At 42.0% G+C, this 57671-nt stretch carries 59 protein-coding genes and 1 pseudogene (1 of these 60 only partly in view); 37 read left to right on the forward strand and 23 right to left on the reverse strand.

Annotated features, from left to right (window positions below):
- The 18 genes and pseudogenes from AACP56_RS12240 to AACP56_RS12325 form a co-directional block, all read left to right on the forward strand.
- Nucleotides 1-339, forward strand: partial view of a TonB-dependent receptor gene (locus AACP56_RS12240; protein WP_339337149.1) — the 3' end only. It extends 2040 nt beyond the left edge of the window; 339 of the gene's 2379 nt are visible here — the last part of the coding sequence; its start codon lies beyond the left edge, outside the window; it ends in the stop codon at nt 337-339.
- Between the two features lie 5 nt (nt 340-344).
- Entirely contained in the window at nt 345-1211 is an 867-nt protein-coding gene (locus AACP56_RS12245) for a DUF4249 family protein (RefSeq protein ID WP_339337148.1), read from the forward strand.
- A gap of 381 nt (nt 1212-1592) precedes the next feature.
- A complete protein-coding gene (locus tag AACP56_RS12250) occupies nt 1593-2240 on the forward strand; it encodes a class I SAM-dependent methyltransferase (RefSeq protein WP_339337147.1) in 648 nt (215 codons plus the stop codon).
- A 143-nt stretch (nt 2241-2383) separates the two neighbouring features.
- Nucleotides 2384-2758: an ArsR/SmtB family transcription factor gene (locus AACP56_RS12255; RefSeq protein ID WP_339337146.1), complete on the forward strand. Its 375-nt coding sequence runs from the start codon at nt 2384-2386 to the stop codon at nt 2756-2758.
- The gene (merTP, locus tag AACP56_RS12260; RefSeq protein WP_339337145.1) at nt 2755-3357 is read left to right on the forward strand and encodes a mercuric transport protein MerTP; all 603 of its coding nucleotides are present in this window, start codon (nt 2755-2757) and stop codon (nt 3355-3357) included. Before AACP56_RS12255 ends, merTP begins: the two co-directional genes overlap by 4 nt.
- Nucleotides 3357-3563 carry a GDCCVxC domain-containing (seleno)protein gene (locus AACP56_RS12265; RefSeq protein ID WP_339337144.1) on the forward strand — a complete coding sequence of 69 codons (207 nt, stop codon included), beginning with the start codon at nt 3357-3359 and terminating at the stop codon, nt 3561-3563. The genes merTP and AACP56_RS12265 overlap by 1 nt, the downstream gene beginning before the upstream one ends.
- A gap of 121 nt (nt 3564-3684) precedes the next feature.
- Nucleotides 3685-5943, forward strand: a complete 2259-nt coding sequence (locus AACP56_RS12270; RefSeq protein WP_339337143.1) for a heavy metal translocating P-type ATPase — start codon at nt 3685-3687, stop codon at nt 5941-5943.
- 22 nt (nt 5944-5965) lie between these two features.
- Nucleotides 5966-6178 carry a heavy-metal-associated domain-containing protein gene (locus tag AACP56_RS12275; protein ID WP_047418647.1) on the forward strand — a complete coding sequence of 71 codons (213 nt, stop codon included), beginning with the start codon at nt 5966-5968 and terminating at the stop codon, nt 6176-6178.
- 15 nt (nt 6179-6193) lie between these two features.
- Nucleotides 6194-6985 carry a M90 family metallopeptidase gene (locus AACP56_RS12280; RefSeq protein WP_339337142.1) on the forward strand — a complete coding sequence of 264 codons (792 nt, stop codon included), beginning with the start codon at nt 6194-6196 and terminating at the stop codon, nt 6983-6985.
- A gap of 331 nt (nt 6986-7316) precedes the next feature.
- A pseudogene (locus AACP56_RS18030) lies at nt 7317-7901 on the forward strand (tyrosinase family protein); the annotation flags it as partial.
- Between the two features lie 18 nt (nt 7902-7919).
- Nucleotides 7920-9089: a vWA domain-containing protein gene (locus tag AACP56_RS12290; RefSeq protein WP_339337140.1), complete on the forward strand. Its 1170-nt coding sequence runs from the start codon at nt 7920-7922 to the stop codon at nt 9087-9089.
- Nucleotides 9070-10020 (forward strand): hypothetical protein, encoded by a 951-nt coding sequence (locus tag AACP56_RS12295; protein ID WP_339337139.1) that lies wholly within the window; start codon nt 9070-9072, stop codon nt 10018-10020. Before AACP56_RS12290 ends, AACP56_RS12295 begins: the two co-directional genes overlap by 20 nt.
- Before the next feature lie 290 nt (nt 10021-10310).
- A complete protein-coding gene (locus AACP56_RS12300; protein WP_339337138.1) occupies nt 10311-10718 on the forward strand; it encodes a four-helix bundle copper-binding protein in 408 nt (135 codons plus the stop codon).
- A complete protein-coding gene (locus AACP56_RS12305) occupies nt 10702-10944 on the forward strand; it encodes a hypothetical protein (RefSeq protein ID WP_339337137.1) in 243 nt (80 codons plus the stop codon). The genes AACP56_RS12300 and AACP56_RS12305 overlap by 17 nt, the downstream gene beginning before the upstream one ends.
- Nucleotides 10945-10982: 38 nt before the next feature.
- A complete protein-coding gene (locus AACP56_RS12310; RefSeq protein WP_339337136.1) occupies nt 10983-11198 on the forward strand; it encodes a heavy-metal-associated domain-containing protein in 216 nt (71 codons plus the stop codon).
- Nucleotides 11199-11371: 173 nt separating this feature from the next.
- On the forward strand, nt 11372-11935 hold the full coding sequence (locus AACP56_RS12315) for a DUF305 domain-containing protein (protein ID WP_339337135.1): 564 nt from the start codon (nt 11372-11374) through the stop codon (nt 11933-11935).
- 72 nt (nt 11936-12007) lie between these two features.
- Nucleotides 12008-13279 (forward strand): PQQ-dependent sugar dehydrogenase, encoded by a 1272-nt coding sequence (locus AACP56_RS12320; protein ID WP_339337134.1) that lies wholly within the window; start codon nt 12008-12010, stop codon nt 13277-13279.
- 581 nt (nt 13280-13860) lie between these two features.
- Nucleotides 13861-14346: a hypothetical protein gene (locus AACP56_RS12325; protein WP_314012063.1), complete on the forward strand. Its 486-nt coding sequence runs from the start codon at nt 13861-13863 to the stop codon at nt 14344-14346.
- 44 nt (nt 14347-14390) lie between these two features.
- Here AACP56_RS12325 and AACP56_RS12330 read toward each other — a convergent pair whose 3' ends face one another.
- The 18 genes from AACP56_RS12330 to AACP56_RS12415 all read right to left on the reverse strand — a co-directional run bounded on the left by AACP56_RS12330 (nt 14391) and on the right by AACP56_RS12415 (nt 33866).
- Nucleotides 14391-17747 carry a TraQ conjugal transfer family protein gene (locus AACP56_RS12330; RefSeq protein ID WP_339337133.1) on the reverse strand — a complete coding sequence of 1119 codons (3357 nt, stop codon included), beginning with the start codon at nt 17745-17747 and terminating at the stop codon, nt 14391-14393.
- 12 nt (nt 17748-17759) lie between these two features.
- Nucleotides 17760-18311 carry a conjugal transfer protein TraO gene (locus AACP56_RS12335; RefSeq protein WP_314012059.1) on the reverse strand — a complete coding sequence of 184 codons (552 nt, stop codon included), beginning with the start codon at nt 18309-18311 and terminating at the stop codon, nt 17760-17762.
- Entirely contained in the window at nt 18308-19282 is a 975-nt protein-coding gene (locus tag AACP56_RS12340; RefSeq protein ID WP_339337132.1) for a DUF4138 domain-containing protein, read from the reverse strand. The genes AACP56_RS12335 and AACP56_RS12340 overlap by 4 nt, the downstream gene beginning before the upstream one ends.
- A 2-nt stretch (nt 19283-19284) precedes the next feature.
- Entirely contained in the window at nt 19285-20169 is an 885-nt protein-coding gene (gene traM / locus AACP56_RS12345) for a conjugative transposon protein TraM (protein ID WP_339337131.1), read from the reverse strand.
- 157 nt (nt 20170-20326) lie between these two features.
- Complete coding sequence (locus AACP56_RS12350; protein WP_314012056.1) at nt 20327-20950, reverse strand: hypothetical protein; 624 nt, start codon at nt 20948-20950, stop codon at nt 20327-20329.
- Between the two features lie 13 nt (nt 20951-20963).
- Nucleotides 20964-21869, reverse strand: coding sequence for a type IV secretion system protein (locus AACP56_RS12355; RefSeq protein ID WP_314012055.1), 906 nt, complete (start codon nt 21867-21869; stop codon nt 20964-20966).
- 8 nt (nt 21870-21877) lie between these two features.
- Entirely contained in the window at nt 21878-22510 is a 633-nt protein-coding gene (locus tag AACP56_RS12360; RefSeq protein WP_339337130.1) for a hypothetical protein, read from the reverse strand.
- Complete coding sequence (locus tag AACP56_RS12365) at nt 22507-25110, reverse strand: TraG family conjugative transposon ATPase (protein WP_339337129.1); 2604 nt, start codon at nt 25108-25110, stop codon at nt 22507-22509. The genes AACP56_RS12360 and AACP56_RS12365 overlap by 4 nt, the downstream gene beginning before the upstream one ends.
- Nucleotides 25095-25418: a DUF4133 domain-containing protein gene (locus tag AACP56_RS12370; protein WP_339337128.1), complete on the reverse strand. Its 324-nt coding sequence runs from the start codon at nt 25416-25418 to the stop codon at nt 25095-25097. The genes AACP56_RS12365 and AACP56_RS12370 overlap by 16 nt, the downstream gene beginning before the upstream one ends.
- Before the next feature lie 2 nt (nt 25419-25420).
- On the reverse strand, nt 25421-25777 hold the full coding sequence (locus tag AACP56_RS12375) for a hypothetical protein (protein ID WP_339337127.1): 357 nt from the start codon (nt 25775-25777) through the stop codon (nt 25421-25423).
- The gene (locus tag AACP56_RS12380; RefSeq protein ID WP_339337126.1) at nt 25710-25937 is read right to left on the reverse strand and encodes a hypothetical protein; all 228 of its coding nucleotides are present in this window, start codon (nt 25935-25937) and stop codon (nt 25710-25712) included. The genes AACP56_RS12375 and AACP56_RS12380 overlap by 68 nt, the downstream gene beginning before the upstream one ends.
- A 125-nt stretch (nt 25938-26062) precedes the next feature.
- Nucleotides 26063-26527, reverse strand: coding sequence for a hypothetical protein (locus AACP56_RS12385; protein ID WP_339337125.1), 465 nt, complete (start codon nt 26525-26527; stop codon nt 26063-26065).
- A gap of 2 nt (nt 26528-26529) precedes the next feature.
- Nucleotides 26530-27204: a ParA family protein gene (locus tag AACP56_RS12390; protein ID WP_339337124.1), complete on the reverse strand. Its 675-nt coding sequence runs from the start codon at nt 27202-27204 to the stop codon at nt 26530-26532.
- A gap of 195 nt (nt 27205-27399) precedes the next feature.
- On the reverse strand, nt 27400-27798 hold the full coding sequence (locus AACP56_RS12395; RefSeq protein ID WP_339337123.1) for a hypothetical protein: 399 nt from the start codon (nt 27796-27798) through the stop codon (nt 27400-27402).
- On the reverse strand, nt 27798-30263 hold the full coding sequence (locus tag AACP56_RS12400) for a type IV secretory system conjugative DNA transfer family protein (protein WP_339337122.1): 2466 nt from the start codon (nt 30261-30263) through the stop codon (nt 27798-27800). The genes AACP56_RS12395 and AACP56_RS12400 overlap by 1 nt, the downstream gene beginning before the upstream one ends.
- Nucleotides 30264-30308: 45 nt before the next feature.
- On the reverse strand, nt 30309-31601 hold the full coding sequence (locus AACP56_RS12405; RefSeq protein ID WP_339337121.1) for a hypothetical protein: 1293 nt from the start codon (nt 31599-31601) through the stop codon (nt 30309-30311).
- 122 nt (nt 31602-31723) lie between these two features.
- On the reverse strand, nt 31724-32536 hold the full coding sequence (locus AACP56_RS12410) for a hypothetical protein (RefSeq protein WP_339337120.1): 813 nt from the start codon (nt 32534-32536) through the stop codon (nt 31724-31726).
- A gap of 118 nt (nt 32537-32654) precedes the next feature.
- Nucleotides 32655-33866: a hypothetical protein gene (locus AACP56_RS12415; RefSeq protein WP_339337119.1), complete on the reverse strand. Its 1212-nt coding sequence runs from the start codon at nt 33864-33866 to the stop codon at nt 32655-32657.
- A 98-nt stretch (nt 33867-33964) separates the two neighbouring features.
- On the opposite strand from AACP56_RS12415, the gene AACP56_RS12420 reads away from it, so the two are divergent.
- From AACP56_RS12420 to AACP56_RS12440, 5 genes are read left to right on the forward strand one after another with little or no spacing between them, the layout of a single operon-like run.
- Nucleotides 33965-34759, forward strand: coding sequence for a M23 family metallopeptidase (locus AACP56_RS12420; RefSeq protein ID WP_339337118.1), 795 nt, complete (start codon nt 33965-33967; stop codon nt 34757-34759).
- Nucleotides 34760-34763: 4 nt separating this feature from the next.
- A complete protein-coding gene (locus AACP56_RS12425) occupies nt 34764-36029 on the forward strand; it encodes a hypothetical protein (RefSeq protein WP_314012040.1) in 1266 nt (421 codons plus the stop codon).
- 4 nt (nt 36030-36033) lie between these two features.
- On the forward strand, nt 36034-36327 hold the full coding sequence (locus AACP56_RS12430) for a hypothetical protein (protein ID WP_339337117.1): 294 nt from the start codon (nt 36034-36036) through the stop codon (nt 36325-36327).
- A gap of 36 nt (nt 36328-36363) precedes the next feature.
- Nucleotides 36364-36729, forward strand: coding sequence for a hypothetical protein (locus tag AACP56_RS12435; protein WP_339337116.1), 366 nt, complete (start codon nt 36364-36366; stop codon nt 36727-36729).
- Nucleotides 36730-36735: 6 nt separating this feature from the next.
- Complete coding sequence (locus AACP56_RS12440; protein ID WP_339337115.1) at nt 36736-41751, forward strand: helicase-related protein; 5016 nt, start codon at nt 36736-36738, stop codon at nt 41749-41751.
- Nucleotides 41752-41904: 153 nt separating this feature from the next.
- Here AACP56_RS12440 and AACP56_RS12445 read toward each other — a convergent pair whose 3' ends face one another.
- Nucleotides 41905-42396 (reverse strand): YybH family protein, encoded by a 492-nt coding sequence (locus AACP56_RS12445; protein ID WP_339337114.1) that lies wholly within the window; start codon nt 42394-42396, stop codon nt 41905-41907.
- 194 nt (nt 42397-42590) lie between these two features.
- Nucleotides 42591-43451 carry a LytR/AlgR family response regulator transcription factor gene (locus tag AACP56_RS12450; protein WP_339337113.1) on the reverse strand — a complete coding sequence of 287 codons (861 nt, stop codon included), beginning with the start codon at nt 43449-43451 and terminating at the stop codon, nt 42591-42593.
- A gap of 619 nt (nt 43452-44070) precedes the next feature.
- Between AACP56_RS12450 and AACP56_RS12455 the strand changes: the two genes are divergently transcribed.
- Genes AACP56_RS12455 through AACP56_RS12475 form a run of 5 tightly spaced genes read left to right on the forward strand, consistent with a single transcriptional unit; the run spans nt 44071 to nt 47334 of the window.
- Complete coding sequence (locus AACP56_RS12455) at nt 44071-44559, forward strand: PRTRC system protein E (protein ID WP_339337112.1); 489 nt, start codon at nt 44071-44073, stop codon at nt 44557-44559.
- Nucleotides 44559-44777 (forward strand): PRTRC system protein C, encoded by a 219-nt coding sequence (locus tag AACP56_RS12460; protein ID WP_339337111.1) that lies wholly within the window; start codon nt 44559-44561, stop codon nt 44775-44777. The genes AACP56_RS12455 and AACP56_RS12460 overlap by 1 nt, the downstream gene beginning before the upstream one ends.
- A 36-nt stretch (nt 44778-44813) precedes the next feature.
- The gene (locus AACP56_RS12465) at nt 44814-45854 is read left to right on the forward strand and encodes a hypothetical protein (RefSeq protein ID WP_339337110.1); all 1041 of its coding nucleotides are present in this window, start codon (nt 44814-44816) and stop codon (nt 45852-45854) included.
- Nucleotides 45855-45857: 3 nt separating this feature from the next.
- Nucleotides 45858-46565, forward strand: coding sequence for a hypothetical protein (locus AACP56_RS12470; protein WP_339337109.1), 708 nt, complete (start codon nt 45858-45860; stop codon nt 46563-46565).
- The gene (locus AACP56_RS12475; RefSeq protein WP_339337108.1) at nt 46555-47334 is read left to right on the forward strand and encodes a PRTRC system ThiF family protein; all 780 of its coding nucleotides are present in this window, start codon (nt 46555-46557) and stop codon (nt 47332-47334) included. Before AACP56_RS12470 ends, AACP56_RS12475 begins: the two co-directional genes overlap by 11 nt.
- Nucleotides 47335-47392: 58 nt before the next feature.
- Here the strand turns inward: AACP56_RS12475 and AACP56_RS12480 are convergent, their stop codons facing one another.
- The gene (locus AACP56_RS12480; RefSeq protein ID WP_339337107.1) at nt 47393-47617 is read right to left on the reverse strand and encodes a hypothetical protein; all 225 of its coding nucleotides are present in this window, start codon (nt 47615-47617) and stop codon (nt 47393-47395) included.
- A gap of 312 nt (nt 47618-47929) precedes the next feature.
- Between AACP56_RS12480 and AACP56_RS12485 the strand changes: the two genes are divergently transcribed.
- From AACP56_RS12485 to AACP56_RS12515, 7 genes are all read left to right on the forward strand, one after another.
- Nucleotides 47930-48532 carry a DUF6088 family protein gene (locus AACP56_RS12485; RefSeq protein ID WP_339337106.1) on the forward strand — a complete coding sequence of 201 codons (603 nt, stop codon included), beginning with the start codon at nt 47930-47932 and terminating at the stop codon, nt 48530-48532.
- A complete protein-coding gene (locus AACP56_RS12490) occupies nt 48525-49562 on the forward strand; it encodes a nucleotidyl transferase AbiEii/AbiGii toxin family protein (RefSeq protein WP_192462272.1) in 1038 nt (345 codons plus the stop codon). The genes AACP56_RS12485 and AACP56_RS12490 overlap by 8 nt, the downstream gene beginning before the upstream one ends.
- 526 nt (nt 49563-50088) lie before the next feature.
- A complete protein-coding gene (locus AACP56_RS12495; RefSeq protein ID WP_339337105.1) occupies nt 50089-50877 on the forward strand; it encodes a hypothetical protein in 789 nt (262 codons plus the stop codon).
- A complete protein-coding gene (locus tag AACP56_RS12500; protein ID WP_339337104.1) occupies nt 50874-51359 on the forward strand; it encodes a hypothetical protein in 486 nt (161 codons plus the stop codon). The genes AACP56_RS12495 and AACP56_RS12500 overlap by 4 nt, the downstream gene beginning before the upstream one ends.
- A 172-nt stretch (nt 51360-51531) precedes the next feature.
- Nucleotides 51532-51873 (forward strand): plasmid mobilization protein, encoded by a 342-nt coding sequence (locus tag AACP56_RS12505; RefSeq protein WP_339337103.1) that lies wholly within the window; start codon nt 51532-51534, stop codon nt 51871-51873.
- Nucleotides 51870-52898 carry a relaxase/mobilization nuclease domain-containing protein gene (locus AACP56_RS12510; RefSeq protein WP_339337102.1) on the forward strand — a complete coding sequence of 343 codons (1029 nt, stop codon included), beginning with the start codon at nt 51870-51872 and terminating at the stop codon, nt 52896-52898. Before AACP56_RS12505 ends, AACP56_RS12510 begins: the two co-directional genes overlap by 4 nt.
- A 6-nt stretch (nt 52899-52904) precedes the next feature.
- Complete coding sequence (locus AACP56_RS12515) at nt 52905-53108, forward strand: hypothetical protein (protein WP_339337101.1); 204 nt, start codon at nt 52905-52907, stop codon at nt 53106-53108.
- Nucleotides 53109-53175: 67 nt separating this feature from the next.
- On the opposite strand, the gene AACP56_RS12520 is transcribed toward AACP56_RS12515, so the two are convergent.
- Nucleotides 53176-54456: a tyrosine-type recombinase/integrase gene (locus AACP56_RS12520; RefSeq protein WP_339337100.1), complete on the reverse strand. Its 1281-nt coding sequence runs from the start codon at nt 54454-54456 to the stop codon at nt 53176-53178.
- Between the two features lie 241 nt (nt 54457-54697).
- Between AACP56_RS12520 and AACP56_RS12525 the strand changes: the two genes are divergently transcribed.
- On the forward strand, nt 54698-56080 hold the full coding sequence (locus AACP56_RS12525) for an alanine/glycine:cation symporter family protein (RefSeq protein ID WP_339337099.1): 1383 nt from the start codon (nt 54698-54700) through the stop codon (nt 56078-56080).
- Nucleotides 56067-56948, forward strand: a complete 882-nt coding sequence (gene era, locus AACP56_RS12530) for a GTPase Era (protein WP_339337098.1) — start codon at nt 56067-56069, stop codon at nt 56946-56948. Before AACP56_RS12525 ends, era begins: the two co-directional genes overlap by 14 nt.
- A gap of 49 nt (nt 56949-56997) precedes the next feature.
- Here the strand turns inward: era and AACP56_RS12535 are convergent, their stop codons facing one another.
- Entirely contained in the window at nt 56998-57531 is a 534-nt protein-coding gene (locus AACP56_RS12535; RefSeq protein WP_339337097.1) for a lipid-binding SYLF domain-containing protein, read from the reverse strand.
- Between the last annotated feature and the right edge of the window lie 140 nt (nt 57532-57671).

A 57671-nucleotide genomic window follows, 5' to 3' on the forward strand; every position in this document is an offset into this window, starting at 1 on the left:
ACATTTAGTGCAAATGCAATTTACCAAACCGGTCGTCCTGTAACTTATCCTGTTGGACAATTTGAATATGAGGGCTCCTCTGTTGTGATTTTTAATGAAAGAAATGCCGACAGATTACCTGCTTATCATAGATTAGACATTTCAGCGACCTATAAACCCAACCGCAAACCTAATAAACAGTGGAAAGGTGAGTGGGTTTTTAGCATTTACAATCTTTACAATAGGCAAAATGCAGCCTCCATATCATTTAACCAAAACTATAATACTGGAGTAAACGAGGCCTTGAGGACTACAATATTTGGTATAATTCCTTCCGTAAGCTATAACTTTAAATTTTAAGAATCATGAAGTACATAATAAATATATTTAAAATAGAAAACAAGATTAAAGTATTAAGCCTTATAGGATTAAGTGCCATTATTTTTTCTTGTACAGAGCCCATAGACCTAACTGTACCAACCGAATCTCCAAGATTAGTTATTGAGGCATCTTTAGATTGGGAAAAAGGGACTTTAGGAAATAATCAGACCATAAAGCTAAGTCTTTCCACACCTTATTATGATACAGCACCAAACCCTGTAAGTGGAGCATCCGTAATAGTTGAAAATACTACAAATGGAGACGTTTTTATCTTTAATGATCAACAAGATGGCAGCTATACAACTACAAACTTTGTGCCTATAATTAACAATACATACAATTTAGAGGTAATTTACAACAACGAAACATATACTGCTCAAGAAACCTTAATTTCTGTTTCTGAAATAAATAGAATTGAACAATCTCGTGAAGGTGGTTCAGATGAAGAAGAACTGGACCTAACCATCTATTTTGACGATCCGGCAAATGAAGTGAATTTTTATTACATCACCTTTTTAGAAGGAGAGGATCTGCTTCCCACAAGAGAAATAATGTCTGATGAGTTTACAAATGGTAATGAAATGTCTCTTTTATATGAAGAAGATGAGGCAGATGCAGAAGATGAGATTTTACCAGGAGATGAAGTAGATATTAATATATTTGGTGTATCCGAACAATATTACAATTTTTTGAATAGATTAATTGAGCAAGGCGATAATGCAGGAGATCCCTTTGCAACCGTGCCAACAAGACTAAGAGGTAATTATATAAATCCAGAAAACCCAGAAAATTACGCTTTTGGGTATTTTAGGGTTACAGAATCTGTAAACGAGGTTTATACTTTCGAGTAGGTGTTTTAGCCGAATTTGAAAAGTACATTCTTCTAAAAGATTATCCGGAATATCCTGCATCCATCAGAAACATCTATTTGTTAGAAGGTTCTAACAAACTTATTTCTACAATGTCTGAAAAAGAAGTATCTAATACTTTAAAATATTAGATACAGAAGTGCTTTTAAATGAAGTTGTGAAAGTGGTTTCAAAGAGAATAAATTGACAACTTTTCCAATTCAAAAAAGTAACAGGAATGACACCCACACAATTCAAGAAGTCTGTGGACAAAAACCGAAAATCCTTGGATGAGATTTAAGATGTTTTTACTAGTCTTAGAGGGATATTTTTAATCAATAGATAATATAATGAGTTACCATTAAACTGAATTTAGATATCAAAATGAAATTAGACAGAAAGAAACATTGGGAAACAGTTTATGAAACTAAAAATCCAGACCAAGTAAGTTGGACGCAAGAAATACCAAAAACTTCGCTGGAGTTTATACATTCGTTCGAACTAAACAAAAACGCAAAAATTATAGACATTGGTGGTGGCGACAGTAAGCTTGTTGACTATTTACTTGAAGAAGGGTATAATAATATTACTGTGCTTGATATTTCAGAAAAAGCAATTGCAAAAGCTAAAAAAAGACTGGGGGAAAAGGCGAGTAAAGTAAATTGGATTGTGAGCGACATTACTGAATTTGAACCTCATCCGTCTTATGATGTCTGGCACGACAGAGCAACTTTTCATTTTCTTACTACGGATGAACAGATTAAAAAATATATTAAGATAGCGACAAAATTTGTAAGTGGTTATTTAATAATAGGAACCTTTTCACAAAACGGACCAAAAAAATGTAGCGGACTTGATATAAAACAATACAATGAAGAGGAATTAACATCAGAATTAAAAAAAGGATTTGACAAAATTCAATGTATAACTGAGGACCACTTAACACCATCTAACACCACACAGAATTTTCTGTTTTGTAGTTTTAAAAGACAATTAACTGTGAAGCCACTAATATCTTTACCTGCAAACTAAAAAAAACAGATGCACATTTTGGCACTTTAATTTTTTACCCACACATAAACCAAAACAAAAGGAACATAATGCTGTTAACTTCTTTATCATTTTATATTTATTTTAGCATTTGCTTAAATAAGAAATAATTGTAACTTTGTTTTATGGAAAATAATTCTTGTATAAGACAGCAAGCGGATATTAAACAGGTAAACCGTTGTAAAGAAACAGTTTCAGAACTAAACGAAACATTTGATTATTTAGCAAATGGACTTTCATTGGTTGGTAATAGTGTAAGACTTAAGATACTTTACTTACTCTTTGAGGAGAAACGACTTTGTGTTTGCGACTTAAGCGATATTCTCGGAATGAATATTTCTGCCATCTCTCAACATCTGAGAAAAATGAAGGACAGAAATTTATTGGATACCGAAAGAGATGCTCAAACCATTTTTTACTCGCTAACCCCTGAATATTCAATATTGTTGAATCCTTTCTTTGAAATACTTGATAAAAACAAAGTTTTAGAAACGATATGAAAGCAGAAAAGACATCAAAAAACGCAGCTTATACAGGTTTGTTCGCTGCGGTTGCGGCATCATCCTGTTGCATACCACCAGTTATTGCGCTAATTGCAGGAGTGGGTGGTAGCGCATCAGCACTATCATGGATGGAACCTTTTAGACCCTATTTAATCGGTTTGGCCGTTGTAGCAATTGGTTATGCCTGGTATGCTTACTTAAAACCTCAAAAAGAAGATGATTGTTGCGAAGTTGATGCAAAACCAAAATGGTATCAAACCAAAGGGTTCTTAATCGTTATTACATTGTTCGCTGTCATTGCTATTGCATTTCCATATTATTCAACCATTTTTTATCCGGACAATAAAAAAGAAGTGGTCATTGTAAGCCAATCTGATATTCAAATCATAAACTTTACTATTCAAGGAATGACCTGTGCTGGCTGTGAAGAAAGCATAAAACACGCTGTAAATGAATTGGACGGCATTATAAATGTAACCCCTTCCTATGAACAGGGAAGTACCGTCGTAGAGTTTGATAAGTCTAAAACCTCTAAAGCAGCTATTGAAAAGGCAATTAATTCAACAGGTTATAAAGTAACAGACAGAAAAAACTAATGGAGATTCAATTAAAATCAGAAATTACCTGTCCAAATTGTGGATACAAAAAAGTAGAAGATATGCCGACAAACGCTTGCCAATTCTTTTACGAGTGTGAGAATTGTAAAGAAGTATTAAGACCAAACGAGGGAGATTGTTGTGTCTATTGTAGTTTTGGTTCAGTAAAATGTCCTTCAATACAGCTTAATGAAAATTGTTGCTGAATTACTCTTCATATACTTAAATCTAAGATAAGTGAAAATTCTGCAAATCATTCGGCTTATTACGTAACACATTAAAATCATTAAATCCTGAAATTTGTAGTGTACAAATAAGAATGGATTTATGGAGGCAATCAACATATTTGAAACCAAAAAAAGGAATACTAAAAAAGGAATACTAAAATCCTTCCCAGTAACAGGGATGACCTGTGCGGCATGTGCATCTAGTGTTGAATCTATACTCTCACATACCGAAGGTGTGAACGACGCGCAAGTTAACTTTGCCAACAGTTCGGTATTGGTGGATTACGACGAAGCCACTACCGAAGAACAATTGCAAAATGCCTTAAGACAGGTCGGTTATGATATTATTATAGATGCTGAAGACCCTTCAGGAATACAACAAGAACTTCAACAGAAGTATTATCAGGACATAAAAAACCGTACCATCTGGTCGGCTATACTTACGCTACCCATTTTCGTGTTGGGAATGTTCTATATGCAATGGGAACCTGGCAAATGGATTTCTTTGGTATTGGCCTTTCCCATTCTTTTTTGGTTTGGGCGTAGCTTTTTTATCAATGCGTTCAAGCAGGCCAAACACGGAAAAGCAAATATGGATACCTTGGTGGCGTTGAGCACCGGAATCGCCTTCCTCTTTAGTATGTTCAATACTTTCTTTCCTGAATTTTGGTTGAGTCGTGGCATCGAGCCTCACGTGTATTACGAAGCGGCTACTGTGATTATTACCTTTATTTCCTTGGGGAAACTATTGGAAGAAAAGGCAAAATCAAATACCTCTTCAGCCATCAAAAAGCTGATGGGCCTTCAGCCTAAAACCCTTAAAATTATTGAGAATGGGGAAGAAAAGGAAATTCCTATTGCATCCGTACAGGTAGGTCAGACCATTTTGGTACGTCCCGGAGAAAAGATTCCTGTGGATGGCGAAGTTTCCAAGGGAAGCTCGTATGTAGATGAAAGTATGATTACTGGAGAACCTGTTCCAGTTCAAAAATCCCAAGAGGAAAAGGTATTCGCTGGTACCGTTAATCAAAAAGGGAGCTTTCAATTTACCGCTGAAAAAGTAGGTGGAGAAACCTTGCTTTCACAAATTATTAAAATGGTTCAGCAAGCGCAAGGGAGTAAAGCACCAGTTCAAAAACTGGTCGATAAAATTGCCGGTATTTTCGTTCCTGTGGTATTGGGCATTTCCATTGTAACCTTCATGGTCTGGATGTCAATAGGAGGCGATAATGCCTTCTCACAAGCCTTATTAACTTCTGTAGCCGTATTGGTCATCGCTTGTCCCTGTGCCTTGGGCTTGGCAACGCCTACCGCCATAATGGTGGGTATCGGCAAGGGAGCCGAAAACAATATTTTGATAAAGGATGCAGAAAGTTTAGAGCTTGGCCATAAAGTAAATGCAGTCATCCTCGATAAAACGGGTACGATTACGGAAGGAAAACCATTGGTAACCGATATACTTTGGAAGGATACCCTTGAAAATCAAAATAAATACAAGGAAGTTCTCTTGGCTATCGAAGCACAATCGGAACATCCTTTGGCAGAAGCAGTCGTTAATCATTTGAAAGAGGAAAATATTGAACAAGCAGAAATTACTTCCTTCGAAAGCATTACCGGAAAAGGTGTAAAGGCGCAACAGCAGAATGGTTCAAAATATTATGTGGGCAACCATAAACTAATGGTCGAAAAGAATATTCAAATCGACGCTACTTTAATGCAAACGGCAGAAAGTCTCGAAGAAAAGGCAAAAACAGTCATATTCTTTGGTAACGAAAATCAAGTGCTAGCGATACTGGCCATCGCGGACAAGATTAAAGAAACTTCAAAAAAAGCCATAGCTACGCTTCAAGAAAGAGGCATCGAGGTCTATATGCTCACGGGAGATAACAATAAAACGGCTTCTGCCGTGGCACATCAGGTAGGAATAACAAATTATCAAGGCGAAGTAATGCCTTCCGACAAAGCGGCTTTTGTTGAAGAATTACAGGTGGAGGGAAAAATTGTCGCAATGGTAGGCGATGGTATCAACGATTCGCACGCGTTGGCGCAAGCCAATGTTAGTATTGCAATGGGTAAAGGTTCGGATATAGCAATGGATGTTGCAAAAATGACCTTGATAACATCAGATTTACAATCTATCCCAAAAGCATTGGAACTATCAAAAAGAACCGTGTTGGGCGTACGTCAGAACTTGTTCTGGGCATTCATTTATAACATCATTGGTATTCCAATTGCAGCAGGAGTTTTGTATCCAGTAAATGGATTTTTATTGGACCCAATGATTGCAGGGGCGGCAATGGCATTTAGTAGCGTGTCCGTGGTTGCCAATAGCCTCAGATTAAAACGGATAAAGCTTTAATGTAAACTATAAATTCAAAATTATGAAGACTCTAAAATTCAAAACAAATATCAACTGCGGTGGGTGTGTATCAAAAGTAACCCCTTTTTTAAACAAACAAGAAGGTGTAGAAAGTTGGGAGGTGGATACCGCTAATCCTGATAAAATCCTTACTATTGAGAGCGATGGTGCAACCGAAGAAGATGTAAAGGCAACTTTGCAAAAAGTGGGATTTAAAGCAGAACCTGTAGATTAAAACCTTTCTTTTAATATGGTTTATATTTTAATTTCGGTTGTGATTATTCTCTTTGCTGTTCATTTTTATAGAAAAGCCAAACGCCAAAGCGTAAAGCCATTTCCAGAGCATTGGCATAAATTATTAATGGATAATGTGCTGTTTTATAGAAACCTTTCAAAAGATAGGCAGCTTCTTTTTCAGCAAAAAATGATGCTATTTTTAAGTGAGGTCTATATCGATGCTGTGCAGTTTGAACTGGAAGAGTTGGATAAGGTTTTAATTGCAGCAAGTGCCGTCATTCCAGTTTTTGGCTTCAAGGAATGGCACTACACAAATTTAAGTGGCATCCTTTTATATCCAGATAATTTTAATGAGGATATGCAATTCAGCAGTAAGGATAACTCACGGAATATTGGTGGAATAGTTGGTAATGGAAGATTCGAGAAACAGATGATACTTTCTAAAAAAGCATTGTATCACGGCTTTAATAATACAACCGATAAAAGTAATACTGGCATACACGAATTCGTACATCTTATAGATAAGTTGGACGATAGAACAGACGGTGTGCCAGAACGGCTATTGGAACATCAATATGCCATACCTTGGTTAAACTTAATCCATAAAGAAATGGAAGCGATAAATGATAACCACTCTGATATCAGAAAATACGGAGGCACTAATCAAGCTGAATTCTTTGCCGTTGCTTCAGAGTATTTTTTTGAACGCCCGAGCTTGCTTAAAAAGAAACATCCCGAATTATATCAAATGTTGGTTGAATGTTTCCGTCAAGAACCTAAAACTGACGAGCCCAAAAAGTCATAATTAATTCAATGGTGTGACTTGTTTGACAGCCTCTATTGAGTCCGTTATTGTAATAATTACTTGCAAATCAAGTTCATAAACCTCCGATTTTCTTCAACACATACAATTTTGAATACAGATTGTACATATTTTTCCTACAAATTGTAGAAAAAAGATAATTTTGAATCCTATAATAAGCTCTGCCTATTTTTACTCATTCTTCCCCTATCAGAGCGGTCATACATAAACGGATATTCTTTAAGCAAGAAAGATTGCCAATTCCTTTCTAGAAATTGGACTGCTTTTTTCTGAAGAAACGGCAATTCAATTACTTAATCGAAAATAGAATATTATGGCGCTGGGAGACGGAATAAGAAGAAACATTGCACATGTATCGGATGTTGAAAGAGATCGTTTTATCAATGCGGTCGTACAACTAAATAGTCGTTATTATGCCGATGGGGTTTCCAAATGGGTTAAACAAGATCAAATACATGAAGCTACCCATGTACATGGTGGGCCTTCGTTCTTGCCCTGGCATAGGGAGCTGTTAAATCGCTACGAACAGTTATTAAGGGAAATTGATCCCGATTTGTCACTGCATTATTGGGATTGGACGGAAGACCCACGTGCCGCCGCTAATGTAAGTGGAGGAACATACAATATTTTCACGACTTCCTTTATGGGCGAATCCAACGGAAATGTGGGAGCGCCATTTGCTGGCTTTCCACCCATTTCGAGAGATGTTGCAGGAGGTGCAGCCGCTCCTTCACATCCTAGCGTTGAGTCCGACACGACCATTCTCGATTCATCCGATGGCTTTCCGCAAAGTGAACAATGGCATGAATTTCGATTAAGGCTCGAAGGTTCTCCCAACCATAACAGCATTCATGGCTATATTGGGGGCACCATCGGCCCTGCCCATACCGCCTTTGAAGATCCGTTCGTGTTTGTGATGCACGCGAACATAGATCGCCTGTGGGCCAGATGGCAGACGGAAGTCGGCGAAGAGTGGCGTTTGGATCCGCTATTCACTTACGGAAACGAGACCAATGATCCTTCCATAGTCGAAAACCTAGAACCATGGGCAGGTGGCTCTGGACTAAGACCTTGGGCGGCACCCGATAATCAGCAAGAAGTCAAAAACTCCAAACATATATCGGTTGTGATTCCTCCCTGTTACGATACCAATTTGAACAATGAGCCCATTGTTGAAGTGGATAATGTTGGTACGCCACCTTTAATTAATTTTAAAGATATACCTGAAGGAGATACAGCTGCCCGTGCAGCCGTATTCAATATATTCGGTTGTGCCGAGGCTACAATTAGGGTAAAACCTGGATCAGAGCCATCGTCACCGTTTTCAATTCTACATCCGATATCCGGTTCGATAACCGTAGCGCACGAACCTGTTGCTTTTAAGATAGGTCGTATATGGTTGGCATTTACGGCTGGTGCGGCGGGTGTTGCCGTACCGGATGGATCGGTCACGTTTGAATGCATAGAGAGCGGACAGGAATTTACCTTTACCCTCAAGGCGAATGCTATAGAGAGGCCAACAGTGGCAGTAATTCTTGCTTTAGATCAATCGGGCAGTATGAACGATCCAGCAGGAAATTTGGGAAATACTCGTATCGAGGTACTTAAGGATGCGGCGAGGACTTTTGCGGAAATCATTCCGCAACAAAACGGTCTTGGGTTGATTCGATTCGATTCAAATGCTTATCCAGTAAATCATGCTACCTTCCCCGGTCTAAACGTGACCAAAATCAATTCGGACAGTATGTTGGATGCGAATCGCATTATGGCAATCAATGCGGTAACGAGCCATGCCACGAATCCGGGAGCGAGAACTTCCGTAGGCGATGGAGTGCAACTGGCAAGGGATGTATTGGCCCCAATCCCTCTTTCGGAATATCAACAAAAGGCCATTATCGTATTTACCGATGGTCTGGAAAACGAACCGGTAGATATTGCCGATGTAACCGGGGCTATAGATAACCAAACCTTTGCCATTGGTCTTGGAAATGAAAGTCAAGTAAACACCACTGCGCTCACAGCACTTGCAAACTCCACCGAAGGTTGGTTATCTTTTATTAACCGGATTGCTATCGGCGAATATTGACGATTACTTTAGGCTAACAAAGTATTTTTTACAAATACTTGCAGGAGTAACCAATAACAATATTATTCTTGATCCAAATGGTTACATAGCCCCTGGTACAACAATTAGTATTCCTTTTTATGTAAACGAGGCTGATATTGACGGCACGGTAATTTTACTGACCGATTATCCAGTGGTGGATATCATTTTGGAAACTCCCGGAGGGGACTTAATTAATTCTGGCAATGCAGCGGGTCTCGGTATTTCCTACGGCGAAGGTTCCAAAAGCAAGAACTATAAATTCACAATGCCTGTTGCCTTTCCTGCCAATAATCATGGCGGCAAATGGATTGCACACCTTAAAGTGGATAAAGATGATTTTAAAAAATATGTATCGATACTTAGGGATACAAAAAATAATGACCCTAATGCCATACAATCTTTTGTTACACACGGTGCCAGATATTCGTTGGTTGTCAATACGTATTCCAATCTAAAGATGGAAGCCGCCATTTATCAGGATAGTCTTGAACCAGGCTCCGAGATGGTATTAAGGGCGACACTTAATGAATATGGCCAACCCGTTGAAAACAGGGCAGTAATAAATGTCGAGGTAGAACGACCCGACAATACACAATTTGTTCTGCAACTTGATGAAATAGAAGCTGGTGTGTTCGAGAAATCGTTCCCTGCGCAAATCTCTGGGACTTATTTTTGTCGGTTTGTTGCACGTGGTGCTACGTTAAGAGGAACGGCATTCACAAGAGAACAGACCTTCACGGGTGCAGTATTTAGGGGCGGCGATAATCCAACCAATGGAGGGAATACGGGCACGGATGACCCCAGCAGTATAGGCGAACTAATCGAAAAATGCTGTAAAAACCTCACTCGCATATTGATTGCGATACTGATATTGCTAGTAATTTTTATTATACTGTATTTGCGTAGATAAAAGTATATTTCAATTATTAAAACCATAAAGGCCGCCCACTTCGAGAATGGCTTTTGTGGTTTCTATTCTTTAGATATTATTTGAAGAAAAGTTACTTGCCCAAAACTTCATAGAACAATCGTTCCAACCTTTTACCTCGCCCCAAAGAATACTTCAAGCATCGAATTCGATTCTAAACTTCACAGCAGTCTCTTAACCCTTTATTAATAGAATTAAAAATGAAATCTTTTACGGCAACCCTATGCGGTTTCGAATGATATTTTTAATAGAAATTTAGGAAAGGTGTTCATTTGAATTCGTTAGACGACACGCTAAAAAAATTGGAAACATTCATGAATAATTCAAAAATTTTAATAGAAACCCTGAACAATTGCGTTGTTCAGTGCAATCGTTGTGTCGATGCCTGCTTGGATGAAGATGACATCGCTTCAATGGTAGACTGCATTCGTGCCAATCGCGTATGCGCCGAAATTTGCGGTACAGCCTCGAAAATACTGGCCACGACCTATAAAGACGTTGGCGACCTGATAAAGTATTGCCATAGGCTGTGTATGTCATGTGCCACGGAATGTGAAAAACATGAACATCAACATTGTGTTGAATGTGCGGAAGCCTGTAGAAAATGTGCGGCTGCCTGCAAGGATACTTTAGTGAAATATGAAACCTCAAACATACAGCAAGATGAAAATTATTTTTAGAACAGCTGTATTTCTAAACCCATTTTTAGTGCTGACCTACTGTTTGGAAGGTAAAATGAAGCAGAGCGTAAAGGTACTAACACCTCACGAAGTCAAGGCTGCAGCCCAAACTTATAGGGTAGCCAAATACTTCGCAGAAGGTTTTGGGTACAAGTATGGTGTTGAACCTTCTGGAAATCAAAAATCCATGTGTTGGGGAAAAGTTGATGGACTGCGGTTTGGTTGATGAAGTAATAGAAATATAACTGATTAAATTATAAGAAAATGAAGAAAACATATTCAATCGAAGGGATGAGCTGCAACGGATGTCGCGGCCATGTAGAAAAATCACTTTTGAACGTAACGGGCGTCGCCGATGTATCGGTCGATTTGGAAGACGCACAAGCAACTATTGAGTCACAGCATGAGGTACCACTGGATAATTTAGAGGAGGCGCTACAAGATAGCCAGTATTCGATTCAGCCACTGAAAGTTGATTAACATCGCCTCGTCATAATAGTTGTATGAACTTTTTGTAAACGAAATATCAAATCAAATCACTCTTATGGGCCAGATTATGCACAAACATTCATACCGTCCAGAGGAAAAGAACGCTTTTAAGAATTTAATTTCAATTTATTCAAGAACATAACTTTAATATAGAACCTAAAAAAATGGAAAACAAACACGAAAACGGCAACAATTACGGTAAATTTTTTACGATGATTGCTACCGCAATGGTAGCAATGTTCTTTTTAATGTATACCCATTCGTACCAGATCATTGATCATTTCTGGTACAGTGAAACCCGATTTTTCATGACGTTGATCATGGCCGGTTCCATGATTGTCATAATGCTCCTCTTTATGTTGAATATGTACAAAAAGCGGGGAGTAAACATAGCAATAATCGGATTGGGTATCCTATTGATAGCCGGTGGTATCGGTTTGGTTAGAAGTCAGGTTACCGTCACTGGTGTTGATTATATGGAAGGCATGATTCCCCACCATTCCATCGCCATTTTGACAAGTGAGCGGTCTCAAATTAAGGATATACGCGTAAGGAAACTTGCTGACGAAATTATAAAGGCACAGCGTAGGGAAATTATGGAAATGGAATGGCTGATCAACGATATCAAAGAGAATGGTCTAGTAAAAACAGAAGAAGAACGGAAAAACAGGCCCTTGCCCAAGTTTGAAGGAAAGCTAGGCGAAGAAACACGAAACCTGACTGAATAGCTAGATTACTTTGGCTTGGAAAACGAGGAGGGTTGATTTTGATTTGACTTCCAACAGGAAAATTCGCACATTATGAGAACTTTAGCAGTAATTTTTAGCCTTACTATATTCGCTTACGGCTTGGGGCAGGATAAAGCGATAGATTCGCTTCCCGAACCGTTCGCTACGAAATCCGTTTCTAACTTTTCGAATGTCATAGGTTGGGAAGACGGTAGGACGCCCAAAGCACCGGAAGGTTTTACCGTTACCAAATACGCCGATGGTTTCGAGAACCCTCGTTGGTTGTACGAACTGCCCAATGGTGATATTTTGGTTGCACAGGGCAATTCGAACTATGGTTTCTTTAAACGTATCGGTGCATGGCTTATCGGTGCGGGGAAATCCAAAAATCTTTCCCCTAGTGCCGACCTGATTACCTTGCTCCGTGATATCGATAACGATGGAAAGCCCGATGTTCGGGAAACCTTTCTTCACGATGGCTTGAACCAACCTTTCGGTATGTTGCTCATTGGAAACTCTTTTTATGTGGCGAATACCGATGCATTGATGCGATATCCATATAAAGAGGGACAGATGAGCATTACCGCCAAAGGGGAAAAAATAGCCACATTACCGGCCGGAAAGGCCAATCAACATTGGACGCGAAACATCATAACGAACGGAGATGAATCGAAAATCTATATTGCAGTGGGAAGTGGGAGCAATATTGCAGAGAATGGTATTGAAAAAGAATTGTTGAAAGCTAACATTTTACGCTGCAATACCGATGGTTCGGAATTGGAAGTACATGCTTCCGGTCTTCGAAATCCCGTTGGAATGGACTGGGAACCAGAAACCCAAGCTTTATGGACGGTGGTCAACGAACGCGACGGGCTGGGCAACTTTCTGGTGCCCGACTATCTGACCAGCGTTCAAGAAAATGGTTTTTACGGATGGCCCTATACCTACTTTGGACACGAAGATCCGAGAGTCAAAATCGAAAAGCCCATGAGAAGGGGCGAAGCTTTGATTCCGGATTATGCCCTAAAATCACACACGGCCTCCCTAGGATTGGTCTTTTATGATGGGAATAGTTTCCCGGAAAAATATCGCGGCGGTGCGTTTATTGTACAACACGGTTCTTGGAACAAAGAAAAACTTTCAGGCTACCGGGTCATCTACATTCCCTTTAAGAATGGGAAGCCCTCGGGACCTGAAGAAGATTTTTTAACAGGTTTTATAGTTAATCCAAATGAAGACGAAGTTTACGGTAGGCCCGTAGGTGCAATAGTTACCCAAGATGGGTCATTATTGGTAACCGATGATAAAACGCATACGATTTGGCGTATAAATACAACCGACTGAATTCGTAATCCAACTTCATTTCCTATGGAGTGGTGTTCTTCTAAGAACTTAAAATTAAATTTGAGGTTATTGCTGCAACGAATAGGTATATGGGCCATGTCCTTTCTTGTTTGAGCCAGCCCATTCCCCGAACATTTTAGGAATGCCACCGCCCAAAAATAACGAGTCATCATCTACAATCAGCCAAGAAATAATTGGGGCGGGATTATTGTGGGACCATATCTTTTTTCAACTTCAACAAATTTGAGCCTATGAAGAAATTTTAATATGAGCGCTCACAATGAAAAGGAATCAAAAGTGTACACCAATAGTTTTGAAGCTTTGGCTTTGTTTGCCATGTTCCTGCGGAAGTTCAAAAATCTTCCACTTCAAGACTTCCCGAGCGAACCGCTACGCCGGTTCGCATTCGGGGTCTTTCAGTTCCAGATTTTTGAACACCCTCTGAACCGCGCATAAACCCAAACAGACGAAAAAAATCGCCTGTTTGCATTTATCTTGCCGCCGCACAATTAATTTTGAAAATTCTTGTTTAAAAGATATAATCCTCATTAATATATTTGTACTAATCCAAGGCACATCAAATGAAATCAAATGTTTTCGTTTTTCTTGCACTCCCAATGCTGCTATTTCTTTCATGTAATAATGATGATGACAGCGTAGCGGAGTCGGATAGGAGCCAAGCTTTGTTGGGCCAATGGGAGTACGAGGCCATTGATTCCAATACTGCCGTTGATATTAATGGGGACGGTACGGTCAACGTTGACTTGTTCAACACCAACGAAATACGTCAATGTCTAAAAGATAATTTAACTTTTTTCAGCTCTCGGGGGCCTGGAGAAAAAAATGCTTTTTCTATTAATGAAAACGGACTATCTTGTGGGGAAGTACCCGCATTTCAAAATGTCGAAGATGATAGGTACGAGCTCATAAACAATGAGATTATACGATTTGATAATCGTAGCGATTGGATTATCGTAGAGTTTTCCAACGACCAATTGGTTGTTGACGAAGAGGATTTTTTGGACGGTCAAGATGTCGTTATTACCTATACTTTTAAAAGAAGCTAGTTTTAATTGCCTTTAGTCAGTAGTATTGAAAGCGCCCATGATGCTTAAACTCTGACCACTCTTCCTGTAACTCTTTCACTCCATTGGCCATTCGTATCCCTGACCCTTACCTCGAAATCCTGATCAAGATATTTCAAGCGGCTTTCACGGGGTTCCTCTTCCAGCATGAAATACCTATCCACTCCACTGCCCGTGGCTTCGTTGTAATTGAATAAGCGAGTATCCCATCGGTTGGAACTCCTGTTGAATATCCTGATTTCTACCTGATCCAACGTCGCACCGCCATAAGCCTCCGAACACCCAATATCAAAACAGGTATAAATCCTGACTTGATAATCGCAACCGTTCAATCCCCCACAACTGACATTGTACTTTTCCCCTTTGACCAACGCCACAGGTTTTCTTATGGTGTCCACAAATGTGCTTTCGATTTGGGATTGCCCCGTTGAATTCTCCACTTCAAAATCAATGGTAAACGTATCTTGGCTATCGGGATAGAAGGTAAGGTTAGTACTTCCATAATTCAATGGAATCGTTTGCCCCTCATCATATCTATTTCCACCATAAAGGAAATAACCGACGCGGTTTCCACTAAAGGAGAATGTCATTTGATAGGTTACATCCGGGTCATGTGTGCCAATGGCGTTGGTAATGACCGCAATGTTAAAAGGTTCCCCCTCCAAACGTTCTCCGGGGGCCTGACTAATGGTCAATTCGAATGGTTCCTCATATACCGTATAGTTTATATTGACGCTGGCCGTTTTCTCAACATCCGATGAAGAGCGCACTGTGAAAGTGATGTTGTGGTTGCCCTCGGTCGTTCCAGTATACTTTCCCGAAAATGCCCCCACAAGTACGTCAAAACTTTCACCGGCGGAGTAGCTAGTACCTCCGTATTCAAAAGAACCATTGTTACCACTTGCTGAAAAATACATCTCGTAGGTATCCCCGCCGATTCCGATTTCGGAAATATTGAAGTTGATATCCACCTGTTCCCCGGTATAGGCCTGCTGCAATGTGCCTGATGCAGTAAAGGTATAATCTTTGGCCGCCACGTTTACCGTAATATCCACTGTTTTCTCCAACCCTGTATCGTTTCGAACGGTGAAAGCCAATCGAACCGTGCTCTCATTGGTTCCCTCAAGCGTCCAATTAAAGTTTCCAGTATTGACATCGTAACTGTTACCTGGGCTTACCTCGATACCGTTGTTATCCCTGATGAGTGCATTCCCGTTCATACTGAAACGCATGGTGTAATCCGAAGACCCCACACTTTCGGAAATATTGAAATTAAGGCCAGTAGTTTCCCCTACAGTTATATCCGATTTTTGGGTTCCCGCCGTAAAGGTAAAATCCACTTGGTCGTAGGTTATAGTAGTATTGGCCGTTCGAGTAACATCCGAACCGGATTCCACGCTTAGAATGATATTGTGCTGGCCAGGTTCCAGTCCTGTATATGTGAGATTATTGACTCCTGCACCCAATGGGAACTCTTCCCCTGGACCGTAGGCCACACCATTGACCGACATCGAACCGTTCTGGCTTGATGAAAAGAAGGCCGAGTAGCTATCGTTCGCTCCCTCGGGTACTTCATCAATATCCACAATAATCCCAACCGGAATATTGGAAAATTCCGTTGCTTTTGATGGTGTCATGCTTACCGTAAAATCATTATTCCCCACGACGACCGTAACTTTTTCTTCTAAAATCTGTCCATTACTATCCCGAAGTAAAAAGGTAATTTCATAAGTCCCGGCCTCTTGTGCAATAAAATCATATGCAAAACTTCCAGGTCTTACCGTAAAATATTGGCTCGGCACAATCGGGGAATTCCCATTGTAAAGCTGGGCCTCACCACCCGATATAAAATAATTCAGTTCATAAGCTACTCCGCTATAATCACCTTTTTCAATGAGGCTCAATGAAATAGTTCCGCGTTGCCCAACCAACACCTCATTACTATTGGCGGAGGCATTAAATTCCAGTTCTAGCTGTTTCGCCTCCAAATCGATTTCAACAGGTCCGACTTCCTGCCCATAATTGTCCGTAACGAAAAAGTTGATTCGATGCGGGCCCAAAGTTTCCGGAGTATAGAACAATGGAAAATTGCCCAATTCCACGGGATAGTCCGTATTGTTGCGGATTATATCGCCATTGATTCCCGTAACCGTTCCGTTTCCTTCCTCCGGATCGTAGGTCAGGAAATAGTCGATGTTGGACGTTTTACCGTTCGATTTGATGTTGAAGTTAAGCTGTGTTCGCTGGTTCACGAACACTTGGTTGCTTTCCGAGTTTCCACTAAACGTAAAGGGGATATTGGCAACTTCGATTTCGACACTGTCGCGTTTCATCTGGCCATTGCTATCGCGGAGGTCGAAATAGATTTTACGCTGTCCCAATTCATCGTCCTCGAAAGTGAAGTTGTAATTGCCCGGCCCGATGGCACGAAAGGTTCCTGGATCCATAACCCCTCCATTTTGGTCCCGTACAGTTCCCGCACCTTGACTATCGGACGAAAAAGAGTGGCTTATGTCATAAGTTACTTCGCTTTCCTCGTCTTGAGTTTGCAAGTCAATATTGATGGCCAAATTGGTTTCTAGCTCAACCTGCGAGGAAGCCGCCGTAGCCCTAAAGGTAAAGTTGATATTTCCTACCACCAATAGCAGTTCATTGGTCAATGTGGCCCCATCAGGGGCCTTGGCAGTCATTGTCAACTTATGTTCACCCAAGGTTTCTGGTTGGTAGCTAAATTCCGTTACGCCCTTTGGCAGCATAAACGGAGTTCCGGCATCATAGGTGTTTTCGCCTAAAAAGAGTTTGCCGGAACCATCCTCCAATTGATAGGTGATTTCGAAATCCTGATCGGTCTCTTTGCCGGGATCGAAAGTCTCCCTATCACGTAACAGCGTTACGTTAATTGGATTTCGGCTATTGATGATGAAATCGTCGGTACCTTTGGTCAATAGAAAACTAAAGCTAGCGTGTCTGACTCTGTAGGTCAGCTCCAACTCTTTTTGTATTTTGTTCGAATCCCAGGCCAATACCTTGACCCTGTGCATACCCGTATCGATGGGCATGTAGCGGTAGGATGGGTCAAAATCCTTTACCGGTATCGTATCGGTCTCGCGAATGGTATCATTTTCAGTCCCAAGGTAATAGCCTCTTCCATTGAGGATATCATATTTCATAAAATAGGAAACCGTGGAGACCATCCGCTCGGGCTCCAAGCTGAAATCAGTTTTAACGGCTTCGAACACAAAACCGTTTTCCTCATTGGTGCCATCAAAGTTGAAATCAAAGGAATCCTGTACTATTCCTTCAAAATCTTTGCTACATGCCAATATAAAAATCATGCATAGCATACCTATGGCGACTATACGTTGTGGGGTACTGAATTTCATAACGTCGTCTTTTTAAAACAAAAAATACCGCAGACCGACACCGGCATACGGGTAAAAATTTCCCACGTCCGAATTGACGTGGTAGTATTCGTTCGCCTTGACCAATATGGAAAAATCGTTACTGATGCCTACTTCCAATTCTGCACCGAGATATAGACCGTATATAAATTGGCTTTTGCCGTTGATGAGGGCACCACTGGGAAGTTCATTGCTCCCGTTGTTAATGACCTCATATCCGAACAGTCCGCCCCCACCTAGGAAGAGGCTAAAATTTTTCCGCTGAGGGGCGATGAATACGCGATAGTACAGTCCGGGCTGTATAGTAAAGATGTTGTAAGGAATATTTTGGTCACCTTTGTCCTCCGCAATTGCGGCCAAAACACTTATCTGAAAATATCGATAGCGATCGGGATGAAAATTGAACGTTCCCATAATACCGTAGCCATCCTCGACATATCCGCCGCTCACGCCGACCGAAGAGGCAAGGTTGCCCCGCATTTGGCCAAAGATGGATGAGGCCACCAGACAAAATAAAATCGTAACAAAAAATCCTGTTCTCTTCATGATTTAAAGCCTAAAGGATTGTTAATGACAGAATGGTCTATGTCCAAAGACAAGTTTCGATTGCCCTTTTCTTCGTCCAGTTCCACCGTAAGAACTTTTTGCCGATCAAGGGTAAACTTATCGAAGACCACCATGAAATAGTTCTCTGAATTCCCCTCGACCTTTTTGGGAACCTTGTACCGGAACAAAGGTTTTTGTGCTTTCTTAATATTACTTGAACTGTTTTTGTATTTCGTAGCGATGCTGAATTTTATAAAATTGACGTCATAGTCGATATGCTCCTTGTTCTCCAATCGGAACTGCAGGTAAATTTCATCGTTTTCGTAGTACACGTTCTCCAGCCAAAGAAATACGTTATCGAATTTGGACAGATAGCGAATTATTTTGCCCTTGTTGAACTGATTGTAATAACATCGCCGACGTATGTATTCCATTCGGTCCAAGACATACAGTTCCCGGGTAAGCGGTAAAGGCTCACCTTCGGTCTCCCCGGTCTTAACGCTCAATTTTTCCTGGAAAGTCTCGGTAGGAACCTCGGTTTGCTCCATATCCAGTTGTCGTGAAACGTTGGATTTGTCTATTTCGTGATTCCCTCGCTTTTTGGAAAGCTCGTCAAGGTTATCCGCCATGGCGGTGGTTATGGTCCATCGCTTCTTGGAGGGGATGTCCACCAATTTCAGGATAAAATCATAGGCTAGGCCATCACGGGTATAGATTGTATAGTTTGTAAAGTCTGTTATATCGGGTGCCACATCGTTATAGATCAGCAATGCGATATTCCTGACCGTCCCGGAACCAATTTTTGCCGGAAAGGATTCTATGAAATTGAGCTCTTTCCCGTTAATGGAAAAATCATATGGAGCGGGCAGGACCAATATCGTCTTATAGTCCCTTGAGACCGGAATAGTGTCCAGCTGTGCCATTGCCGACAACGAACCGAATAACCAAATAATTGTCAATAGGGATTTCATCTTCATTGCATTACCAATAACAGTTCATAATCATCGATCAATAAAATCTTATCTTTCTCCTTTAACCTTTTTTTTCGCAGGAACGTTCCCAAACCCCTAGTAATACCTTTCAGGACATCCGGTGCCCCGCTCGTGATTTCGTCAGCGGCTTCCTGTAGGGCATCGCCTGCCGTCTCGGCCTTGTACTCCCTCCAGAGCTCTCCGGCCCTCTTGTTATATATGCCTTCCCGACCGTCGTTAAAATCCCTGACGGAGATATCGACCGGGTAATGTTCGATATTGTCTATGTCCAAATAGACCCTGTTTCCCTGTATCGAAGCCAAGGCATGGATAAACGTATTCTTGGGAAATCGTTTTTTGTGTAGAACCATGTCCTCCATGAGCAGCAGCCGTACATTCTCATTGGGCAAAATGAACTGGTCGCCATATACCGTTGCCCTAAAGAAAGTCGGCTTTCCGTTTTCGGGCACCTCCTCTTGCTCTTGCTCAGGATGGGGAATTTGCCCCGAGGATTCCCCGATTATTTTCTTTTTTCCCTCCAATAGCTTTTCACGATAGGCCAAGCGATTCTCCACAAATTTTTGCTTTTGTTCCTCCACGGTCATCATAGTCTTCTTTTCCCTTTCCACTGTTTTATTACTATCTGAAATTTCGGCCTGTGGAACATCCTGCTGGTCCGATTCTAAGGATAGTCCTTCCAATCGTTTCAGGATCCTTTGGAGCGAATCGTTTTCTGAATCGTTCATCCGGGCAACGTCCGGTAAAGCCGAGGATTTCTCCACCTTTTTCTTTGCCAAAGAATCCGTAATTTTCAAAGGTGTATCGGTAGCACTGGATTCCAAGGTCGGGACTTTGCCGGGCAACTCCGGATTAAAGCCATTCGACACATCGGTCTCGGAGTTAGGCCTTAATTGGAAATCCTTGACGTTCTCAATAACAAAGAAACTGGTGAGTATCAGGATCAGGGGTAGGGCAATGGCAAAGTTTCGGTGCCTGACGACCCAGCGTTTCAAACGTTTTATGTTGTCCCCTAATTTCATGTCCCTAGTGTTTGATGTCCGAATTGTCCACGACCTCAAAATCCAAAATCTTGATTCCGTTCAGGTTATTCAAGGTGATTCCCGTTTTTTTCAGGTATCCCTTGGTGACCAGTTTCCTATACGTTGTGGTTTTGCCTTTTTCTATGGCCTGTTTACCGTAGAAGTTGAACGGAAACGGATAGGTTGCATAGTCGATTTGAATCGAATCAAGTTCGACAAAGTAGTTATAGTCCCGCATTGCCACATCATGGAAGTACTTTTTTTCGACCAAACGGGCATATAAGCGGTTGCCTGACCCATCCACCATGAACAAGGCCTTTCCCTCGATATTCTTTCTTATTAGGTCCAACTCGGGTTCCAGAGCGAAAAAAAGTTCATGAAAATTGATAATATGTCCCTCACAAAGAATTTCGAGATTTTGCTTGATATCCCTGATGGGAGCTATTGGTAGGCGTTGCCCTCCGTATAGTAGATAAGCGTTATTGTTGGCCCGCTCGTTTGCCGCCGTTACATAATAGCTTGCAATGGCAAAGATTACGGCCACCAACACCAAACACCCATAAACCAGCCGCTTGTTGTGCCTTCGGCCTCTGTCTATATCGTTAAAAATCATATACCTATCCTTCATAAGCGAATCTTTATTATTGGATGAGTGTCCTCGCAGCTTTTGTGGCCCCGCCACTCTTCGCGTCGATGACCGTTTGTATCGCTTTTTTTCCGTAGTGCTTGGGCTTCGAGACGATGCCACCGCCCGAAATGTTGAGCCCTTGGACTACAAAATTGGCCAACGTCGGGGCCTTGATGTAAAAGAAGGAGGTCATCAAGATCAAGAGAGATGAACTCAGGATCAATCCAAGGTCATAGGCACTTTTACGGAGCAAATGATCCACCAGCGCATCCACAAGATTGACCATGAACATATCGACTACATATAACATGGGAAGCCATAGGCACAGGCTCATGAACTTTTGCAACCACGCTTTCCATAGGCCCGAAATGGCTGGAATGAACGAAAGCCCTATGTTAATAGGTCCAAAAATGATAAGAATGAAAAGGTAGATGGTGGCCAAAGCCTTGATACCAACGAAAATCAGTGTAGAAACGATATGGGCAAACGCCGTTATGGAACCCGCCAAACCGGTAAGGGCAAAGGACTGCAACGCATCAATATCCATGCTGAACAAGTTCCATTCCACAACGTTATTGGCCGCCACATCGATTTGGGCCAAGGCCACCTTCTGCCCGATGGTGTCCCAGTTCTTTTGCGTACTGACAAAGGAAGAGCCCAAGTTGTTGTAAAATTCAAAGATGGCATGCGCGAACTCGGAGTAGTTATAGAGGATGAACATCAAAGGAAACCACTTCAGGGCCTTGAACACATCGGCCCTGTCGTTACCCACAAAATGCATGATGGCGAAGATGCCCAGCCCGATTTTTGCCATTTGGAAGCCTATACCCAAGGTAGGGGCCAAATTGGTAAAAGCATCGTCGATATACTGATTGAATATCGTGTTCACCGTTTCTCTAAAACCTGTATCCGATTGCATAATGTATATCAATTGGTTTTAATCAGTGAATAGACCGCTTTGCGGTGTTCATTTTTTTGTAAGAGGGACGTATTGACCTTTATTATGGCTTCTAAAATAGTGTCCATATTGTCTAAGATGGACCGTAATGCCGAAAGCCTATCGGCCGATTCGATGATTTCGCCAGTGGTGGCAATCTGGGATCCTTGGGATACCAAGGAAGAAACCTGTAACAGGGCATCGGCCAAAATCTTGGTAGCCCTTTCCTTTTCCACTTTTTCTAGATTGGAAAAGGAGCGCAGGTTTTTCTGTGTGCCCTTATAGGCTTCCACGATCTTGTCCTTTAGGGCGTACAGTTCGTTCATTTCAGGACTTCCCATGACATAACTGGCCGGAGTTCTTTTTGCGGTAAGGTCTTGGCTTAGGATTTTTGAAGCGCTGGAATTGGCGGTAACATTTCGCTCCATCTGTGCCAAAAGCTTCCCCATGGTCGAGTTCAAGGTGACCAGTTGCGAATTGAGCGTGGCCACATTTTGATTGAGCAGTACCAGTTGGGCATTGGCCGCTACATCGGTCACGGGTATTTGGGCGGTTCCAAAATGGGTTATCAGCCCTATCAAAATAGTAAGACATACAATTCTTGGTTTTACATACATCATCATTTTCTATATTTTGGGTTAAGGTCACTGCCGTTCAAATTCTCTGAACCGGATTCCGCCAGTTCGGTTTGCAGCTGTTTATAGGCGTTGGCCGTTCTTTCCCAAACATGGCCATGTTTCTTATGTAGTCGGGTGATCTTTGCTTTTTCGTTGGGATTGGTTTCAAAAAGACATTTCGTTGGCAAGGAGGTCTCCAATCCGAATACCTTGACACGGTCTTTCCAACAAATGGCCATTTCCCGCAATTTCCGACCGATAGGCAAATCTTTGTTATTGGATAGGATCAGTTGCTTCTGCTTTTCGTTCAGTCCCAATACTTGCTGGATTTCCTCAAAGGAGTTGCCAAATTCACCAAGATCGAGCAAGACCTTGATATGGCTGTTTACCACGATGGTTTTGCCGATATATTTTGATTTGACAAAATCGCTTACTTTTTGGGAGATAAAAATGGGCTGACCCCCAAATTTCCGTGCCATTCGTGACTGTGCGTCGAAATAACTGGCCATTATCGGATTGTCGAAAAGGTCCCACGCTTCGTCGACGTTCAGTATTTTGTTCAGGGATAGTTTTTTGGGATCCTTCAACTTTTTATCGAAAACATCGATCATCAAAAAAGCCAGAATCGGGAAAAGCTGCTCGTTGTTGATCAGGTTCCCCAACTTGAAGTATACCAGACGTTCATGGCTCAGTCTGGATATCCTTGAATCCCTGCTGTTCAGCAAATATCCCCTAGGTCCGTCATGGGCATATTTTCCCAAGAGCAATAGAAATACATAGGGGTCGAAGACTTCCTTTCGGATACCCTTGGCATCCATAAGTGGGCCCAAGCATTTGCTGGTATGGTCGTAAAACGTATTGAAAGAGTATTCGGGATGGCTTTTTCCAAGTTGTTCCCGATAATACCCTTGAACAAGCAGTTCAATGATGGTCTTGGTCACGGCATCATCATGACCGTCTTCCTTACCGTTTCCTTGCTGTCCCAGCAAAAGATGGACCAGTGCGATGAGTTGGGTCAATTTGTGTTCGGTAAGTACCTTTTCACCACCTTTGTCAACGGAATCCACCGAATCCAGCACAAAGGGGTTGAATGTAAAGGGATTTTGATCATCGTTCTCAATAACGACCCCATCCAAATAGTCCAACAGTTTGTCATAGGAGTTCCCATTCTCAAGAATAAGGATCTCGGCTCCCTCGCGATACTCGGAGAATAAATAGGCATTGGCGTAAAAGGTTTTTCCGCCTCCAGATCCCGAAGCGATGAGCATGCCCCGGTTAAAAATCCAATCCTTTGCTTCAGGTTCCCTGTAAAGGCTCACCAATAAAGGTTTGCCAGTGGCCCTATCGACCATACGCAATCCGTGTGGGCCGTGCAACCGGTTTTTATAGCCCCCTTCAAAATACCAAAGACTGGCCGCCATGTCGGAGGAAAAGGGGCTATAGAGTTCCGAGCTCAATCCGATACCGTTGCCAAGGATACCCCCGAAAAATAGATTCTTTCTATCCACCGTATTTTCCTTCGCACGGACGCCCAGTTTCCTAAAAGCCGACCTAACGATATTGCACATCGACCTGAAGGACTTCTTTGTACCGGAAAGGCCCAGAACGTTCAAGTGGTAATAGACCAACTCCTTATGCTCGTTTAGTGTATGTTGTTGGAAATCATAAATTTGGTCGCGGTAGGTACTGTTCTTGTCCCCCTTTTTGTTCCTTGCATATTTGTTCAGGCGTTTCGCCTTGGACCTCAATTTGGCCATGGCCTTCTCTTTTTCCGGTATATAAATATACTGGTTGATAATATGTTCTTGGGGAATCTTGAAACCAAGGGAAAACAGGTTCCCGATGGGGAAGAGGTTGTCCCCGGTGCTGTATTTTCCAAAATACTCGTGAAAGGCCATATCCTCTTTGGAGAACTGGTCCAGATTTTCCAGAGTGAAAAACTGCCCCTGTTTGTCGCCGACCCTAAGACCGTTATCGGAAAAATCAATATCCTTGCCCATGCCTTCCCCGTAGCCCGTTTCCAAATAGCTATCGTAATAGCCCGCCCCTCCGAACAGTTCCTCGAAATCAAGGATTTTCGAAGTCATCAGGCCCGAATCGTTGATAAGGTCGTTTACGGCCCCGACCCTGGCCTCGAAATCTGCCATAACGCCTTCATCGAGGTATTCTTTGGGAACGTGGTTCTGGCCATAGAACCTACGTTCCTTTTTCAAAAAGGAATTGGCCCCTAGCGGGGTGCGGCCGATGTAGTTTTTGGGTACTTTGTGGATGGCCAAATAGCAACGATGCTCCAAGAAGGGCCGGTCCTTAAAATAAAGCTCATCCTCTGTCTCAAAAAAATCCCGCTCCAACCTCTGCCTGTCCATGGAATAGTTTTCCCCAAAAAACAGGTCCTGCTTGTGCAAAAGACAATTTTCGCCGAGTATTTCCAAGATGCCGGAAACCATACGATTGAGGTTCAGGTAATCCTTACTTTCCAAAGTGTAGATTTCCGGAAGTTCTAACTGCAACGGGATGCTTAGGCAACCTCTTTCCTTGGATACCAAAATCGGGGCCTCATAACCGTAAATGGGAAAGGCGTCCAAAAGATTTATTCTTTTTTCCATAGCACTAACATTTTTTTGTTGACATGGCCTTTTACACCAACCGGTCCCTTTCTGTCAGCCCTTGACTTAATAAAACCATTTTCCCCGTACGCCTTTGAATAGAAAAGCATAAGTATGATGTATAGGGCAGCGGTACAGAAGGAAAGAAGAAGGCTCAGAAAGGTCGGGATGACCGTACTGAGGAACAGCCCCATCATCAGGGAAAGGAACGAGCCCTTAAAGGCCTGGTCCACATATTTAGCGCGAAGCCCAAAGAAGGAAACGTCCTTTTGCAGGGCCTTAGGGATTTTGACCAACTTGTTTTCCATGATTAGTTGGCCAAGTTTTCCCCAATCTCGATAAGGCCGTAGAAGATGACCAGTCCCACAATGGCATTGCCTACTTTACGGGCCATGTCTTGGTTCTGTTCCCTGATAATAAGAAAGGCCAACGCCGCAATGGCTAGAAGTACGCCTGCGGCAATCTTGATGATTCGGAAAATACTGTTCCCGATTTGTGCCGTACCCTGTTCCGCTTCGTTGACTTGATCGACCAGTTCATCGATTTGGGCAAGGCCGGCAGCATGTAAAGTGATAAGTAGGAGTAAAGTCAGGAAGACTTTAATCGGAATCTTTCGCTTCCCCCTCCGGAGGGGGTTCGGAATTTTTAATAATCTTAAATTTTTCATGTTCTGGAATTAAGGATTCATTCTGAACATCTTTATCGGACGCATTGAAAATATCCAACAGCTCAGAGCTGGTTTCATTCCCATCGACACGGTTGAGTAACTGGTCCATATCTTTATCCTTTAAAGATGTGTTTTTTACAAATATATGTGATTTTTGCATATATGAATCATTTTCCTGAACTTTTTTTTCGTTTTTTGATTTTTTAAGTGCGACAAGGACAAACAAATACCATAACAGACATAGGCTGCCGATGATGACGTATACGATATGTTCCCATTGCCAATTCAAATCTTATCAATAATTCTATTTAGTTCCCGAATGTTTTCTTGGTGGTAAAGCTCAAGGGCCTTACGCATAATATCGTTTCGGGAAACCTTTTTTTCTAATTTGTAACTGCACGCACTGGCCAGCCGTTCATAGTCATTGAAGCAGGCCTTACTCAACCTAAAGATAAATTGCTCCTTTTTGTCGGTATAGTGGTCTTGTTCCATTAACCTCTCGAATTCCACAACTTTTTCTTGTTCCCTTCGGCTCAACTTTGTCATTGTAAATTTTCCCTGTACCGTTGTCCGCGCTTTACTACCCTCAACGTTTTTATCGCTTCTTTCTTTTATATCAATGGAACTTTTTTCGGCTTCATTGATTTTTGTACTTCGTTGTTCTTTAAGTCCCTCGACTTCTTCCTTGGTATCCATATTGTCTACGATTGCCGATTCCAGCAAGTCCTTTACGTTCATTTTTTTGCCCATCTTCAATTTTTTGAAATTTTTATAACCTCTTCCATAAATCGTTTTAACCCTAGTTCGCCGTTCTCTTTTGTCGGTGGAATCGGGATCAAAGTATTCCGGTACCGCTCCCTGTATACTGTGCGTTCCATGACGACCTGTTCCATCATGGGCATACCTGCTTTTGCCAAGGTCTTCTTCACCGTATCGAATTTATTAACCTTGACCAGCTCGTAGCGGTTAAAGAAAAGGTTGACGGACCGTAATACCCGATTTTCGTTCTGGAGATAGTTTCTTTCCAGCGTTTTATAGAACACTGCCGTACTGTCGATTTCCAGTTCGTCGAGAAAAAAAGGTATAAAGATGTGCTCGACATAAAGCAGCCCCCTTACCATTTCCTCATTAAGGTTTCCGGGAAAATCGACGATGATAAAATCCACAGTAGCATAGTATCTCTTGATCAACGATTCCAAGGTTTCGACCGTTGCCCGTTCCACGGGAAATATTGGCATCTCGGTTGGGCCCATCTGCCGCAGATCGCGTTTCCGCTTTTTGTATACGGAATACTGCGGGTTGTCCATATCGATCAACACAACCTTCTTTTGGTATAGATGGTACAGATTGGTCGCCAAGATGATATTGAGGGTCGTCTTGCCACAACCGCCCTTTTCCCCGGTACATGAAATTATTTTGGTTTCCATATATATACTTTTAAAAATCATATGGTCATATGACCATATAGTCATTGCATGCTATATTGCTATATAGCATTGATTGATTATTGCATTATACATTGCTATAACGCTATATAGCAATGTACATGGTAGTTCGGGGGTATGAACGAATTGGGGAAATTGAAGCTATCAAATTAGGGAATATTCAAAACCAAGAGTGTGCTACAGTGCGGACTTAAAATCCTTCATGGCCTCGGAAACCCGTTCCTCCATCTCAAGGTATTTTTCCCGTAGCCCCTCTTGATAGACCATATTTTCTCCAAGATTACGTTTTTGTACGAACTCATTATCGGGCAACAGAATCCAGATGGGATTATAGCCCAGGCTGTAGAAGTAAAGAATGATCTTGATGGAATTGACCATGGAAGAGCCACGCTCCACATTGGCCAAAGTAGTCCGGTCCATGTTCAGACGTTCGCTCAGCTTGGTTACGGAAAACTCGCTGAACCTTTTGTCCTCCGTGTCGTCCAGTTCCACCAGTTCGAGACGTATTTCCTTTAGGCGCTCCCCAATATATCCGAGATCCTTGGAGTCCAATTTGATGATTGATTCTATATCCATTATTCAAAGTTTTCTATGGGATACGAGGAAAATTCCTCCCCAAAATCATATTCCGTTTCTTCCTGAAGTGCCGCCAAACTTTGGGAGAGGGACTCGTCCAGACCATTACCGAAATCGTCCATGAACTTTTCCACGGCCGCCTCAGAGTTGTTGATGGCCTTTGCAATCTCGCCATTTATTTTCTTTTCGTCAAATATGGCACTCTTTAACTCCTTTCCGGTAACTGCCTTGTATTCCTCTTTTACCAAGCTGTCCACTTCATTGATGATCTTGTCGAATTCTGCCTGGGCCACACGGTCCATTTCCGTCCGCACCAGAAATTCCTCCACGATATGTTCAAATAGATGGTTCCACTCAGAGTGCCCTGAATTCGATTTCAACAGCTCTAAAATAGTATCCCTGAAATCGAAAAGGCGAAGCTCCCTGACAACATCCTTGAAAATTCGCCGCTTAGTGCCGTTGGTAAATTTGTTTTTGGCCACTTCTTCCAGATGGGTGCCATAAAATTCGATGTACCCGATTTCCCTTTTAAACAGATCCACAGCATTTCTTGGAAGTTCAAGTTCCCATACGATCGTCATTTGCTCTTCGAACAAGTCCTCAAAATTTTCTGGCCTAAAATCGTTGATGACCGGCAGTTCATGCTTCATGGCCCTACGCTTTCCCTCGATGTCGGGTAGCAACTGGCCATAACATTTCTTTTCCTTGATCTGGTGTTCGAAAGTATCGGCGACCAATCCCGCGAAATATCCCGTGGACATGGACGCGATCTTGCTTCTGGGCAAGAGTTCCATCATCTGCGTGCTCAGGTTGGTGCTTACATCGGAGCTGCTCATATTCTTTGACACCCTCTCTTGGTGGATTTTTCCAAAAAGTTCGCTCAATCGTTTGGCCGTTTCGCCCTTGGCCGCACCGCAGATGATGTTGGCACAGTTGTCATAGATGACATCGGCCAGTTCCCTGCCGTAATCCAGAATAAGCTGTCCAACACTCTGCAATCCCAAAATGGTAGCGATCTTGTTTTCCCTACCGGTATCGATAATGGTCCGCAACAACATAATGAACAGGGTGGGTACCTCGTCTATGAGCAGGGCCATTTGCCGCTTGCCCGGTTTGTTCACCCGTTTGAGAATGGTATTCATATACAGGCCCAAAGGTGCGGAATAGACCTCTTTCCGTTCGGGATTATTCTGTAACGATACGATTTTGGGATATCGGGGATCGTTCACGTCCAAACTGAAATCATTGGCGGACATGACATAAAAGATTTCCTTGGTTGCAATACTCGAAAGGCTTATTTGTACCGTGCTGGTCTGGCCCGACAATTGTTCCATGGCCTCCTTTTCCAAAGCATCCCGAAAGGGAACCAATATTTGTCGTACCTCGACGTCCTTGGTCATGATTTCCATCAGGATATCGATTTTTACGGTGGTCAGAATGGCCAGATGCCCGGGGGTACAGAGATACCTTCCAGTTTCTTCCGACTTTTTTTTGAGGTACCAGATGCAGCCACCGGTATAACTGATGGCACTGCGCGAAAAATAGTCTTGTCTCTTGATCCATTCGGGATTCAGGTTTTTCATGAGAGTGGTGGCCGTATCGATGGCGTCGGATTGGTTGACCAGACCATAGGGGTCCATGGGGTTGTTCCGGTGCGTCATCCGAAGGTCGTCAAAACAGATACGGTACAGCTTCGGAAAGGGAATTTCGGAATCGTTCCCGTGTTTTTTCAGGGCCTCCTGCAAATATCCGTATGCTTTACGGGTAAGCGTATCGAACTTAAAATCGTAGATGACCATGGCAAATTTTTTGTCGATGAACTGGGCCATGATCTCTTCGATAACGGAAAAGGATTTACCGCTCCCCGGAGTACCGATGACCAACAAGGCCCTGAAAAGATTGACAAAATTGACCCATCCCGTTCGTTTCTTTCCATTGTGGGAATAAGTATAAGGGATATTGGCGGAATAGGGCGTTTCGATTCTATTACCAGTCTGCTCAAAGGTTTCCTTTGTATCGTTGAAGGGGTCTTCTTTTGCCGGGTTCATAAAGTCCAAAAACTGGAACAACCGCATCCCGTGGGTCATCAATCCCAAGTAGGCCAGTGAAAGAAGTGTCATGGATGCCCACATCCCCAGTTCGGAAACTCCGTAACACCACCATGACACAAACAGGAAGGCCAAGGAAACGAGAAAGCCCAATGTACTTTTTCTACGGTTGACCCCATCTTTCTTGACCGGCCGGTACATCATGATGCCGCCCATCAATAGCCCCAATAAAAGTAGACGGGCAACCATGCCCTGGGAAGACAGTCCGGACCGGAGTAGAAAGGCATGGATAGTGTCGAAAAATTCCTGATGCCCATGGTGGAATACGTACAGGGCATATTGCTCCCGAAATAGGATAATCGCAAAATGGAAGGCCGATAAATACATGCCCATATACCCTCTATTTTTATCTTGCATATCCCTTCCTTTTGAGTGTTTTCTTTTTCCTTTCCGGAATGGGTTTTATAACAGGCTCGCTAGGCGACAACCGGACTTTTTTTTTACCGAAATCAGTTCCTCGTTCCAGTCCTTCATCGTCGGGGATTTATCCATTTTCAGGATATCTTGTGCGAAGCATTTTGAAAGTGCCTCCACCGTTAGCTTCCAAAAAGTTCTGGAATGCTGGGCGAGCAGCACTATCCTGTTCAAGTCCAGTTCCCAAATTACCTTATCGCGATAGCAGATGGCCTTTTGTAGGCCTTTGGGCATCCCGCGGGGACAGTTGGAGATTTGTGCATTAATATAATCCGTATCCTGCTCCATCATAGCGACGGATTTGGAAAGGTAGTTCAGTTTCAAGCGCATCACGGGGCGGTTCCAGTCCGTTTCGATAAATACTTGGTTTGACTTTCGATTGAGCCAGTAGCTTAGAAGAACGAGGTCGTAGCGCAAACCCTCAATGTCGTGGTCGAAGGCCAAATGAAGCGGAAGGTCATGTGAGCGATTTACTTTATTGTGCCATTGATGGAACTGTTCAAGTTTCTTGTCGTCGATATGCCCCGATAAGGATACATAAAAGACATTTGGACGACCGTGAAGCTCATGGTAGGCCATGGCGTCAAAACCGCTCTCCACGCATACCACTTTTTCCGCTTCGATATTCGGATTCGAAACGAAAAGGTACTCATAGCGTTTGTTGAGGAACAACCGGAATTTTTTTATTTTTCCGTCCTTTCTATCCCGATAAGGCTTGTTGTAGAGCGTATAATTTTTGATGTTGCCGTCCAATCCATATTTGGGAAGGGCGATGTTGGCAATACGGCCATCATTGTCATTGATATGGAAGGCATTAAAGATTCTGCCTTTGAACGCCGCGGATTTGAGCGTATCGATATTAAGCCCACGACCTTCCGTCAAATAAATCGGTCTGGTTAGAGGTTCTATATGATAACATTTTTCCAAGCTGATGGGCTTACTGTTTTTCTTTTTTACTTTGACGGGAGATGGTTCCGGATAATCCCTTTGTATAATGCCCAAGCCCTGTTTTATGGCCACGTAAAAATTGGCGGAGCGTTTGTGGAGGTATTTAAAAAAACGTCCCTTGTCCAAAGAGTCATTGCGATTAAAATAGGTTACCGGGTTTCTTTTTGTCTGTAGGACGATGCGTTCCGCTTCCTTACCGAATTCCTGTGAGCCCGAACTTCTTTTGAGAAGTCGGTATCCATGTGCAACCAGGTAACCGGGAAAATCAACCTCGCTATTGATTTGTGCAATCAGCTGTTTATAGTGCTCCGGATTTTCGGAATAGTTTTTCATAAGGGTATGGGAGTTGTTGACGGCACTTCACATGAATATGCGAATGCCGGATACCTTATTTTGTGATAGTATAAATGAAAAGTAGGCCGTCCGTATCGGACGGCCTTTGATAAGTCAACCGATTAGACCTTCATGCCTCGGTTCCGTGACTTTTTTTTTACTTCGGACTTTACCTCGATCTTTTTGGCCTTTTCCAAATCGATATTTTTGGTAATAAAGGTTTCCCGACTTGGGGACCAGGACACCAAATAGGGTTTGGTGCCGTGGACCTTGCTCTTGATCTCCATTTCGAGCTCTTGGCCCTTGTTCAGGGCATCCGCCTGTTTTGCCGTCAAGGTTCTTCCGTAAAAATAGGTGTTCGTGGAAAGTGCGGGCTTCGTGCGGATATCCTGTACTTTCGGCTCGTAATAGGCCAGTTTTTGAAACACCTCACCATCGTTGGTGCTTCCCTGAAAGAGGACGAACTCTTTTTTGTCGACCATGCGTTTGAACTCATCGGTACTGAAACTATGGTTGTAGGCCCATGCCTTATCCAGCGTCACATCTTCGTTTCTTCGGTACTGGACATCCAATCGGGAACCCAGATTCCTGTCATATACCATCTGGATCATCTTGGCACTTTCCTTGAGCTCGCCATCCGAAACATAGGTGCCTTCATAAAAATGTTCTTTCCCCTCGGTCAGATTGTCGCGTACACTAGGGGAGAGTTTTTCATAACTGATGTACTGCCCCTTCAACTGTTCTTCGAGGTCTTTATAAGCGAATTTCTGATCCATAGATTTAACGGGTTCAAAATACTTCTTGTTTTTTGGCACGTTGAACGACTGCCCGTCATTGGTCATAACGGATGCCTTTCCGTCCTGTTCTCCGGTAACGGTGGCCCTCTGCCACCTTTGGTTCACTTTTACGAAAACCTTTTCTGCTTGTTTTTCCATTTTTCAAGTTTTAATTAAGGATTAATAAACAATTGTTAACTTTGTAATTCTGGATATGACATTTCCATTTTTCATGTCCGGAATTAAGGATTGAAGGGGGCGGGAGCGCCCCCTTTATTTATACGGCCATCCTAAAGGCCTTTAATTTTTCGGTTCCTCCATAGGCTCCTTCCTTTTCGAACTCCAACGCCCAATTGGCATGTACGGGCTTTACGATTTCTACGGTCTTGTCCATATAGTTTCGATAATAGCTCCAAAGAAAATAGCGAAGTGCGTTCACCTCAAAGGGAATACGACATCGTACCCATTGTTTTTCCTTGGTCAGTACGATGCTCTTTCGGTTCAGAAGACTTTGGTCCGAGACCTTATTGTGTTTTAAATATTCCTTTGTTAGGCTGCTGTTGTATTTTAATACTTCGTTGTGCAGCTTCGCCAACGGCTTCTGGTCTTCCGGGTCGAACCGGACGGCCAAATGATCCTTTCCCACCCTGAACAGAAAGCGGGAATCGTTGATAAAGGAAATAAGCATCAGGTCATGTATATAGCCTTCTATTTTGGATGATCCGGTAAAACTGAGCACCATTTTTTTAAGTTTGGTACGTTTTAATATTTGCACCAGTAATTTCGAGGTCTCGTAATTGATGTCGGAAATTGTGAGATAGACCACATCCTCCAATTTGAACCTTCGATGAAAGGCCATGGCCTCCATGGGGTTAAGGAGTACTACCAAATGCTTTATCATATCGGGTACCTTGCTGAACCAGACCGATGCGGAAATATCGCTCTCCGCAACAAGGGATAGCTTTCCATCCTTCTCGGTTCCATATCCGGTTAGGGTGTTGGCCAAATTACGGTAGGGGAAATACAATCGGCCTTCCCGATTTTCGTAAATACGGTCCTCGAAAATGTCGGAACCCGTACCCTCCAGTTTTATTGGACTTAGGGCAAGTTCCTCGGCGAATGTTTCAAAATGGTTGAAATCATTGTCAACCGGTTCAAGGGGATTCTTTGAGCGGTCATTTAGAAATAGTTCCGGCTTTTTTTCAAGTTCGGTATAGAAATCTTCGATTTTGGTCCACAGCCCTATTTTTCCCTGCGCATCGGTTCGGGAAAGCCGCTCCAATATGAAGTCGAAGGAGGTAAGCTTTGTTTTTGGCGCGTCGGGTTTATAGTATCGATACCCTGATTCGGTATGGATAACGACATAACGCTCCTTTCCCAATTTATAGCAGATAAACCTATCCGTTTTTCGCTGGACTTCAAGTCCGAAATAATTCATTAAGGCCGACAGGTTTAGCACCGCATCAAATTTTCGCCATCTGTTATTCATATTTGTAAAAATTACATATATTTGTAATAATTACCACAAATATAAATAATTTTTTGAACTATCAAAATTTTATTTAAGACAGCTTGCAACAATTGATTATGAGTGCATGGAAGAACATTAAGAAAGCCTCTATAGGTTGGATAAAGGGATACGCCAAAAAGGTGGGCGGCGTGACCAATTCCGAGGATAGTAATCATTTTACCCCGCAAAACAGTAGCTATTGGATTTTTGTCGGGCTGTTCTTTCTTTGCTTCGCCACCAATCGATTTTTTTATAATGACACCAATAGTACCGAGGGTTTGGGTAACCTTACTGGTCATATAGCAGAACCTATGACCGAAGCGGTAAAGAAGGATTTGGTTTACCAAAGGCTCACCGACCTATTGTACCAGATAGAAAATTTCGGACAAATGAATCGGTTGAAACCATACCTGCCCTTGCGGCCCCAAGTCCTGGACAGCGTACCCTCGGCGGTTCCCCTCTTCCGTGAGCGTTATGTGCTGTCTAGTTCCTACGGAAACCGCCACCATCCCGTACACCGTGTTACAAAAAAACACTTTGGCGTTGATTTGGCGGCAGAAAAGGGTACTCCTATTTATAGCACCGCTGCGGGGAAGGTGACCTTTATTGAAAATAACCCTAACGGACACGGCCTACACCTTGTTATTTCCCATGCCTATGGCTTCAGTACCCTTTATGGGCATATGGAATCCGTGTCGGTCGACATCGGGGAAGCGCTCGATGCCCATGATTTTATCGGAACCGTTGGAAGTACGGGAATATCCACCGGCCCCCATCTGCACTACGAGGTCATCAAGGATGGCCAAAGGGTAGATCCCGCACCTTCGTTCAACCTTAAATATGAGGTGTATTCCAATTTGAAATCCGATTGAACCGATGAAAACAAAGTTGTACCATATCAGCCATAGTTCCATCAAACTCTTTCAAAGGATTAAAAATCTGGTATCCCGATTTCTGGACCCCAATTTCGATACGTTTAAAAAATTCGAATTCAAGGCAGTTCCAACCGATCAGATGAACGACCTAAGGAAGTTGAGATATGTACGGGACTTGGAATTGGCAAAATACGGTTTTATAAATACCGCATTAAAAGAGCAATTGGCCCATTTAAAAAGCAGGGACCTATTGTTCCAAAAAGACCAAGGTATTGTTCCCGTGGGCCGTATATCCGTTCACGAAGACGAAAATAAGCTGATAAAGCTGTTATTGGGCTATAATAAGACCGAGGATAGGGCTTATATGTCCTTTTACAACGTGAACAATTGCCCGGTCTGGCATAACTATGCCACATCGCTTCTTAAGGAAACTGTCCAGCGTCTCTATCCCTCCATATCCGACCACTTATTTATGAAACACAGGTATTTCGAAAGGGACGTGGAACATTTGGATTCGGGAATCCAAAAGAAATTGCGCCGTCTTTTCAATGGTGCCTTACAAAATATCCATTCCCATAATCGGTATCTGAAAAACGGTATCCAACCGATTATGCTCCCTGTCGGCAAATTGCCGAAACTTTCCAATAGGTTGCCTATTCAATTCAAACAAGGGCCCGAGGGACTTTTCGTTCCCGTAACCATTGGGAAAAACTTTGTCGTGCTAACGCCCTATCTGAAAGTCGCCAATGAAAAAAACCGTCTTTATCTTTCGGTACAAGAGTTCCGTTCCCTGCTTGAACAAAAATCGATAAGCGTTCTTGCCGAAACGAGATACGGAGTTTCCCTTGGAATTCATGGGAACAAAATCTACCTGAAGGCTACAGATGGGGGAGCAAATACGGATTCCTTAAAGCATTGGATGTTGCTGGACGATTTTTTGGAATCAAAAAACGTCCCGAAACGATTAAAATATGAGGTTGCCAAAAATCTTGTCGAAAAAAAGGACTTTATGGTAGTGCTGGACGAAATCCCCATACGTGCGACCAAGGATATCTTACTGCTAAAAAAGCACTACGCTTCGGGAAGAACGTATTTTGCCGTCAAACAAAACGGCAAAAAACCGAAGCCTGCCGATTATAGGCCCATTACCGATTTAAGAGATAAATATCCCCAACATTACGCTGCCTATCGAGAATATGTAAACAAAGCCAATTCTTTGCAACCACTAAGGGCAAAGGAAAAAAGAGGAATTAATATATCATTTTGACACCATGGTTTTTGAGATAAAGATTACTGATACAACCGGACGCCCAATACTTAAGGATGCTTTTTACATGGAAAGTATCACAACAATGCTGGATTTTTCTTTGGGGGTATTGCGACCGTGGAGCGGACCAACCGCGGAAAATGCCTATGAGCTTATTATTTCCTCCGAAAAGAATCGTCACGTTTTGCATCGCTTCGATTCACTTGATGCCGTGATGCAATTCAAAAATGCTTTGTACGGGCACCTTATCGAACTGAACGAAACTCCGTCTAGAGACATGGAAAACGCCAACGAATAGACACATTTAAACGAACCCTATAAAACGACATAGACCATGACACAAGAAGAACTCTTACTTACCTCGGAAATCCAAAAGTTCCGGGCCGACCATCAGGAAACGATCAAGGACTGGGAGCAACAGCTTGCCAACGGCAAATGTGGCCCTGACCTTCATTTCTGCTATTTCGCTTTGAAAACTTTTCCTAACCTGACCGCGCGTTTGGATGCTGCTGAATACCGTTTTGATTTTGCCATCAACGCCCATATCCTTCACGCAAAATTACAGGGACAGTTTCTGGAAGACGGTCACGTCGGGGCCCTTGCGAGGGAGTATGCCAATGATGAACTCCTGAAAATCTATGGGGCCTTGGACGAAAAACGGCCCATGGGCAGGGCGGCCATCCTGAGAACCCTTCAATAGTCCGGGATGAAACAGGAACATTTGATTCAGATCGTTGCTCTGATAAAGGCATCGAATCCCGAGAACTATTATATCAATAATGCCGGACTTTCCAAGCTGGGGGAACTCTTGTTCTATCCTTCATCCAAAAAGGAAAAACAGGGAAAACAGTTATTATATACACTTGAACAAGCGTTTCCGGAGACCTCGAAAGAAATTCTGGATTCGTTGAAGCGGTACCACTTGACAAGTTACTACACGCCAAATGCCCTTATCGAATATAAGATCGGTCTTCTGAAAAAAAACGGGTTCGAGCCCAAAACCATACTAGAACCCTCGGCGGGCAACGGTGCCTATGTTCAGGAACTGAAAAAGGCTTTCCCCAAGGCCCATATCACCGCTTTGGAACCCGATATATTATCCTTTGAAATTTTAAAGGCCAATAATATCAAAAGTCCGAATGTAACGGTGCTCAACATCCCCTTCGAGGAATTCTATTTGAATCATGCAAAACAGGGGAAATTTGATTTGGTCATGACCAATATCCCTTTTGGGGACATTCCCATTACCAAGGCCTACCGCCACGATTACCTGATAAAAGATGCGCTTAAAAATGTGGGCAATTATTTCAATTTCTATACTCCGAAAATGGTACGCCACGGTGGGGTCACCGCCCTGATTACCTCTTCGGCCTTTGCCGAGCGAAGCGCCTACAATGGCTTTAGGGAATCCATATTGCTGGAGAACGATCTGCTCCTTGCCAACCGTTTCAATACCGATCTGTTCGCCAACGAGGGTACCAAGGTCGTATCCGATCTATTGGTATATCGTAGGACTTCCAACAAAAAAGCGCTATCCGCCGACGAGATGGATTTTGCGGATACCGAAGCAATAGAATTGGAGGGCCAAAACTTTCTGACCAATCGTTTTTTCAAGAACAATCCGGAGCATGTTCACGGAACACCTAAGCTCGGGTTTTTTCACAACCGGCCGAATATTGTCTTCGAACCCGATGGAACGCCCTTGTCCGGCTTTTTGGAAGAACGGTCCAATGGTTTTGAATTCAAGGTCGGTTCGGTACCACCCGACACACAGGAAAAACCTAGACCCATACGGAAAACGGTTGAAACCGAGAAACAATCGCCGGTAGCAACGGAGAAACCGATTGCCGATACCGATTTACCGGTAATCACGCTACACAATGAAGAGGCCAAACAATTTTCCCGGTTGTTCTTTGGGACCTACAACTTTAACAAGAAGGGCGAGGTATTGTTCTATACCGACCCGCATAGCACAAGAAAAGTACCCCATAAGATCAAGGAATTGGTGTCGGACTATGCCCGAATGCGTAACGGCCTTGTTCTGCTCGAACTCAATATCGAAAAACAGCGCCTTTCAGAACAAGAAATTACCACACGCTTCCAAGATCTGGACTACCAACTGGACACCTTCCATTTTAAATGGGGGCCCCTGAAAGGGCATCTCATATTTCTGAAAGACGACCATTATTTCGAGCAGGTCCGACAACAGTTCGAGAAAAAGGTGGAGGGAGAGGGTTATGGCAAAAACCCGTCGTTCACTTTGGAACGATTTCTTAATGCTTCCATTGCAGTATCACTGCCTACCGCCGCTGTACCGTCACAGATTGCCCCGGATCCATCAAAACTCGACAAGCCCCGGTTCGAGAACCCTGAACAAATGGCACGCTACCAATTTGACCATATCGGGCAGATCGATATAGGCGCCATGGCAACATTCTTTAAGACAACGGAAAGGGAACTGTTATTGAACGGATTGGAGAAACGTTCCTTTTTTCTCGAACCCGATGCGGAATCGGAAACGGGCTATACTGTGGTTCCCTATTTTCTGTTTTCCAGCGGCTATATCCAAGATAAAGTCGAATATGTCAGGAAACACCCTCCGCCTTACGAGATTGGAACAGAAATGATGGAACAGGCTTTGATGGAACTGCTTCCGGCAAAGTTGGACCTGGATGAAATAGAGTTCAATTTTGAGAGTTATTTTATCCCCGTTTCCGCAAAGGAATCCTTTCTGGAGGAACTTATAGGCGAAAAGGTCCAGATCAACATGACCCAGTTCAATTCCACCCTGACCCTTATGTTTCCAAGGGACTTTAACCAAGAGGCCCACGAACGTTTTAGTGTGGTGCTGCATCATGAGGTCAAGGCGAACTATAAACGGATTTTACAGCATTTTGCGGAAAATAGATATCCCGTCATCTTCACTTCGTATAAGGACAGATCTGGAAAGACCATCAGGAAATTGGATAAAGATGCTACCCTGATGGCGCAAAACCTTTACGAGGAGCTTCAGCTCCATTTCAAGTCCTTTATCGAGGGGCGCCAAGAGCTGAAAACCACCATTGAGGAAAACTATTACCGGGCCTTTTTGGCCGATGTCAATATCACGGTGCCCAAAGGCTGGCTTACCTTTCCGGACACCTTGGTGTACCCGCCCTACCAGCACCAGATTGACTCCACGCTCTTCGGTCTTACCATGGGAAGTGCCCTGAACGACCACCAGGTCGGCAAGGGAAAGACCCTTTCCATGGCCATGCTGGCCCATAAACTGAAACAACACGGGAAGAGTAGGAGAACCCTGTTGCTTACCCTGAAAAGCGTGGCCCCACAAATAGAGGAAGAGATTAGGGCCAATTTCCCGCACTTGAACGTGCTTCGGTTGAGTTCAAAAAACATGGCCAAAAGCAAGCGGCCCAAAACCTTACGAACGGTCAAAAACCACAGGGCCATAGACCTAATCATCGCCGAGCACGGCCATTTAAAACAGATTCCCAAAGCAAGGGAATTTGTGCTGGAAACCCTCGAAGAAAAAATCGATATGATAGAACAGGACCTGCAAACGGCCCGGGAATACGGAAACATCAAGGAATCCAAAAAACTGATCAAGGGCCTGATTAAAAGAAAGGAACATTTGGAGGACAAGCTCCAGACGACCTTAAAGAAATTGGAGGAACGTTCTGGGGAAACGGAAACGACCCTGACCGATTTGGGCATAGAGGCGTTGATGATCGACGAGGCCCATTATTTCAAGAATATCGGTTTCACGACACGGCACCAGAACGTATCGGGCCTAAACAACCATTCGGATAGCCAAAGGAATCTGGATCTCGAAATCAGTATAAAATCCATCCACCACCGCATGGGGCCGGACAAGAACATCTTTTTCTATAGCGGAACTCCCTTGAAAAACTCGGTTACCGAACTTTATGCTTATCAGCGCTATCTTACCCCAATGGCACTAAAGCGCAAGAATATCTTCAATTTCGATGCCTGGGCCTCTATTTTCCTGAAGCAGAGCGTAAGTATAGAGCCGAATATTTTTGGCGATCCCCGGATGCACGCACGATTTCGATACTATACCAATCTGCCCGAACTGAGCAAAATGTACAACTCCTTTACCCATATCTGTAGGGACAAACATTTCAAGACCCATGACCTCGAAGTCGACAGGGAATTTATTATTTTGGAATCGACACCGACATACGAGGAACTCAAACAGGCCTCGCTAAAGTTTACCAAGGACCGGAACCAGAATGCATTGTTCAAATTGCCCATATATAGCGAAGAACAAATGAAGTCCGCCCACATAACCGCACTCAATATCAACAGGTCACTTTTGATCGACCCTTTGGCGAAAGACAATCTCGCCATCGACTTTTCGGAACTCGACCAGTTCAAACTCCAACGCCTGTGCCGTGATGTCGCCGAACTTTATAAAAAAACATCGGAACACAAAGGCGTGTGTTTGGTATTCTCCGACCTGAACGTTTGGAAACCGGGACAATACAATTCGTACCACACGGTTCGTGAGATCCTAATAGAAGAATACGGCATTCCTTCTAATGAAATCGCCCTGGCCCAAGAGGAAAAAGCAAGGAATAGAACCGATAAAATGCAGGAAAAAATCCGAAGCGGCTCAATTCGTGTAGCTCTGGGCAGTACCCAAGTTTTAGGTACGGGCACGAATATCCAAAAACGGGTGGTGGGCATCTTTCATATGGATATTCCTTATTCCCCTGATGCTTTCGACCAACGAGCTGGACGTGGTCTGCGTAAGGGCAATGAAGTGGCGCAAATTTATGGCAATACAGTGGTAGAACGTTTCTATGGCATAAAAGATTCTACCGATATATTTTCCTATTCGCTCAATACCCATAAAGAAAAGTTTCGGGAGCAAATTCGGGAAGCCGACCCGAACAAGCGCGTTTATGACGACTTGGTACCAGATGATAAGAGCCTCTCCTATGAACAGATGCAGGCCGCATTGATAGGGGATATGGACCAGTTCCAATTGGTCAAGCTTTCCGATGACCTTAAGTTTTTACAGTCACAGAAGCGATTGCATGAACTCAACAAAGCAAATTCCTTTAAGGCCATCGAGCGCATCGAAAAGGAGAACAAACATATAGTTTCCCAATTGGTCGAACTTGAAAGCGTACAAAAGGAAATTAAAAGTTTCAACTTGCCGATAGATGAAAGTGCATTCGAGGATTGGTCCCAATTAAAAAAAGGATTGAGCCTTCTTATTTCAAATTCCGTTCTTATCTCCAAAGAACTCGAAACTATGCCGTCCAAGGAATTTGTCAGGCATTTGGGGCTTACAATTGTCGAACGGTCAAAACTAAACTTGAACATTCAAAAACATAAAAGAGTCGCTCATTTGCCCACTCTTAATGCGAATCTGGTTTTTCAAGCGGAATATGTGCCTTCGAACGAGCATTATCTTTACTCTTTTGGATTGGAATTTAAAAACATACATATTTCAGGTAGAAAACAGCAGCGTTTCGGCCCTGAAAAAGTGGCCATGCAACTTATCAAGTTATGTCAAAAGGTGGCGCGTGAAATCAAATCGAAAAAATTCGATTTGGATTATAACCTACGCTCGATGGAAACCCATCGTAAGAAAACGGCCATTGGTTTTCCGGATGATAAGATGGCCAAGATGCAGGTTTTAAGACAGGATATCAAAGAACTCAAACGAAAAAGGGCGGTTAAAATTTAACGATGACCAGTATGTAAACTTAAAATGTCTTCCCAGCACAGACCAATACACTATCCTAAAAAATGTTTGTTTTAATAGACTTGGTCAATAATTCACATTGGGGTACCTTGATAGAAATGCTCAAGATAATTACCTGTTTCAAAATGATTCCAATTATCGTTTCAATTCATCATCAACATTGGTAGTAGTTTCAACTTCCAGTATCTCCATCCATCCATCTTCAGTATGTTTATATATGCCGGAACCGATTCCATAAAATGCAGGTCCTTGACCCATCGGGTACAATTTCCATTCAAAGTTGACAAGTACAACATCCTCAGAAAGGATTTCCACATCCAGTTGAGGGATGTCCATTTGCATATTTGGGAATTGCTGAAACACAACTTCAAAACGTTTACGCAATGCATCCTGCCCAAAATAGGTTCCATCGGTTCCATACATTTTAATGTCAGGCGAAAAATTTTCAAGAAATGCGTTTAGATTACCTTTGTTAAATTTATCAATTGAGGATAGAAACAAGGCTCTGACTGGATGGTTTTGCGCACTATGGGATTGTGTCTCTCCCATAGATTGAGTTCCTTTGCAAGAAAGGAAACCAATCATTAAAAAAATAATTAGTGGGATAAAAAAATTTAAAGTTCTCATAGGATTAGTTTTAAAATGTTAAATTATGTTGACTAAATAGGTCATTAAACTTATCGTGCAAATACGTCAAAATAAAAGCGCAAAAAAACATATTAATGGCGAATGGTCAATATAGTCAGTGAATGATATTATAGAAGATGCGAATGAATAAGAAGAAATGTGAGAGAACTAGTTTTGAACGATATAAACTATTTCTACTCTATCCTAATAAGTTTTTTTATAGTTTGAGAGTAGCTTTTGCTGCTTGTAATGGTAGATAAGCTTTTTTGTGAGAACTCTATTACATAACGTCCGTTTATGTGTGGTTTTATTTGCTTGACATGATTTGTATTTATAATGTACTTCCGGTGTACCCTCAAAAAAGATTCCGATAATCTTTTTTCAAGAAATAATAGGGAGTAGTCACATAGTTTCCTGTTACCATCTGTGTCGTAAAGAAAAGAATAATTGTCGTAGGACTCAAAATAGGCAATATCCGAAGTTGGAACCAAAAGCACATTACCGCCTTGTTTGACAGGAACACTTCCAGTATTTTTCTCGAACTTTTTGGGCTCTTTGATTTTAGAAATATTACTTTCCATATCATTAGTGGTTTCGTCTAAACCTGAACTTTTATCCAAGGCCAACTTTTTACTTTGAAAAAAGCTAAAACCTAGAAACAAGGAGATTATTCCGTTGAACAAATACATTTTCCCACCATTTAGTGGACGGAATGATTCACTTTTAAAGACTAATGAACGAATAACATGCTCTATCTCCGTAGCAATTATCCCTGCCAAAAGAAACATTACGGAAACTGACAAATATAATTTCCATGTTGGTTTTATAAAACCATTTGTCCAAGCCACGTTTGTCCCAATTAATACAGTTGTATACCCAACTATCATGCTGGTCGATAAAGATTGAATTGCCCATTGAACCCAATTCAGACCCCCATTCATTGTAAAATTGGCAGTCCCGATTCCCAAGCCAATTAATATAATGTAGGGTAAGAACCGGTTGGCTTTTTTTACTTCAAATTTCGGTTCCATTTCCTCGACCATGTCCGCTTTCATAATTTCAAAATGACAAAAAGAATATCATTGATTGATTTTGTTTATTCCATGTAAGATAGTAAACGTGTCCGTTCCTGAATCACTAATTGTCGAATTAACCATTTTTTTGATTATTTAGAACTTAAAGAAAGATGTTTCTATTTAATTAAAGTTCCAGATGATTTGAATATTTCTAGCGCTATAAATTGGCCAATTTAAGGGATGGTTCGGCCTAATCCATTTTTTTTGCGAGGTGTCCCATTCTTAGTCTTTTTTAGTAGTTTCGTTAATTGACCTTTTATGGGAAACTTTGAGTATCAAAAATTTAGCCGTTAAAATAAATAAATTCTACTTTCAATAAACTGATTCCGACATCAGTTCTCAATCTTTAGAGGGTTATTTTCAATCATTCCTACAAACGAATATAGACGTACACAAAGTCCATCCAAAGAATTGAAGTAACTCCGCCCAATCCCAACATACAAGCACCTGTTCCAACGCCCCTTCGGGGCGTATTTTGTGGGGAGGGGAAGAAGAAGTCAAGGGTGGATTTTTGTCTGATTTTATGGCTATTCCCGAAGGTTTGGGTGTATCTTGAAGGTAGTTAAGTGATTGTATAACAAGCAAATACCTCTTCAAGATGAGCAATTTTTTTTCGACCTTGAAACAGATGGGTATCGAACAGTACGGCATAAGTATACTGTTCGATGATGAGACGGTCAGCGTATCCGTACTTCCTAAATCGAACGCCAAGGACAAGGCACTTCAATCCCTAAAACCACTTACCCTACGGGGAAACGTTACGGAAGTGGACGAGAAATTCTTTCAAATACTCCAAAAGCCTTTGGAACAGACTAAAGCCCTTTTTAGGAATACAGTAGCCTTTGAAGAATCCTTAAAGGAAACCGAACAAAAGACCCAACGGGCGAAAAAGAAAAAGGAATCGACCGCCAAGAAAGCGACCGAGCTTAAGCAACTCTTAAAGGAGAAGGGCTTTAACCCGATGCAAGACCACAAAAAAGCTACAGACCTTGCCACAGCAATTTTGAAGATAGACCCTGAACACAAGGAAGCCAAAAAGGTCATTGACGATATGAAAGCATATGACAACCCTCAACTTTTCAACTAATGGAAGTAGCTACGATAACACGAAAGTACGTTTACCAAAATGGTAACAATAATTCGATAGAATTGGATGACATAGATTACAACTTGACCCACGAGCAGGTCATGGAACACTATGCACAGCTGTATGCAGAACTGACCAACGCTAACATCATGGACAAGGGAATCGTAAACGGCTACCATGAAATCCACTTCAAGACCTTGGCAGGAACAAAGGGATAGGGTTTTGAAGATAGACGAATTTTTAAAACAAGACCAATGCAAGCCGACATACAAATTGAACCCCTCAAGAGATTTAACAACATTTCACGACCGACTGTTTCGGGCGGTACAGCAGAAACACTATCAACGGGGAACGCAAAGACCGAAGGTACTGCAACCCAAGGTTTTTCCATTTCTGACATAAACCTGTTGCCCGTTCTATCCCATCCATTAATAGAAGAGGATTCCTATACCGACATTCGTGAACTTGCCCGATTGATGGTAGCCGTTACCCGAAAGTTCACGGGCAGCATCGACCATTGGGAATTTATACCAACCGATAGTTTGGACGATGTAGTACTACGGTGTACCCATAGGTTGAGGACGAGGGGCAATATCGACCATGTCGAAGTTCTTAGAGATGATGGAAACTTAAGGTTGATATTGAAAAAGTTTATTGGCAACCGCAGTACGGTGTACTTTATTCCCGTCCGTCCGATTATCGAACTAAGGCATCGAAACCAACCACTCTTTCACATTCTGTTGTCCTTCGTCAAAAGTCTGCCCTACGGTGGACTGTTCCCAAGCTGTGAATCAAGGATCGACTGGCTATGGGAATTTCTCTTTGAGGATGTAGCATACTACAAGGATAACAAGAATGTCATGAAGAACCATTCGACCAAATTCTACGCACGGTATAAAACCTTTTTGGAATCCTACGAAATCAGGGATTGGAAAACCCTGTTGGACAAATACCAACCTCAAAAACCGATTTACAAACAAATCAAGAAATTATTGCTAAATGCAGAAACCATTGATTTTCAGGTGCCATTTTTGTTGAGCGTCAAGGACGGGTATGACTGTATGTTCGAGCATTGGGAATCGTTTCTTGTAGTCGATAGGGAAGATAGTGCATTCGCCAATGGGTACATCCAAATGCTCAACGACTGCTCGAACGATTACGATATTATTTCCTCCTATCAACATACCGTTGCCGAAAACGGAAATATTGAACCCTTCGATGATGGCATTCCCCACCGATTGAACCAATTGGAAGAATTTATCAACGACCTGAGCGAACTCTTAAATAAACTCTAGCACATGGAACAAACAGCAGTTTTGAACGCCAAAGATCACTTCTTGCCAAAATTCGCGATCATCGGATATGAACGGGAAGACGAGAACTATCGCAACGACCACTACTTTTCGTACCACGAAGTAGCAGGAACAAAATTGACCGCAGGAATGCCTTTGACAAAGGACACCGCCCGAAACATCTTTACCTGCCTAGAGGGCGATCTGATAAAGTTCCGCTTCAAGGGAATGCTTCCAAAGAACCTGATACACTTCGATTTTAAGGGTAATTTTCAAATGATATGGTACGTACATCCCAGACAACGGATGCTTTACTTCGATACCAAAACAGGTATTCCATCGGGAAAATATCCCATGCCGAAATTGATTTTTAAACTAGAGGGCAACGCCTTGAAGGTATTCGCCCTGAACCGAAAGGAATCCCTATCGGACGATACCCCCCTGTACCACGCCCCTTTGCTGAATATAGGTAGGCAAGGCAATGTGTGTATGGGCAATGCCTCAATGGATTATGATGGATTTGAATACTACGAGGACGTTATGGGATTTGTGGAACAACAGTTTTTTCGCTCCGTTTTCACCGAAACGCACCATAACCAATTGGTAGATGGCAACATAGTGAACGTAATGAAGCAAAATCTTGAAAAAATGTCATTTGACGATGAAGTATTGATAGCCAACAAATTGACCTTAAACCAACTCTATGAAAACTAGGATACACTTTGCCCCCAACTATTTTTATGACCCGACACATCCCATTACAGTTGCGTTGATAGGGGTCGGTGGGACAGGCTCGTTGATGCTCGCAAGATTGGCAAGGATAGATTATGCCCTACGGCAAGTAGGACACCCAGGGTTGCATGTTATTGCCTATGATTCCGATAAGGTAGAGCCGAACAATGTAGGACGGCAACTTTATACGTTAGCGGATATCGGGGAATACAAAGTGGTCAATGCCGTATGCAAAGTCAATATGGCTTTTGGTCTACAATGGCAGGGCATTCCGATGGATGCCCTGCCCGAAGGAGAGGATGTACGGGCGAATATCATCATCACCTGCGTTGACAGCGCCCATTTTCGGATGCAATTGGCGCAATCGATTCTACAACACCACAAAGGGTCCGATTACGCCAATAGATATTACTGGTTGGATTTGGGCAACAGTAGGAACATAGGGCAGTTCATTTTAGGAACATTGTTCGATGAGGAGCGGAAAATGGAACGGGAAGATTTTGAAATGGTGGATAAACTAAAAAACATCATTGATTTTTTTCCCAATTTGGATGCGCACGATACCCCGACCTTGCAAGGCAATGGTTGCGCTTATTCCGACAAGTTGCAAGAACAGTCATTGTTTATCAACGATGTATTGGTTGCCCACGCTTCCGATTGCCTGTTTCGGCTATTGTACCATAAGCAAATCCAAAAGCACGGGGCATTTGTGAATTTGGAGAGCGGTAAGGTAAACTCGATTAATGTCTGAAATAAATTACCAAGCGAAAGTAAAACCAAGCCTATATGCTGTCCATTGAAATTCTATATCAAAAATTGCCCTTTTTAGGTTTTATCATTTTCATGGTCATAATTTTCAAGGGCATGCAAAGGCTCAAACGTTTTTTGGGAATACCGTTATTGCTTTTTCTTTTCATATTGGTCGGTATTCCCTTTATCAAGGATTTGGTGTGGCTCTTCGGAGCATTGGAATTATCCGCATGGGGATATCGTATTGCCAAACGATGGCCGTGGTCGTATTCTTGACCGTTCATAGTAACCCCCATTTTTATTGACCCATCTTTTTCTCTCCCTTCCCATTGTTTCTGCGGGAGTTGTACAAAAGCCGCACCTTAACGGCCTTCCGAAATCCCTACGGTATGTCGGGGCCGAGCGGTTTACTTTCGCACAACCCCCTCGAAACGTAACGGAAACGTATGGAAGTCCCCAACGGGGATTCCATACATTTCCTTTCGTATTATCGGTTCAAATGGGTTATACTATTTTGTTCGACCCTATTTTCATAATTGCGGCATTAAAATTGTAACAAATATTTACTAAATTTGTTACAAAATAGATTTGCGTGTATGGAGAGTGTTGAGTCCAAAATAAAAAAGGTCGTTTCCAAAAAGAAGCGGGGGGAACTATTGTTTCCCGATGATTTTAGGGCATTGGGTTCGCCCGAGGCCATACGTTTGGCCCTTCATAGAATCGAAAAAGAAGGCTTTATAAAAAGAGTGGCCCAAGGAATCTATGTTCGCCCAAAGGTAAGTGAATACGCGGGAGAGGTATTGCCAACCGCAGAGGAAATCGCAATGGCCATAGCCAAAAGGGACAAAATCAGGTTAGTGCCTACGGGAGTATATGCCTTAAGTGCCTTAGGGCTTAGCACGCAAGTTCCCATGAAACTTGTGTTTCTTACAGACGGAGCTCCCCGGGAGATAAAACTGGGAAAACGAAGTATAAAATTAAAGAAGACCACCCCCAAGAATTTATCGGCCAAGGGAGAAATAAGCAAGTTGGCGATACAGGCCCTTCGTGAAATCGGAAAAGGACGATTGACAGATGAGGAAGAAGCAAAAATCGTGGCCCTTTTGAAAAAAGAAGACCAAAAAGACCTACTTCACGATATTGCGTTGGCACCGGTATGGATTAGGAAGATTATGGAAAAGGGCTTGAACAATGGATAAAACGAAATTTTATAATATACCCGAAGAAGATAGGCTTGCCATTTATAAAAATGTTGAGAACAAAACGGGAATACCTGATTTTGCCGTTGAAAAGGACTGGTGGGTCGTTCAGACATTGAAGATCATCTTTGAAATGGGGATAGCGCAACACCTAGTCTTTAAGGGCGGGACCTCGCTAAGCAAGGCATGGAAACTTATCGAGCGGTTCTCCGAGGACATTGACCTTGCTGTTGACCGTGGATTTTTTGGATATTCCGGGGAATTATCAAAAAAACAGCTCACCAAGCTGAGGAAAGAAACAAGCTCCTATATTTCTGGGGAATTTTATCTGGAGCTACAAGAGCGATTTAAGCAAAGAGGATTTAAGGATGTCGATTTCAACATCATTCCCGCTGAATCAAGCGACCAAGATCCGCGCATTATTGAAATCTACTATCCTTATATCACGAAATCTCCCGGATATATCCAGCCGAGGGTGCAGGTCGAGATCGGTTGCCGCTCCCTAAGAGAACCTTTTGATTTTAAACCGATATACTCTTTTGTAGACGAACAATATCCTGATGCAAAATTTGTCGAACCTCCCGTATCCGTTCCTTCCGTAACTCCCGAAAGGACTTTTTTGGAAAAACTGTTCTTGTTGCACGAGGAATTCCAACGTCCAAAGGAAAAGATAAGAGTTGATAGGTTAAGCCGTCATCTTTATGATATTTTCCAATTATCGAAAACGGAATTTGCGAACAATGCCATCCGCGATAAAGGGTTATATGAGATAATTGTAAATCATAGGTTTGTTTTTACAAAACTTGGTGGAGTCGATTATAATCTGCATCAGCCCCAGCACATACTGCCCATTCCATCTCAAGATTTTGACGAAGCATGGAAGTCGGATTATAGAACAATGCAGGAGCAGATGATTTATGGAGATTCCCCAGCCTATGAAGATTTGGTCAAGGGAATCCAAGCCTTTTTACAAAGAATGAACGCCTTGGATTGGAGAATGAAACTGGAATTTCCAAAACCTAAAAGTTGAGAATAGTCAGGAAAGGTTTTGGTCATAACTTTATATATTAAAAAGTAATAACAAAGAATCACATGATTAATTTTTGTGAGGTTACCGGGTTTATCTGACAATAATCAATTTGTAAACAAAATGGGAAAAATTATGAAGGTCAGTTCGAAGAAGTATTTAAGCGTAATGGCTTTACTACTGTCTATATCTCTGTTTTCGTTCATAGTGCCGCTTTTTGCAAAATTGGACGTTCAAGAGACTAAAGTGGTTTTTGTGATAAGAATATTCACTCTGGTTATTTTTACATTAATGGCCATTGTTCCATTAATTCTATTCTCTATTGAAAAACCCAAGTCTAAGTAAACGATGCCAAAATTAACTAGGGAGGAGATAAATTACGTCTCGGAAGTAATTAGGATATATAAGACCACCTTTCTATTATTGGTATCTTATTTGCCGAAAAAAAGAAAAAGGCAATTTAGAGAAGATCGAATATAATGTGATCGAATTTTTGAATCTATCCCGTTTCATTGATTAATTTTATACTATGTCTGAAACCATGAACAAAGTATTGGATTTCGGTCGGCCCATCGGCCGACAGTCATTTAAGGGGGTCATCAGAGAGCTGGATAATACTTCCCCTTCCCACAATAGATTTACACTTTCGGAGGATCAACTGAAGACCCTCATCGCTGTCATCTTTACTTATGGGCTTCATTATGATGAAGTCCCTGAAAAACAAAGGGAGCTGCTTTTAAAGGCAATTCTGGAAGGTAAACAACCGCTGTTCGACCTGTCCCAAACATTTGCAAGACATCTAATGAACAATCTGAATGGCTCTGCGAAATCACAGTTGGAATCATTCCAAAATATCGAATATGATTTGAAACAGCCGCTGTCCAATGAACTGCTGGTTGATTTTGTGGAGATGGAGCTGCTGGACCAGACCACCTCGTACCGAAAATGGGAATATGGCCGATTCTCTGTGGCTTATTTGGCCGCACATTTATCAATGAAGGTCGGATGGGAAAATGTGGAGAAAACCGTGAAAGAAAAGAAACTGCGCTCCGAGGTTTATCTCAAAAATTTTGGCAAGGAATTGGAAAATTCCAGCTATAATCTCGATGCACATGAACAACTATTGTTGCATCTTATTGTCAAGGCCAAGCTGTGGCCAGATAAGACTACCATTCCGGATTATTTGTTGGCGGGTTCGATAACGCAACAGCACCTGTTGGGTCTCTCCTTGCGGTCTGAAAAACTTAGCACGGCCTTGAAAAATGCTTTGGAGAATGTCCCAACCATAAACAAACGCAGGGGCGGTCCAAAGTTATGATTCCATCCGAAAAACTGCTCAAGTATCTGGAATATCTGGCCAAGGAAGAACATCCGGAAATCAATGGGAAACAGTATTCTCGATCACAGATAATATTGGCCGAACGTTTGGTGCGAGATCTTGAAAAAGCAATCGGCATCGCTTCACAAAAGCCGAAACTTTCCCGTAGGCGATCCTTTATCGTAATCTTGGAAGAACTATATTTCAATGTCCCGAAATACCCAGATGACCTTACCCTTGATGGAATCCACAGAAGGGCTTCCCAAAGGTTCGAGTATATGAACAGGGATGTAAAATCCTTTACTACGCCCACGGAGGTGCATCCTAAAGACCCGTGCACTTATTATGAGGACAATTCCCATGCCAAGGCACGCTACAGGACCGCATTACAACACCTTGTATTGGAATCCCACAGGTACTTTGAAGTTCCCGAAGCCGAAACTTCCCTTGAAATCTTGTTCGAAGACGTACAACTTTGCTGAATCCATTTACCGTACAACACTCCATGTACGCCAAAGCCCCTCTTGACTTGCGATATGTTTTAGGTTTGGCCTAAGTTAATCGGAGGTCACGTAGCAAGCCATGTTTTTGCAAGCAAAAACCGCTCACTTCGTTCGCGAGGCTTGTTGGTGATCCTCCCCAAACCCCAGAATTATGGCGCGGCCAAAAAAGGATATTGAATCACTAAAAGCGATACGGGTCAATGTGCGTATGACGATCAACGAATACTTGATTGTTTCGGGAAATGCGGCCACGTTGGGCATGGGCATACCGGACTACATCCGAAAAAGGGTCACGGGCAGACCGCTTCCCAGGACCAAAATAACACCGGAGGATAGAAGACTTTTCGTCGAGCTGAGCCGGATAGGAAATAACATTAATCAGCTTACGAAAAATTCCCATTTGCGTATGCACTCGCCTAAAATTCTGCACCAGCAACTTGCAGAGGTAAGACGAATGTTACATGAACTAAAATCTAATATCAAGAACAAATGATAGCCAAACAGATAAAGGGCAGGGATTTTTACGGACTGTTGGCCTACAACCAAAAAAAGGTAGAACAGGGCGAGGCCGTTGTGCTGGACGCAAACATCGATTTGGACTGTACGGTGGAGATGACCAAGGAGTTCAATGTGGTCAGAAAGTTACGCCCCAGATTAAGCAAAGCAGTATATCATGTTTCCTTGAACCTTCCGCCGAATGAAAAAATGAGTGACAAGGAATTCGTTTCGATGGGATCTGACTATCTCAAGGGAATGGGATTCGATGACAACCAATACATCATGTACCGCCATGACGACCAAAGCCACCAACACATTCATATCGTTGCCAACAGGGTAAAACTATCCGGGGCGCTGGTCAGCGATAGCAACGATTATGAGCGTAGTGAACGTTTGGTACGAAAACTGGAAAAGAAATATGGTCTTTCAGAGCTACCGGACGCAACTTTGGAGCGAACGGTGGCACTCACTCAAAAGGAAATCGAGAAATCGCTTCGGACCGGTAACGCACCGATAAAAAGTATACTTCAACAGCAACTGAGAGAGGCATTGAAACACTCAGAAACGACGGAGGAGTTCATCCATCAATTGCATTCAAAAAATATTTGGCCAAAGTTCAATATAAGCAAGACCACGGGAAGGGTCTCCGGTATCTCCTTTAAATATGAAGGAGTGATTTATAAGGGGAGCAGTCTGGGCCGAAAATATTCATGGAACAACATCATAAAACAAATTGATTATGAACAAATCAGAGACCGTACAGTTATTCTCGAAAATAATCATCCAGAACAAGGAAATAAAGGAGCTGTTGCTCAAGATACAGGCTCATCAAGGAACGTTGGCGGAGAAACAAAAGATGCTACGAGAGGGACAATCCAAATTAGTGAAAAACCAAAATACGATTTGGGAGGCACTCAAAAAGATGGCCTAGATGATGAACCTTTCACTCCTTTCAAAATGGAGCTGGAGGATTTTGACCGTTGGAAGCGAAGGAAGAAAAGAAAAAAAAGGAGGTTATAGTGCGTCATGGAAGGAAGCCTGGTCAGCGAAAAATTGTTAAATGCCCTGGTGGATAGCTTATCCGTAGAGGATATGGAAGCTATTCTATCCCAGAAGATAGCTAAGGCACGTCCTGACCATAAACCAAAACCCATGACTGAAAGAGAAAAACTAAAAAAACATTATAGAAACCTATTCCTTTCTATGGGTAAGCTACATTTGAACAAATAATGAATTTAGCAGTTATCGCTAAGTTTAGGTCTAACAACAACATTGTTTTACGTTTGTTGGTCTAGAACTAGTTAAGTGATAACAAACCACTATAATCCTCTGGGAGTTCCGCATCAATGTCCTTCAAATAAGACTTAAGCGCATCTAAGGTAGAATGACCTGTAATCAGCATCAATTTGTCACATGTTTCGGTGTACGTAAATTCTTTTCTGAACTTTCTAAAAAGCAGTGTGATAAAAGTATGCCTAAAGGAATAGATGGTGTATTCACTTCCCAATTGCAGAGTTTTCCCATTTGTAAGTAGATATTCGTTATATTTCTTTTTGAGCTTCCAGAACCGTTTTGTAAAGTAATCCCTTCTACTTGATTCCGTAGCTTCCCATTCTCCGATACCAGTTGGAGTAAATAAAAATTGGTTTTGAATTGAGAAGTCAAAATCTTGAATTTCGCGAAGAACTATGTCAGGTATTATTTTAGTCTTTTCAGGTTTGTTCTTTGCCTGAACGCGCAATAGTTTTTGAGATAGAAAAATATCCTTGGCCCTTAGTCTACATACCTCGATTGGGCGTAAAAAATTATAAGAAACAAACTTCACGAAAAGCAACAGAATGGGGTCGTTTTTCTTCATATAGGCAAACAAACCTTCCAAAACTTCTAGGGAGTAAGTCTTATGGCTCACTGACTTTGTATTAAGTACCTTTATGTTCTCGATAAAATTTCTTGGGATGATTTCGTTGTTTTCAAGTTCACCAAATAGGGAACTCAATACAATACGCGTGTTATTCCGATTTCTTGCACTGGACGTTTTGACAATACCTTGAAGATAATCGTTGACGGTCTGTTTGGTAATGCTGAGGATACTTTTGTCAAGTAGATTCTTTTTATCCAAATAAGTTTTAAACCTGCCATATCGACTTTTGTAATCTTTGACGGAAGTTTCCGAAAGTTCACTGAGCTTTATGCCATACGCATAATCCAGTGCCGCTCCAGCCGTATATTCCAAGGATTTTGAGTTGAGCTTAAGCTTGTCCTTATAAGGGGAATACCCTTCTTTCAGCATTTCCAGCAGAACTTCCTTGATAATCCCCAAGTGCAATAACCTTTCCGCTTTGGACTTAAAATTTTTATTGACGCTCATGGTTATCGGCGTTTGGCGAATCAAAACGGGATTTCCGAATTTGTCTAAAAGGTCGGGTTTAGCGAAGGAGTAGTAGACATACCACCTTTTGGAGAGGTCAAAACTATCCCCGCCATGATATATTTTCGGTTCCGTATATTTTTTCCTTTCCAATCCGTGTTTGTATGCGGTAGCGTATGCGCTTTGCAATATATCAAAAAAAGAACCCATTGACAACAGTTTTAGAATACTGTCAATCAATGGGTTATGTAGTAGCGGGGACTGGACTCGAACCAGCGACCTTCGGGTTATGAGCCCGACGAGATAAAGGTGCACTTCTGTTTAAAGTGGACGGCAAATATACAACCGTTTCTGTGTTATTTCCAAATTTAGCGAGACTTTGATTTGAAACTCCTCTGAATTAATTATTTGTCAGTTAAAGATTTTAAAGGAATTAGCTACCTTCGAAAATATGGAGCAACTCAATGATTTTTTGGTAAAGGCAATTTCTGGAACAGAATGGCCTATGTTTATTCTATTAATAGGCGGAGGTTTATTTCTTGTTTTTTACTCGAAATTTAAACCTTATCGTTTCTTTTCTCATGCCATTGCAATTACTAGGGGAAAGTATGATGACAAAAATGCAAAAGGAGACGTAAGCTCTTTACAGGCTTTATCTGCTGCTGTTGCCGCAACAGTTGGTCTGGGGAATATTTCTGGTGTTGCTATCGCTATACATGATGGAGGGCCCGGGGTGGTATTCTGGATTTGGATGACGGCACTAATAGGAATGTGTATCAAGTTTTACTCCTGTAGTCTGTCCATTATGTATCGTGGTAAAGATTCCGAAGGAAAGTTACAAGGTGGCCCAATGTTTTATATTACCCAGGGTTTAGGAGAAAAATATAAACCTTTGGCAATATTCTTTTGCGTAGCGGGGCTCTTTGGTTTTTTGGGAGTATTTACCGCTAATCAATTTACAGAAACGTTTATGAATGTTGTAAAGCCTGAAGAAACTCTAGTTGCCCTTGGTGGAAATGCGGAGGATTCTTTGTTCAATTGGAAACTTACTACAGGATTTGTTCTTGCTATAATTTCTTCATTTGTAATTTTTGGTGGCCTTACTAAAATTGCCAAAGTAGCTACTACTATTGTTCCTTTTATGGTAATGGTTTACCTCATTGCGGTAATCATGGTTATGGTAGCAAATGCCTCTAAAGTGCTTCCATCATTGGAATTGATAATCACAGAAGCTTGGAATTTTAAGACTATAGTAACAGGTGGTTTTTGGGGATTGGTTATTATTGGTGTAAGACGAGCTATGTTTTCCAATGAAGCAGGTTTAGGTAGTGCACCTATGTATCATGGACAATCAAAAAATGACGAGCCCATACGTGAAGGTTTAGTAGCTATGCTGGGGCCATTTATCGATACTATATTGGTTTGTACTTTTACAGCAATCGTTTTAATCTTGAGCGGGGCCTATTTAGAAGAAGGTAGTGGTATAGTGATGACACTCAATGCATTTTATACCTCTTTAGGGAGCTGGGGTGGAATTTTATTGATGGTTATTGTATCTGCTTTTGCACTGTCCACATTATTTACCTATTCCTATTACGGAGTAAAATGTCTATCTTTTTTAACCAACGCTAAAATTGGTAGATTTTACAATTGGTATTTTGTGATTATGATTGTTTTTGCCGCTGTAGCATCATTGGAGGTAGTAAAAAATCTTATTGATTTATCATATGCGTTAATGGTAATCCCTAATATGGTAGCGGTACTTTTACTCGCGCCTAAAGTGAATAAAGCAGCTAAGGTTTACTTTCAAAAAATAAAGAATGAAAAAGCATAAGTCAGGCTTTGTAAATATTATAGGTAATCCCAATGTTGGAAAGTCCACTCTAATGAATGCTTTTATTGGGGAAAAGCTTTCCATCATCACCTCAAAAGCGCAAACTACAAGGCATCGAATTTTAGGGATTGTAAATGGGGATGATTTTCAAGTAATCCTGTCTGATACTCCAGGAATTATAAAACCTGCCTACGAGATGCAAAATGCCATGATGGATTTTGTAAAATCTGCTTTTGAGGATGCAGACGTGCTTTTGTATATGGTAGAGATTGGAGAAAAGGCCTTGAAGGATGAAGCCTTTTTTAAAAAAATACAGCATAGTGAAATACCAGTTTTACTGCTATTGAATAAAATAGACACTTCTGAACAGTCTTTTTTGGAAGAACAAATCCAACATTGGCAAGAGCTACTGCCAAGAGCGGAGATTCATCCAATTTCAGCCTTGGAGAATTTTAATGTAAAGGAAGTTTTTAATCGAATTTTGGAATTGCTCCCAGAAGCTCCACCCTATTACCCGAAAGACCAATTAACGGATAAGCCCGAGCGCTTTTTTGTCAATGAGACGATTCGAGAGAAAATCTTATTGCATTACAAAAAAGAAATACCCTATTCTGTAGAAGTGGAGACCGAAGAGTTTTTAGAAGATGAAAAAATTATAAGGATACGTTCTGTGATTATGGTGGAACGGGATACCCAGAAAGGGATTATAATTGGTCACAAAGGCAGTGCCTTAAAGAGGGTGGGAGTGGAAGCTCGCAAGGATTTGGAAAAGTTTTTTGACAAACAAGTCCATATTGAACTATATGTAAAAGTCAATAAAAATTGGAGAAGTAATTCAAATCAGCTTAAACGCTTTGGTTACCAATAAAAAGGGCCGGCATTGCCGACCCGAATAACTAACTCAAAACTAACCAAACTTATTTGATGGGAGAATATTTAAATTTTTGACCGCCCACAGAGGCATCAGCCATAAGCCCCGCTTTAGGCATGGCAAAAACTGCCACTCCATCTTTATATTTTGCATTAAAAGCAATTCCTGATTTTACGGCTACTGCTGAGGCTTCGGCCCCAAATTGAAAATTACTTTCTTTAAATGCCTTTAAATCCTTTTCTGTTTCAAAGAAAATCACTTCTATGATGGCTTGTCCACCAGCCTGCAATCCAATATTTAATTTTTTTAAATCTGCCATTCCTATAACCTTACCGTCTTCATAGACAGCTCCATTGCCAGAAGCTCCTCCAACAATAAATCCACCCTTACCTACATTTGGAAAAATTACGTATCCAGCTGACGTATCAAAAAAATTCTCCAAACCAGCATCTTTTTCCAATAGGGTTTGTTTGGCTTTATTGGCATCTTCAATAATTTTTTTATCCTTTTCATTTTGTGCAAAAGTGACGGCACCTATTAAAAGGGTGGTTACAAGTGTAATCGTTTTTAAAATTTTCATGTTTGTTTTTTTGTTCCTTATATCTACGGATCTTAGTGTAGCAATAGTCGTTAATACAATGTTATAAAGCTTTAAAATTTTGTTATAGGGCTATAATCTGAAGAAACCATTTAAATCACCTTTAATAATGATGAGGTTTT

The organism is Croceitalea sp. MTPC6 (assembly GCF_036985525.1).
In the GTDB taxonomy this organism is placed as follows: domain Bacteria; phylum Bacteroidota; class Bacteroidia; order Flavobacteriales; family Flavobacteriaceae; genus Croceitalea.

Bases quoted from the DNA above. Each gene is read 5' to 3' on its own strand.
- AACP56_RS12245 (WP_339337148.1), top strand. From the start codon at position 345: ATGAAGTACATAATAAATATATTTAAAATAGAAAACAAGATTAAAGTA.
- AACP56_RS12250 (WP_339337147.1), top strand. From the start codon at position 1,593: ATGAAATTAGACAGAAAGAAACATTGGGAAACAGTTTATGAAACTAAA.
- AACP56_RS12255 (WP_339337146.1), top strand. From the start codon at position 2,384: ATGGAAAATAATTCTTGTATAAGACAGCAAGCGGATATTAAACAGGTA.
- merTP (WP_339337145.1), top strand. From the start codon at position 2,755: ATGAAAGCAGAAAAGACATCAAAAAACGCAGCTTATACAGGTTTGTTC.
- AACP56_RS12265 (WP_339337144.1), top strand. From the start codon at position 3,357: ATGGAGATTCAATTAAAATCAGAAATTACCTGTCCAAATTGTGGATAC.
- AACP56_RS12270 (WP_339337143.1), top strand. From the start codon at position 3,685: ATGGAGGCAATCAACATATTTGAAACCAAAAAAAGGAATACTAAAAAA.
- AACP56_RS12275 (WP_047418647.1), top strand. From the start codon at position 5,966: ATGAAGACTCTAAAATTCAAAACAAATATCAACTGCGGTGGGTGTGTA.
- AACP56_RS12280 (WP_339337142.1), top strand. From the start codon at position 6,194: ATGGTTTATATTTTAATTTCGGTTGTGATTATTCTCTTTGCTGTTCAT.
- AACP56_RS12290 (WP_339337140.1), top strand. From the start codon at position 7,920: ATGCACGCGAACATAGATCGCCTGTGGGCCAGATGGCAGACGGAAGTC.
- AACP56_RS12305 (WP_339337137.1), top strand. From the start codon at position 10,702: ATGAAAATTATTTTTAGAACAGCTGTATTTCTAAACCCATTTTTAGTG.
- AACP56_RS12310 (WP_339337136.1), top strand. From the start codon at position 10,983: ATGAAGAAAACATATTCAATCGAAGGGATGAGCTGCAACGGATGTCGC.
- AACP56_RS12315 (WP_339337135.1), top strand. From the start codon at position 11,372: ATGGAAAACAAACACGAAAACGGCAACAATTACGGTAAATTTTTTACG.
- AACP56_RS12320 (WP_339337134.1), top strand. From the start codon at position 12,008: ATGAGAACTTTAGCAGTAATTTTTAGCCTTACTATATTCGCTTACGGC.
- AACP56_RS12325 (WP_314012063.1), top strand. From the start codon at position 13,861: ATGAAATCAAATGTTTTCGTTTTTCTTGCACTCCCAATGCTGCTATTT.
- AACP56_RS12330 (WP_339337133.1), bottom strand. From the start codon at position 17,747: ATGAAATTCAGTACCCCACAACGTATAGTCGCCATAGGTATGCTATGC.
- AACP56_RS12335 (WP_314012059.1), bottom strand. From the start codon at position 18,311: ATGAAGAGAACAGGATTTTTTGTTACGATTTTATTTTGTCTGGTGGCC.
- AACP56_RS12340 (WP_339337132.1), bottom strand. From the start codon at position 19,282: ATGAAATCCCTATTGACAATTATTTGGTTATTCGGTTCGTTGTCGGCA.
- AACP56_RS12350 (WP_314012056.1), bottom strand. From the start codon at position 20,950: ATGAAGGATAGGTATATGATTTTTAACGATATAGACAGAGGCCGAAGG.
- AACP56_RS12355 (WP_314012055.1), bottom strand. From the start codon at position 21,869: ATGCAATCGGATACAGGTTTTAGAGAAACGGTGAACACGATATTCAAT.
- AACP56_RS12360 (WP_339337130.1), bottom strand. From the start codon at position 22,510: ATGATGATGTATGTAAAACCAAGAATTGTATGTCTTACTATTTTGATA.
- AACP56_RS12365 (WP_339337129.1), bottom strand. From the start codon at position 25,110: ATGGAAAAAAGAATAAATCTTTTGGACGCCTTTCCCATTTACGGTTAT.
- AACP56_RS12370 (WP_339337128.1), bottom strand. From the start codon at position 25,418: ATGGAAAACAAGTTGGTCAAAATCCCTAAGGCCCTGCAAAAGGACGTT.
- AACP56_RS12375 (WP_339337127.1), bottom strand. From the start codon at position 25,777: ATGAAAAATTTAAGATTATTAAAAATTCCGAACCCCCTCCGGAGGGGG.
- AACP56_RS12380 (WP_339337126.1), bottom strand. From the start codon at position 25,937: ATGCAAAAATCACATATATTTGTAAAAAACACATCTTTAAAGGATAAA.
- AACP56_RS12385 (WP_339337125.1), bottom strand. From the start codon at position 26,527: ATGGGCAAAAAAATGAACGTAAAGGACTTGCTGGAATCGGCAATCGTA.
- AACP56_RS12390 (WP_339337124.1), bottom strand. From the start codon at position 27,204: ATGGAAACCAAAATAATTTCATGTACCGGGGAAAAGGGCGGTTGTGGC.
- AACP56_RS12395 (WP_339337123.1), bottom strand. From the start codon at position 27,798: ATGGATATAGAATCAATCATCAAATTGGACTCCAAGGATCTCGGATAT.
- AACP56_RS12400 (WP_339337122.1), bottom strand. From the start codon at position 30,263: ATGCAAGATAAAAATAGAGGGTATATGGGCATGTATTTATCGGCCTTC.
- AACP56_RS12405 (WP_339337121.1), bottom strand. From the start codon at position 31,601: ATGAAAAACTATTCCGAAAATCCGGAGCACTATAAACAGCTGATTGCA.
- AACP56_RS12410 (WP_339337120.1), bottom strand. From the start codon at position 32,536: ATGGAAAAACAAGCAGAAAAGGTTTTCGTAAAAGTGAACCAAAGGTGG.
- AACP56_RS12415 (WP_339337119.1), bottom strand. From the start codon at position 33,866: ATGAATAACAGATGGCGAAAATTTGATGCGGTGCTAAACCTGTCGGCC.
- AACP56_RS12420 (WP_339337118.1), top strand. From the start codon at position 33,965: ATGAGTGCATGGAAGAACATTAAGAAAGCCTCTATAGGTTGGATAAAG.
- AACP56_RS12425 (WP_314012040.1), top strand. From the start codon at position 34,764: ATGAAAACAAAGTTGTACCATATCAGCCATAGTTCCATCAAACTCTTT.
- AACP56_RS12430 (WP_339337117.1), top strand. From the start codon at position 36,034: ATGGTTTTTGAGATAAAGATTACTGATACAACCGGACGCCCAATACTT.
- AACP56_RS12435 (WP_339337116.1), top strand. From the start codon at position 36,364: ATGACACAAGAAGAACTCTTACTTACCTCGGAAATCCAAAAGTTCCGG.
- AACP56_RS12440 (WP_339337115.1), top strand. From the start codon at position 36,736: ATGAAACAGGAACATTTGATTCAGATCGTTGCTCTGATAAAGGCATCG.
- AACP56_RS12445 (WP_339337114.1), bottom strand. From the start codon at position 42,396: ATGAGAACTTTAAATTTTTTTATCCCACTAATTATTTTTTTAATGATT.
- AACP56_RS12450 (WP_339337113.1), bottom strand. From the start codon at position 43,451: ATGAAAGCGGACATGGTCGAGGAAATGGAACCGAAATTTGAAGTAAAA.
- AACP56_RS12455 (WP_339337112.1), top strand. From the start codon at position 44,071: ATGAGCAATTTTTTTTCGACCTTGAAACAGATGGGTATCGAACAGTAC.
- AACP56_RS12460 (WP_339337111.1), top strand. From the start codon at position 44,559: ATGGAAGTAGCTACGATAACACGAAAGTACGTTTACCAAAATGGTAAC.
- AACP56_RS12465 (WP_339337110.1), top strand. From the start codon at position 44,814: ATGCAAGCCGACATACAAATTGAACCCCTCAAGAGATTTAACAACATT.
- AACP56_RS12470 (WP_339337109.1), top strand. From the start codon at position 45,858: ATGGAACAAACAGCAGTTTTGAACGCCAAAGATCACTTCTTGCCAAAA.
- AACP56_RS12475 (WP_339337108.1), top strand. From the start codon at position 46,555: ATGAAAACTAGGATACACTTTGCCCCCAACTATTTTTATGACCCGACA.
- AACP56_RS12480 (WP_339337107.1), bottom strand. From the start codon at position 47,617: ATGAACGGTCAAGAATACGACCACGGCCATCGTTTGGCAATACGATAT.
- AACP56_RS12485 (WP_339337106.1), top strand. From the start codon at position 47,930: ATGGAGAGTGTTGAGTCCAAAATAAAAAAGGTCGTTTCCAAAAAGAAG.
- AACP56_RS12490 (WP_192462272.1), top strand. From the start codon at position 48,525: ATGGATAAAACGAAATTTTATAATATACCCGAAGAAGATAGGCTTGCC.
- AACP56_RS12495 (WP_339337105.1), top strand. From the start codon at position 50,089: ATGTCTGAAACCATGAACAAAGTATTGGATTTCGGTCGGCCCATCGGC.
- AACP56_RS12500 (WP_339337104.1), top strand. From the start codon at position 50,874: ATGATTCCATCCGAAAAACTGCTCAAGTATCTGGAATATCTGGCCAAG.
- AACP56_RS12505 (WP_339337103.1), top strand. From the start codon at position 51,532: ATGGCGCGGCCAAAAAAGGATATTGAATCACTAAAAGCGATACGGGTC.
- AACP56_RS12510 (WP_339337102.1), top strand. From the start codon at position 51,870: ATGATAGCCAAACAGATAAAGGGCAGGGATTTTTACGGACTGTTGGCC.
- AACP56_RS12515 (WP_339337101.1), top strand. From the start codon at position 52,905: ATGGAAGGAAGCCTGGTCAGCGAAAAATTGTTAAATGCCCTGGTGGAT.
- AACP56_RS12520 (WP_339337100.1), bottom strand. From the start codon at position 54,456: ATGGGTTCTTTTTTTGATATATTGCAAAGCGCATACGCTACCGCATAC.
- AACP56_RS12525 (WP_339337099.1), top strand. From the start codon at position 54,698: ATGGAGCAACTCAATGATTTTTTGGTAAAGGCAATTTCTGGAACAGAA.
- era (WP_339337098.1), top strand. From the start codon at position 56,067: ATGAAAAAGCATAAGTCAGGCTTTGTAAATATTATAGGTAATCCCAAT.
- AACP56_RS12535 (WP_339337097.1), bottom strand. From the start codon at position 57,531: ATGAAAATTTTAAAAACGATTACACTTGTAACCACCCTTTTAATAGGT.